Origin of the sequence: Aeromicrobium sp. (assembly GCF_037719875.1) — a bacterium.
In the GTDB taxonomy this organism is placed as follows: Bacteria; Actinomycetota; Actinomycetes; order Propionibacteriales; family Nocardioidaceae; genus Aeromicrobium.
Genome location: NZ_JBBJMJ010000005.1, coordinates 112090 through 168426, shown reverse-complemented (window position 1 = coordinate 168426; position 56337 = coordinate 112090). Strand labels below are relative to the sequence as shown.

Here is a 56337-nt window from a genome sequence, read left to right as displayed (position 1 = left end):
CTGCGTGATCGCGTCGACCGCGTCGACCGGGTCGGTCGCTCGTACGCGCGCCAGCATCGCCCGAGTTGCATCGGCTGCCGCAGCAACGCCGTCAGGTGACCGGTCCGCATAGTCGGACTCACGGCCCTCGCGGCCGAGGTGGATGCGCAGCTCGGGCTCGAGGTCGAGCATGATGTCGAGCCATTCTTCGGCGAGGGTGTCGAGGTCGGTCGGGGTGCGGGGTGTCTGCGCGGCCATCCTCCGACCCTAGCCACAGGTGGTGGGACTGGGTGCTCGGCTGCTCCCGCATCGGCCCGTCGCGCGTCTCTGTGTGGGCTGTCGCGAGTGATCGACGCACGAGGCGTCCTCAAGGCGAAGCTGATCGCTACTTGTCGATGTCGCCCACGACGAAGAACATCGAACCGAGGATCGCGACGAGGTCGGCGACGACCGTGCCGCCGACGATCTCGGGCAGCACCGCCACATTGTTGAACGACGCCGATCGCAGCTTGAGCCGCCACGGCGTCTTCTCGCCGCGCGAGACGAGGTAGTAGCCGTTGAGCCCGAGCGGGTTCTCGGTCCACACGTATGTCGAACCCTCCGGCGCCTTGAGAATCTTGGGCAGCCGTACGTTCACGGGCCCGGGCGCCAGGTCGGAGAGCCGGGCCAGGCAGGCGTCGGCGAGGTCGAGCGACACCTTGGTCTGCTCGAGGAGGACCGCGAACCGCGCGTAACAGTCGCCGTCGGTCATGACCGGCACCCGGAGCACGTCCTGCAGCTCGCCGTAGGCCAGATAGGGCTCGTCCCGGCGCAGATCCAGGTCGAGGCCCGAGGCGCGCGCGATGGGCCCCGAGACACCGTAGGCATGCACGAGCTCGGGCGACAGCACCCCGATCCCGCGGGTGCGTGCCCGGAAGATCTCGTTGCCGAAGATCAGGTCCTCGAGCTCGGTCAGGCGAGCACGGACCGTCGCGATGGCGGCCGTGGCCCGACCCGTCCAGCCCGCAGGGATGTCCTCCTTGAGGCCACCGACCCGGTTGAACATGTAGTGCATCCGGCCGCCGGACACCTCTTCCATGACCTCCTGGATCGTCTCCCGCTCGCGGAACGCATAGAAGATCGGCGTGATCGCGCCCAGCTCGAGGGGGTAGGAGCCGAGGAACATCAGATGGTTGAGCACCCGGTTGAGCTCGGCGAGGAGCGTACGGATCCAGGTCGCTCGCTCGGGGACCTCCATGCCGAGCATGTCCTCGACCGCGAGGACGACGCCGAGCTCGGAGGAGAACGCACTGAGCCAGTCGTGTCGGTTGGCAAGCACGATGATCTGGCGGTAGTCGCGCACCTCGAAGAGCTTCTCGACGCCACGGTGCATGTAGCCGATGATCGGCTCGCACGCCATGACCCGCTCGCCGTCGAGCGTCAGCCGCAGGCGCAGCACGCCGTGCGTGGCCGGGTGCTGCGGCCCGATGTTGAGCACCATGTCGGTCGTGGCGAAGCCGGTCCCGACGCTGGCGGTCACCTCGGTCATGAGCGCCTGAACGTCCGCCGGAGCCGCCGGATCAGCCGACGTGCGATGCCGCGGGGCGAGTTGCGCTCGATCCGCTCCAGACGGGCGCGCAGCTCGTCGATCTGCCGTTTCTGCGTCGCCAGCTTCTCGTTTGTCTGTCGCTTCTGCGTCGCCAGCAACTCGCTGGTCTGTCGCTTCTGCGTGGCGATCTTCTCGTCAGTCGCGCGCTGGACGCGGGCGTGCCGGCTGCCGGCGCCCCTCCACGCCGGGTGCGGGAACGGCCGCTCATATGCCTGGGGATGGCGGGTGATGTCCAGAACCATCCCGTCGAGCAGCCACTTCAGCCGAGCGGCGATCTCGTGGCCGTCGGATGCGATGAGGGGATGGACCGGCGGCGGGAACCTGGCGGCCTCGAGCAGCTGGTCGAATTCGCCGGTGCCGTTGCCCTCTCCCCAGATGTGCGCGAGCCCGTTGCGCTCCAGGAATGCGGTGTAGCGGTCGAAGCCCTCCGGCAGCGCTGCATTGAACTGCGACATGTCGGTCGACTCATAGAGGTCCTCGGCCTTGAGCTCGGCGTCGAACTCTGGCATCAGCGTGTAGGGCATCTGGTGATACTCGGCGAGCTCGAGCGTGCGTGAGTCGTGCGCCAGCAGGAGCGCCGGCGTACGCCCGAGGAGCGCCGCGACGTTGCCGTGGAAACGGGTGCCGTAGGCGAAGTCCTGCGTCGCGAGGAAGTCGTACCAGGTCCAGGTATCGAGGAAGAGCCGGATGCGGTCGGCCTGGTAGAGCGGATGCTCGAGGTGGACCGGCACGAGCGGATCGTGGACGTTCGGGAACGGCACGCCCCACAGCAGCATCCGGAGGTCGTGGGCGTCCTGGGCGACGTAGGTCAAGTTGGGGTGGCGCGCGGCCTGGGACGTGGCGAATGCGCCGATCCCGGCGACCTCGGGCGTGAGGTTGAGCGCGAGTGGGCTGTCGGTGGAGATCGAGTCGACCTTCTTGTCCACCGCGAAGTCTCGACCATGGAGGAACAACGAGGGGCAACCGATCACCGTGATGGAGTTCTCGGGGAAGCCCAGCTCCAGCAGGTAGGACCGGGTGAACTCGCCGCGCACGCCGATCGAGGCCGAACGATCGAGCACGAGACCGACGAAGCGCTTGACCGTTTCGGCGATCGGCTCGAGTGACTCGACGCCCTGCCCATGGGCCGCCTGGGCGCCGATCCCGGTCACCGTGACTGGAATCGTGAGGTCCTTGAGCAGCTCGCTGAGCCGGTCGAGGCGCGGCGCGAACTCGGGCCGGAACGCGTTGGCCATCGGCACGACGAAGTGGTCGAACTCCTCGTTGACGTGGGCTGCGTCATCTGGCGCGGGCGTCACCCGCTCTGACAGCGTGCCGTTGGAGACGAGCTCGGCACCGTCGACCGACAGGGCCTTCCAGACCGCGTGCTGGAAGAGGTAGTTGCCGCTGTTGCTGTTGAAGACGTCCTGCGTCAGCGTCGACTCCGCGACGACGGGGGTGAATGGATCCTTGCCCGATCGGATCAACAGCCGCGTCATGCCGATATCTCCGAGGAGAAGCCACGATACGGAGCTGTCGGCATGATGACTGCTTCATGACTCGCTCGCTGGCGCTCGCTCATGGGGCAAGTGTTCCATGACCCGTGGTGTCCGTGACCAGCCACCAGAAGTCGCCGAGTCCCCCACGGGCGATCAGCTCCCCGACCTCCCCGGCGGCGGCGAGCTTCTGCAGATAGCCCGCAGGATCGCTGCGGGCCAGATCGATCGGCGGACAGGACGCGTCGAGGCCGAGGGTGCTGAGCGCCTCGCGTTGCCGGAGCGTGTGTCCGCCGGTCACTGCGGCGACCGAGTCGATCGCGACGTGGGCGGTGACGTCGCGGCTCCCGTCCGGGATGACGTCGACCTCGCGGCCGGCGGCGTACGAACGCAGGGTTCCAAATGGCGGTCGGTCGGCGAGGGTGTGTCCGTAGTCGATCGCGACGGCGGTGCCACTGACCCGCGAGACGGCGCCGGACCAGGCGGCGTCGCGCGCGGCTCCGACCTCCGCTCGCTCACCGGGCTCGGCCACCGGCCACCAGTCCCGCAGCCAGGGCGAATCGTAGGGATCGCCGAGCGTCTCCTCGCCCGTCGCGGGATCGACGAGCACCTCACGGATGACTCCGTCGCCGGCCACCTCGACGATGTCGCACGGGATGTTGTCGAGCCATTCGTTGGCGATCAGCAAGCCGTCCACGTGGTCAGGCAGTGTGGAGAGCCAGCCGATCGAGGCGGGCAGGCCGGTCGGGCGGTCTGCGAGCTCGACGCCGACGAGCTCGACAGCGTCGCCGACCAGGGGGCGGAGGGCTGCCAACAGCTCGCCGCCACCAGCACCGAGATCTACGACCGTGGGCGCAGCCGAGCGCCGCACGAGCTCGGCCATCGCTCCCGCGAACTCCCCCACGTGGGCGCTGGTGCGAAAGTGCTCGGCCGGTCGGCTGCGCCGGAAGAATCCCCCGTCGGCATACAGCGCCTGCTCCCACGCGTCACGCCAGGGGAGCGGCCGCTTCGTCATGCGTCCAACCGTAGAGCCGATCCCACGTGATCCCCGACCGTGTGACTCATGGCATACCGCCAGCCCTGTCGCCGTGACCTCGTGAAGGTAGACTGGGCTCGTCAGTTTGTCTGGTACCCGCTTGCGGGACTGGAACGAAAGGCACCACATGTTGCGTCACACCATCGGCGTGGTCGGAGCCGGCAGGGTCGGTGCGGTTCTCGCATCCCGTCTGCGCTCGGCCGGCTATCCCCTCGCGGGGGTGAGCGGGCGGTCCACCGCCTCACAGCTCCGCATCCGTACCTTGCTGCCCGGCGCCGAGGTCCTCACGCCGACCGAGGTGACCGCGGCGAGCGACATCCTCGTGCTCGCGGTGCCCGACGACGACTTGATCGCGATCGCCGAGGAGCTCGCGGCGTCCGGAGCCATTCGCCGCGGCCAGTACGTCCTCCACACGAGCGGTCGTCATGGCCTCGACGCGCTCGCCTCGCTGACTCGACTCGGCGCTCGCCCGATCGCCTTCCACCCCGCCATGACCTTCACGGGCACACCGGTGGATCTCGTGCGCACACCGGTCTACGGCCTGACTGCCGGTCCCGCTGAGCGCCCGCTCGCCGAGGAGCTCGTGGCGGCCCTCGGCGGGACCCCGATGTGGGTTGCCGAGGCCGATCGCGCGCTCTATCACGCCGCGCTCGCACACGGCGCCAACCACCTCGTCACGCTGGTCGCCCAGTCGATGGACCTGCTCCGCACTGCCGGCTCGGCTGATCCGGCCGCCGTCCTGCGGCCGCTGCTGGGCGCTGCCCTCGACAATGTGCTCGCCTACGGAGACGCGGCCCTGACCGGTCCGGTGGTGCGGGGTGACGTGACCACGATCCGCGCACATGTCGACGCGCTGGCCGCTGCGGATGTCGATGACGCGACGGTCGACGCCTACCTCGAGCTCGCGCGGGCCACCGCTGGTCGCGCCGAGTCCGACGGCCGGTTGGCACCGGGACAGGCCGGCACGATCCGCCAGGTCCTCGACGAGGCCGACTGGGACACTCTCGCCGACATCGCCGCCGGGATCTGACCCATGGCCACGCCGACCATCGCGCGTACGCGCGCCGAGCTCGTCGCTGCCCGCGGCGGATCGTCCGTCTCGTTCGTCCCCACGATGGGTGCGTTGCACGACGGGCACGTCCAGCTGCTCAAGCACGCTCGACCCCTCGGCGAGACCCTGGTCGCCTCAATCTTCGTCAACCCCACCCAGTTCGCGCCGGGTGAGGACTTCGAGGCCTACCCTCGTACGTTCGACCCCGACCTCGAGCGTTGCGCAGAGGCGGGCGTCGATGTGGTCTTCGCGCCGACCGTCCCGACGATGTACCCGACCGGGCTCGACGCCACCGTCACGGTCGACCCGGGACCGCTCGGCTCGATCCTCGAGGGAGCCGTCCGGCCGACCCACTTCCGCGGCGTCCTGACGGTCGTCGCGAAGCTGTTCGGCCTCGTACGCCCTGACGTCGCGGTGTTCGGGGAGAAGGACTATCAACAGCTGACGCTGATCCGGCACACGGCGAGCGAGCTGGCCCAAGGGATCGACATCGTCGGCTGCCCGACCGTGCGTGAGGCCGATGGCCTGGCGATGAGCTCGCGCAACCGCTTTCTGTCCGCTGCGGAGCGACAGCAGGCGGCCGCCATCTCGGCCGCCCTCCGTGCGGGCGTCGCTGCGGGGCCCGCCGGGTCGTCGGCCGTACTCGCGGCGGCCGGGGCCGTGCTCGACGCCGCAGACATCACGCCGGACTACCTCGTCCTCACCGACCCCGACCTCGGCGCGGCGACACCCGGCACCGAGGCCCGCCTGCTCGTGGCGGCCAGGGTCGGCACGCCGCGCCTCCTCGACAACACCGCCCTCAGACTAGGAGCTTGACGATGATCCGCACCATGATGAAGTCCAAGATCCACCGCGCGACAGTGACCCAGGCCGATCTGCACTATGTGGGTTCCGTGACCGTGGATCAGGACCTGCTCGACGCTGCCGACCTGCTGCCTGGCGAGCTCGTCCACATCGTCGACATCGACAACGGCGCGCGCCTCGAGACCTACACGATCGCCGGCGAGCGCGGCAGTGGCGTCATCGGCATCAACGGTGCCGCTGCCCACCTCGTCCACCCGGGTGACCTGGTGATCCTGATCGCGTATGCGCAGATGGGCGATCAGGAGGCTCGCGAGTTCGACCCGAGCGTCGTGTTCGTCGACGCCGACAACCGGGTCATCAATCTGGGCAGCGACCCGGCCGAGGCGCCGCCCGGCTCGGGGCTCGTGCGCGGCGACATCATCGACAACCCGCTTGTGGCGAGCCGGTGATCTCGTGACCCTGCTCTGCCTCGACGTCAGCAACAGTCATACGACGATCGGTGCCTTCGACGACGACGAGCTGATCGCGAACTGGCTGGTGTCCTCGGACGAGCGGCGCACGGCCGATGAGTGGCAGATGCTCGTCACGGGCCTCGTGGCGCAGGCCGGCATCGCGCGGGTCGAGGCGGTCAGCCTGTGCTGCACCGTCCCGGCGGTCCTGGTCGAGCTGCGGGCGATGCAGGAGCGCTACTGGGCCGATCTCCCGGTCTCGATCGTCGGGCCGGGCGTCAAGACCGGAGTGCCGATCCACACCGACAACCCGCGAGAGGTCGGCGCCGACCGCATTGTCAACGCGCTTGCTGCCGCCGAGCTCTACGGTGGGCCGGCGATCGTGGTCGACCTCAACGGCACGGCCACGATCTTCGACGTCGTCGATGAGGCCAATCGTTACATCGGCGGCGCCATCGCTCCGGGCGTCGAGCTCTCGCTCGAGGCCCTTGCCCGCCGTGGCGCGCAGCTGCGGAGCGTCGAGATCGCCCTGCCCCGCGACGTCGTGGGCAAGAACACCGTCGAGGCGCTGCAGTCCGGACTCGTCTATGGCTTCGCCGGTCTCGTTGACGGTCTGGTCACCCGCATCATCGAATCTCTCGGCGCCGACCCTGATCACGTCACGGTCATCGCCACGGGGTCGTACCCCGACGCCGTCGTCGACAACTGCGCCACGATCACGACGCGGGACCCCCTGCTCACGCTCACCGGCCTGCGGCTGATCCACGAGAAGAATCACCTCTGAGCCGGGACGAGAGAATCTGGATAGGTCCGGCCATGAGCGGGCAAACCTAGATTCTCCGGTCCCATCGCACGCACTAGGCTTGACCCTTGTGAGCAACGCGACCAGTACCCCGGCCCCCGAGGACGACCTCCCCGAGCAGATGCGGGTGCGGCTGGAGAAGCGGCAGCAGCTCCTCGATCGCGGCGTGGAGCCCTATCCCGTCGTCGTCGAGCGCACCCACACGCTCAAGCAGATCACCTCGACCTACGATGCCGAGGCGCTGGGAGCGGACACGCTGACCGGCGACGTCGTGTCGGTCACCGGGCGGGTCATCTTCCTGCGCAACACCGGCAAGCTGTGTTTCGTACGCCTGCGCGAGGGCGATGGCACCGAGCTGCAGGCGATGCTGTCGCTCGATGGCGTGGGCCAGGAGCGGCTGGCGGAGTTCAAGGCGCTCGTCGACATCGGCGACCATCTCGCTGTTACGGGCGAGGTCATCACGAGCCGCCGCGGTGAGCTCTCGGTGCAGGCGACGTCGTGGCAGATCGCCGCCAAGACCGTCAGGCCATTGCCCAACGAGCACAATCCGTTGTCCGACGAGGCCCGCAGCCGTATGCGCTATGTCGACCTGATCGTGCGGGCCGAGGCGCGCGACAACCTACGCGTGAAGGCCAAGATCCTGCACTCCCTGCGCTCGACGCTCGACTCGCGGGAGTTCATCGAGGTCGACACTCCGGTGCTGCAGCACACCAACGGCGGCGCCGCGGCCCGGCCTTTCAAGACGCACACCAATGCCTTCGACGAGGACATGCTGCTGCGCATCGCGATCGAGCTCGACCTCAAGCGGGCGCTCGTCGGCGGGGTCGACCGGGTCTATGAGATCGGCAAGACGTTCCGCAACGAGGGCGTCGACAACACCCACAACCCCGAATTCATGATGCTCGAGGCATATGAGGCCTATGGGTCGTACGACACCATGGCCGAGCTCACGCGCGCCCTCGTTGTCGACGCGGCACGGGCGATCGGCAAGACCGTCGTGCCTGGTCGAGACGGCACGCAGATCGACCTCGAGGCCGAGTGGCGTCACGCGACGGTGCACGAGCTGGTGTCCGACGCGACCGGCACCGCCGTCGACGACGACACCTCGGTCGGGACCCTCCGGGACCTGGCCGCGAAGCACGACGTCGACCTCAAGGAGCACTGGGTCGCCGGCGACATCGTGCTCGAGCTCTACGAGAAGCTCGTCGAGCACACGCTGATCCAGCCGACGTTCGTCCGGGACTACCCCGTGGCCGTACGTCCACTGGCCAAGGCCCACCGCACCAAGCCCGGACTCGTCGAGGCGTGGGACCTGATCATCAACGGGGTCGAGCTCGCCCCGGCATACTCCGAGCTCAACGATCCGGTCATCCAGCGCGAGCGGCTCGAGGAGCAGTCGCGGCTCGCCGCGGCAGGCGACCCCGAGGCGATGGACGTCGACGAGGACTTCCTCCGCGCGCTCGAGTTCGGCATGCCGCCGGCAGGTGGCATGGGACTCGGCGTCGACCGCCTCGTCATGCTGCTGCAGGGCATCGGCATCCGCGAAGCCATCCTGTTCCCCTTGTCTCGCTCCGAGTGACGGTTTACCACGGTCCCTAGGCAAGCGTCGTCCGCCCGCGGGAGATTGTCCTCGGGCGGACGACGGTTGCATGGGGCGGACGACAGGTGCATGGGGAAGATGAACGGTTTGCCTAGGGACCGTGGTAAACCGCCGGGTTCTGCCGACAGCGAACTCCGGAACACCGCGGGAGCGTTGACGGTTGGATCACACATAGGGACTTGGTTCGTGCAGATTTCCGTACGGGACTAAACTGGGCAGATGGTCCATCAGAGGGGACACCATGTTCGAGAGATTTACTGACCGTGCTCGTCGCGTGGTCGTGCTTGCCCAAGAAGAGGCACGCATGCTCAGCCACAACTACATCGGCACGGAGCACATCCTCCTGGGTCTGATCCACGAGGGTGAGGGTGTCGCAGCCAAGGCTCTGGAGAGCCTCGACATCTCGCTGGAGGCCGTTCGCGGCCAGGTCGAGGACATCATCGGCCAGGGCCAGCAGGCGCCGAGCGGGCACATTCCCTTCACGCCGCGCGCCAAAAAGGTCCTTGAGCTGAGCTTGCGCGAGGCCCTGCAGCTCGGACACAACTACATCGGCACCGAGCACATCCTGCTCGGCCTGATCCGCGAGGGTGAGGGCGTCGCCGCCCAGGTCCTGGTCAAGCTGGGCGCCGACCTCAATCGCGTACGCCAGCAGGTCATCACGCTCGTCAGCGGCTTCCAGGGCAAGGAGGCCGAACAGGCCGGCGCCCCGAGCGAGTCCGCGCCCAGCACGTCCGCCGTGCTCGACCAGTTCGGTCGCAACCTGACCCAGGCCGCCCGCGAGGGCAAGCTCGACCCGGTCATCGGACGTGACGACGAGGCCGAGCGCGTGATGCAGACGCTGTCCCGACGCACCAAGAACAACCCGGTGCTTGTCGGCGAGCCCGGCGTCGGCAAGACCGCCGTCGTCGAGAGCCTCGCCCAGGACATCGTCCGGGGCGACGTGCCCGAGACGCTCAAGGACAAGCAGATCTACACGCTCGACCTCGGCGCACTGGTGGCCGGCTCGCGCTATCGCGGTGACTTCGAGGAGCGGCTCAAGAAGGTCCTCAAGGAGATCCGCACCCGCGGCGACATCATCTTGTTCATCGACGAGATCCATACCCTCGTGGGTGCCGGTGCCGCCGAAGGCGCGATCGACGCCGCCAGCATCCTCAAGCCGATGCTGGCCCGCGGTGAGCTGCAGACGATCGGCGCGACGACGCTGGATGAATACCGCAAGCACTTCGAGAAGGACGCCGCCCTCAACCGCCGGTTCCAGCCGATCCTGGTCGAGGAGCCCTCGGTGCTCGACACCGTCGAGATCCTCAAGGGACTGCGTGACCGCTACGAGGCGCACCACCGCGTCTCCATCACCGACGACGCCCTCGTGGCGGCCGCGACGATGGGTGACCGCTATGTCTCGGACCGGTTCCTGCCGGACAAGGCGATCGACCTGATCGACGAGGCCGGCGCCCGCCTGCGCATCCGCCGCATGGCGACCCCGCCGGAGCTCAAGGAGTTCGACGACAAGATCGTCGATGTCCGCCGTCGCAAGGAAGGCGCCATCGACGCGCAGGACTTCGAGGCCGCCGCCTCCCTGCGCGACGAGGAGAAGAAGCTCATCAACGCCAAGGGCGAACGGGAGAGGGCCTGGAAGTCCGGCGACCTCGACACCGTCGCGGTCGTCGACGAGCAGCTCATCGCCGAGGTTCTCGCCAAGGCCACCGGCATCCCCGTCGGTCAGCTCAGCGAGGCCGAGTCGAGCCGCCTGCTCAACATGGAGACCGAGCTGCACGAGCGGGTCATCGGCCAGGACGAAGCCATCAAGGCCCTGTCCCGGGCCATCCGTCGGACGCGTGCGGGGCTCAAGGACCCCAAGCGTCCGGGCGGATCGTTCATCTTCGCCGGACCTTCGGGTGTTGGCAAGACCTGGCTGTCCAAGGCGCTCGCCAACTTCCTGTTCGGCGACGAGGACTCCCTGATCCAGCTCGACATGTCGGAGTACAGCGAGAAGCACACCGTCTCGCGGCTGTTCGGCTCGCCTCCGGGCTACGTCGGCTACGAAGAGGGCGGCCAGCTCACCGAGAAGGTGCGTCGCAAGCCGTTCTCGGTCGTGCTGTTCGATGAGATCGAGAAGGCGCACCCCGACATCTTCAACTCGCTGTTGCAGATCCTCGAGGAAGGTCACCTGACCGATGGTCAGGGTCGTGTCGTCAACTTCAAGAACGCGGTCGTCATCATGACCACCAACCTCGGTGCGCGGGAGATCTCCAAGGGGGTCAACCTGGGCTTCAGCCAGGCCGGCGACACCGCGGGGTCCTACAACAAGATGAAGGAACGCGTCTCGATCGAGCTCAAGCAGCACTTCCGGCCCGAGTTCCTCAACCGAGTCGACGAGATCATCGTCTTCCCGCCGCTGACGCAGGAAGAGATCCTGCAGATGGTGGACATGATGATCGACTCGCTCGAGAAGCGTCTTGCCGAGAAGGACATGAACATCGAGCTCACCCTCGAGGCCAAGGACCTGCTGTCCAGGCGTGGTTTCGACCCCGTGCTGGGTGCGCGTCCGTTGCGCCGCACGGTGCAGCGCGAGATCGAGGACGTCATGGCCGAGAAGCTGCTCTATGGCGAGCTGCGACCGGGCCAGCTCGTGCTGGTCGGCGTGGAGGGCGAGGGCGCCGAGGCAGTCTTCACCTTCGAGGGCCGCAACAAGGCCGAGCTCGAGCTGGAGATGCCCGACGTCCCACCGGCCGTCGAGGCCAGCGCCGAGTAGCCACTCGCCGCACACACGACAAAGCCCCCACCCTCGAGGGTGGGGGCTTCGTCGTTGGCCCGATCCCGGACCAGCGAGGTCAGTGGGATGTCTGGAAGTTCAGCAGGACGACGCCACCGATGATCAGAGCGATCGCCGTGACCTTGACCAGGTTGATCGGCTCATCGAGGAACAGCACGCCCACCACGGCGATCGCGGCGGTGCCCAGACCGGCCCAGATGGCGTACGTGATCGAGACCGGGATCTCCTTGACGACGATGGTCAGCAACCAGATCGACAGGGCATAGCCGCCGACCACGATCGCGGTCCACATCGGGTTGGTGAATCCTTGGGCGCGAGGAAGAGCGGCGGTCGCGAGCACCTCGGTGGTGATCGCGACGGCCAGCAGTGCTGAAGCGACGAGCATGATTCCCTGACTTTCTGTAGCATCTGCTACATCAATCAATGTAGCAGATGCTACGTTCGTGGGGATGAGCAAGCGCGACGACCTGACCGAGGCAGCCACCGACTACGCGCTGGCGCACGGGCTGATCGGCCTGAGCCTGCGCCCACTCGCGGCTGCGCTCGGCACCAGTGATCGCATGTTGATCTATCACTTCGGGTCCAAGGACGAGCTGGTTGCTGCAGTCCTGGAGACCTCGAACCAGCGCTCGATGGCGCTCTTCGGTGCGATGCCGCCGTCGACCTCGCTACGGGCTGCGGTGATCGATCAGTGGGAGATGTGGACAGCTCAGCAGGTCCAACAGTGCCAACGGATGTATGTCGAGGCGGCTGCGCTCGGCCTGTTCGGCCGGGAGCCCTATGCCTCCTCGGTGCGCGAGTCGAACGTCGGTTGGCTGGATACCATCGCTGCGCAGCTGATCCGCTCGGGTGTCGGCGTCGATCGGGCGCCGCGGCTTGCAGCCTTGATCGATGCGACGTTCAACGGGGTGTTCCTCGACCGTCCCCTCGACGGTGACGACACCGCACGGCAGATCGTCGAAGATCTCGCCGAAGCAATCGCCTGACTCGCTACCGGTCAGTGGGGGAGGGCGAAGGCATCTTCACCCACAGGCTCGACGAGCCCGTCCGCGACGAGTCCGTCCAGGGCCCGCTCGCGCTGCATCGCATCGGTCCATACGAGGTCCAGGGCCGCTTTCGGCACGGGTGCAGTCGCGTCCCGGAGCACCGCCATCAATCGGCCGCGGCACTGGCGATCCGTGCCGTGCCAGGCCTGCCCGCGTCGCGGTGGGCCGTCGTACGCCGGATAGCCTGCCGCGCGCCATCGGCACTGGTCTGCGACCGGACACTCCTCGCAGCGTGGTGACCGTGCCGAGCAGATCAGCGCGCCGAGCTCCATGGTTGCCGCGGCCCATCGATGCGCATCGCGTGCGGGCAGCAGGGCGGCGGCCACATCGCGGTCGGCGCTCGTGACTGCCGGCGCGGGGAATTGCTCGCCGCTGACGACCCGGGCGAAGACTCGCCGGACATTCGTGTCGAGCACGACCGCCCGGCCGGCGAAGCCGAACGACGAGATGGCCGCCGCCGTGTAGGCCCCCACGCCGGGGAGGTCCAGCAGCGCATCGATGGAATCGGGTACTTCTGCGCCGTGACGATCGACGATCGCCGTTGCGGCAGCGTGCAGGCGAAGGGCGCGGCGGGGATATCCGAGCCGGCCCCATGCGCGTACGGCCTCGCCGGCTGAGTCGGCGGCGAGTGCGGCCGGGGTGGGCCACCGCTCGACCCAGGTGCGATAGATCGGCAGAACCCGTGAGACCGGGGTCTGCTGCAGCATGAACTCCGAGACCATGACCGCCCACGGCGATGCGTTGCGGCGCCACGGCAGGTCGCGGGCTGCGACGTCGAACCAGTCAAGGATCGCCCCGTGCACGTGCGTCAGGTCAGCGACCGGCAGAGGAGAGGGTGGCATCGGCATGGCGGATCGATCCTCGCACGCGAGCTGCCGCGCGCCGAGCCCCGTGGCTGGATCAGGGCGCGTCGGGCTCCCGGTGGCGGCGTGCCCGGTTAGCGTGGGCAGGTGAGCCAGAGACGGTTGCCCGCCGAGATCTATTGGCGTCGTCGACTGCTCGTCCTCGCGGCCGTCATCGCGCTCGTCTGGGCAGGATTTCGCTTCGCCGGTGGGGGTGAAGACCCGGAGCCCAAGTCGGCTCCTGCCGCGACGCCGGCGCCATCTGCGACCCCGACAGTGGCGGCGCAGGTCGATGGCCTCGTCAGCGTCAGCCTGGTCAGCGCACGTCGCACGTGTGATCCGGAAAAGATCCGGATGACCCCGACGGTCAAGCCGGATCAGCTCACCCGCGGCCCGGTCCGGATCGGTCTCGTGGTCAGCTCCACCGAGAAGACGGCGTGCACCTTGACCCCGGCCGCCGCCGATCTGGTCGCTGTCATCAGCGCCAACACGACGGCGATCTGGGACTCGACGGTCTGCAAGGACTCACTCCTTCCCGACGCCGTCTCGATCTCACCGCAGTGGGCCACTCTCGTCACGGCGACCTGGTCGGGCCGTGGTTCGGGGGGCGGCTGCTCCGCGGCGGAGGGATACGCGACGCCGGGCACCTACAAGCTCCAGGTCGGCACCTTGGGCGGCGAGCCGGGCAAGGCGACCTTCACGCTCGACCCGCGGCCCAAACCGACCAAGACCAAACCGACCAAGACCGCGCCGACGAAGAGCACGCCGACACCGAAGCCGCCCAAGGGCACGACCAAGCCCAACGACTGAACGATTCAGACGTAGCGTTCGAGGATGCTTGACTCGGCAAGTCGGGACAGCCCTTCGCGGACGCCGCGGGCCCGCAGGTCGCCGACGCCTTCGACTGTCTGGAGGTCCTCGATGCTGGCTGCGAGCAGCTTCTGGAGCGAGCCGAAGTGCTCGATGAGGCGCTCGACGACCGAGATCGGCAGGCGTGGGATGCGGGCGAGCAGTCGATAGCCCCGCGGCGCGAGCGGGCTGTCGAGGGTCTCTTCGGTGCCGATGCGCAGGGCGCGAGCGACCGCACCGAGGTCGACGAGGGCAGTCGACTCGATCGCGGCGAGCTCGGCCAGGACGGCTTCGGGGGTGCGCCCGCGGCGTCCACTCGGCATGTAGTCGCGGATGATCAGCTCGCGTTCGGCATCGACCCCGCCGATGAGCTCCTCGAGCTGGAGGGCGAGGAGGCGACCGTCGGAGCCGAGCTCGAGGACGTAGGTGTCGATCTCACCTGCGATGCGGCTGACCATCTCGAGGCGCTGTGCGACCGCTGAGACGTCACGGACCGTGACGAGGTCCTCGATCTCAAGTGCCGAGAGGGCGTCCGAGACCTCGTCGAGCCGATTGCGATAGCGCTCGAGCGTCTGGAGCGCCTGATTGGCCCGGCCGAGCACGGCTCCGGTGTCCTCCAGGACGTGGCGCAGGTCCTCGAGGTAGAGCGCGATGATGTGCATGGACGCCGAGACCGAGATCACCGGGACGCCCGTCTGCCGGGCGACGCGATCGGCGGTGCGGTGGCGGGTGCCGGTCTCCTCGGTCACGATCGACGGGTCCGGCATCAGGTGCACGCCGGCCATCAGGATCCGGGTGGCATCCCGGTCGAGGACGATCGCGCCGTCCATCTTGGCGAGCTCACGCAGGCCCGTCGCGGTGAAAGGTACGTCGAGGGCGAACCCACCGGTCGACATCGCCTCGATCTGGCGCTCGTTGCCGACCACGATCAGCGCGCCGGTGCGACCCCTGAGGATTCGCTCGAGCCCCTCTCGCAACGAGGTGCCGGGTGCGACCGAGGCGAGGGTTGAGCGCAGGCGCGCGGACGCATCGGCTGCCGCTGCGGCCCGCTCTGCTGCTGAGGCCATGTGCCTCTCACCCCCTGGGTCTGTGGCACCCAGTGTATGCGGAATCAGTAGGGTGCCGTCGAATCGAGACAGGCCATCGCAGCCCGGATGTCGCTGACCGCGGTGACGGCCATCGACGTAGTGAATCCCTCGAGGCCCTCCGAGCCGGCAGGCACGACAGCGCGGCGGAAGCCGATCCGCTCGGCTTCCCGGAGCCGGGCGGCGAGATTGCTGACCTTGCGAACCTCGCCTGCGAGGCCCACCTCGCCGATCGCGACGAGATCGGCCGGGACGGCGGCCTCCTGCTGGGCCGAGGCCGTCGCGATCGCCAGGGCCAGGTCGACCGAGGGCTCGACGAGGCGAGCACCGCCGACCGTCGCGGTGTAGACATCGAGCTCGGAGAGGTTGATCTGGCAGTGCTTGGTGAGGACCGCGAGGATCATCGCGACCCGCGCCGAGTCGAGCCCGCTGGACGTACGGCGCGGGGACGGGGTGGTCGACTTGACGGTCAAGGCCTGGACCTCGGCGAGCAACGGCCGGCGGCCCTCCATCGTCACCGTCACGCAGGTGCCGGGGACGGGCTGCTCGTGCCGGGACACGAAGAGCCCGGTCGGGTCAGGAACCTCGACGATGCCATCATCGACCAGATCGAAGCAGCCGATCTCATCGACGGGGCCGAAGCGGTTCTTGACCGCCCGCAGCAGCCGCAGGCGGGAGCTGCGGTCGCCCTCGAACTGCAGCACGACGTCGACGAGGTGCTCGAGCACCCGGGGGCCAGCGACCGAGCCGTCCTTGGTGACGTGTCCGACCAGGAGCGTGGCGATGTTGTCCCGCTTGGCCCGTTGGATGACGGCGGACGCGACCTCGCGGACCTGGCTGACGCCGCCGGGCACCCCGTCGACATCGGCCGATCCGATGGTCTGCACCGAGTCGACGATCAGGAGCCCGGGCCGGACCGTCTCGACGTGGGTCAGCAGGGCGCCCAGATCGGTCTCCGCGGCAAGGTAGAGGTGGTCGTCGACGGCGCCCGTACGCTCGGCGCGCAGGCGCACCTGAGCAACTGATTCCTCGCCGGAGACGTAGAGTGTGCGCCGGCCGGCGCGGGCCCATCTGGCAGCCACCTCGAGCAGCAGGGTCGACTTGCCGACGCCGGGCTCGCCGGCCAGCAGCAGGACGGCACCGGGCACGACTCCGCCGCCGAGGACGCGGTCGAGCTCTCCGATGCCAGAGGTCGTGGAGCGCGCCGACTCGATCTGGACCTGGCTGATCGGCACGGCGGGCGTGACGACGGGCGCAGGCTGGGTGCGACCCATGCGCACTGGGGCGGCGACGTCGACCGTGCCCCAGGCCTGGCACTCACCGCATCGACCGACCCACTTGCTGGTCGACCACCCGCAGTCGGCGCATACATATGCGGGCCGTGCGGTCTTGGTGGACGCCATGGCGCCAGCCTAGGTGAGGGTTGGGACAAAGTCGGCGATCGACCTCTTCCACCCGCGGCTTCAGATCCGGACGTCGCCATGCGGTGTGGAGAATGTCGCGGCCATGATGCCTGGCAGGCCGTGCGGCGCGGTCCAGTTGACCTCGATCTGCTCGAGTGCAGTGACCGCCGGCTCGCCCAACCAGTCGGACAGCCGGTGCGGGGATCCGGCGATGTCCAGCGATGCCAGGCTGACCTCGGACTCGGCCATCTGCGAGGGGTGCTCGGCCGGGTCGATGTCCCAGCACGTGACGTAGGGGAGCTGCGGGTCGGCCCGCATGCTGCTCGTGCCGATCTGTCGCCACTCGAGGTTGAAGCCGTCAGGTCGGCGGCGGTTTCCCGGCACGGCGTGGCGACCGATGCGACGCTCGACCTCTTCCATGTCGTCGACCGAGACGCACCAGGCCATCCAGCCACCGCCGGCGTCCGAGCGCTCACGTACGACCTTGCCGAAGGCGGCCTTGTCGGAGGCAGGATGGTCGAGCACCTCGACGACCTCGAGGTACTGGCGGTTCTTGAGGGGCAGGATCATGTTGCGGGTGCCGAACCGGGGGTGGGCACCGCCGTCGATGAACGTGGCATCCAGCAGCCGGCCGAGCTCTGCAGTCGTACCGGCGAGGCCGTCAGGGCCGACGGCGAACGAGACGTGGTCGAGGTGCATATTGCATTCTGACCCAGCCCGTGATCGAGCCGACGCATGGGGTCAGCGGTGCGGGTCGGCCGGGTGTGGTGTATTGGCCCCGCCAGCCTCGTGTTCGCTGCAATGGCGGGCCAGCTCGACATATCCGGCCTCGCCCATGAGCTCGGTCAGCTCGTCGCGGTTGGAGACGTAGACCGGCTGGTTCCCGACATGTGCCTCGGTGTTCGACGAGCAGTACCAGTCGAGGTCGGCGCCGCCGGGGCCCCAGCCCGCCCGGGTGTACTCGCCGATCTGGGTCTCGGTGTAAGTCGTCCCGTCGCCGCGGTCGACCTCGCGGTACTGCCGGCGCATCGGCAGCTGCCAGCACACATCGGGCTTGGTCGTGTGCGGCTTGACGTCCTGCTCGAGCGCGTAGCCGTGCAGCGCACACCCATAGCCGCCCGCGAAGCCGAGCGAGTTGTGGAAGATGCACGCGCCCTCGAACGCCCGGGTCTTGAGCTCGCCGTCATCGTCCTTCTCGGTCCAACCGCCGCGACGGCCTTCGTCGTGGCTCTCCCAATGGGTCGGGGTCAGCTGCTCGACGATGGCGCCGACGCGGCGGGCGTCGTCGTCATCGGCGAAGTGCGCGCCGAGCGTGCAACAGCCTGCCTCGGGACTCGAGTCATATATGCCGGGGCAGCCGGCGCCGAAGATGCAGGTCCATCGTGAAGTGAGCCAGGTCAAATCGCAACGAAAGATCTCGGTCGGGTCCGTGGGGTTGGCGAACTCCACGAACGTGCGGGGGAATCCGAGCTCGACTTCGGGCATCACCGTCATGGTAGTCGGAGGCACCCATCCCGGCCGGCCGGCCGACAGTGACAGGATGGGGGTCATGCGCATGGGCGTCCTCGACATCGGATCCAACACCGGTCATCTGCTGGTTGTCGATGCCTTCCGCGGCGGTCCACCGGTCCCGGCCTACAGCTACAAGGAGCCGCTGCGCCTCGCCGACGATCTCGACGCCGGCCAGGCGATGACCGAGGAAGGCGTGACGCGGCTGGTCAAGTACGTCCTCGAGGCCAAGGCTGTCGCTGAGGACAAGGGCTGCACGACGATCATCGCCTTTGCCACGTCTGCGGTGCGTGACGCCGTCAACGTCGACGCCGTCATCGACCGGGTCAACGAGGCCAGCGGACTCAACCTGCAGGTGCTGGCCGGGGCGGACGAGGCGTCCCTGACTTTTCTCGCCGTTCGGCGCTGGTTCGGTTGGTCGGCCGGACGGCTCGGCGTCTTCGACATCGGCGGCGGGTCGCTGGAGCTGGCCGCCGGATCCGATGAGACACCCGAAGTGGCCCAGTCCCTGCCGCTCGGCGCCGGCCGGCTCACCCGTGACTGGATCGATGCGGGCCGCTCGACGCCGGAGCTTCGGCTGCACGTGAGGTCGGCGATCGCGGATGAGGCCGGGGCGATCCTGCGCGGCGGGTCATTCGATCGCGCCGTCGCCACGAGCAAGACCTTCCGCTCGCTCGCACGGATCTGCGGGGCGGCGTCCTCACAGGACGGTCAGTACGTCCGCCGGGTCCTGCAGAAGGCCGATCTGTCCCGTCTCGTCGAGGAGCTCGTGACGATGCGACCCGAGGAGATCGGCAAGCTCCCCGGCGTCTCTCCGGATCGCGCGCACCAGATGCAGGCCGGGGCGATCGTGGCCGAGGCGACGATGGACCTGTTCGACCTCGTCGAGCTCGAGATCTGCCCCTGGGCCATGCGCGAGGGCGTCCTTCTGGAGCATCTCGACGGTCTCTAGAGCCTCCGGACTAGCCTTGGGCACGTGTCCGACCCCATTCGCGTCTCGCTGTCGACCTCCTCGGTCTATCCGGGGTCGACCGCGAGCGGCTTCGAATCGGCCGCCCGGCTCGGATATGACGGGGTCGAGGTCATGGTCGGCATCGACGACGTCAGTGCCGACATCACCGCGATCAAGGCCCTGAGCGCGTTCCACGAGATCCCGGTCGTGTCGATCCATGCGCCGTGCCTGCTCGTGACGCAGCGCGTCTGGGGGAGCGACCCGTGGGGCAAGCTGCACCGCAGCGCCGAGATGGCCCACGAGGTCGGCGCCTCCGTCATCGTGGTGCACCCCCCGTTTCGGTGGCAGCGCGACTACGCCCGCGGATTCGTCGAGGGCATCGCCGACCTGGAGGCGCAGCACGGCGTGAGCTACGCCGTCGAGAACATGTATCCGTGGCGCACCGGAAAGCGGGAGTTCCAGGCATACGCGCCAGGGTGGGACCCACTCGAGCAGGACTATGCACACGTGACGGTCGACCTCTCGCACAGCTCGACCGCGGGAGAGGATCCGGTGGAGATGGCCAAGGCGCTCGGCAGCCGGCTTGCGCATGTGCACATCGCAGACGGCTCGGGCTCGGCCAAGGACGAGCACCTGATCCCGGGCCGCGGCACTCAACCGTGCCGGGAGTTCCTCGAGCATGTCGCCGCCTCGAGCTTCGACGGCGAGATCGTGGTGGAGATCAACACCCGCAAGGCGAAGGACCAGGGTGAGCGCGAGGTCGATCTGCTCGAGGCCCTGGCCTTCACCCGCCTGCACGCCGCCATCTGACCCGCCTTGCAACGATGGGTGGCTAAGTCACCGCTCGGGCAAGGCGCCGGGCCACGACGGCGCCGACGATGATCTGCAGCTGGTGATAGAGCATCAGCGGCAGCACGATCAGCGCCACCTGGTCGCCGGCGAACAACACTGAGGCCATCGGCAGGCCGCTGGCAAGGCTCTTGTTGCTGCCGCAGAAGAGCAGCGGGATGCGATCGGTCCGGGCAAAGCCGAGGAACCGTCCCAGCAGCACGGTCCACCCCATCGTGATGGCGAGCAGGACGACGCACACTGCCACCACCGCGAGCACCGCCCAGACCGTGAGCGACGACCAGACGTCGGCCTCCGCGCCCTCGCTGAATGCGACGAAGACCACGAGGACGATGCTGCTGCGGTCGTAGAGCTTGAGCCGGTCGTCGTGGCGCTCGACGTACTTCCCGATGGCCGGCCGCAGGAGCTGGCCGAGCACGAAGGGCACGAACAGCTGGAGCACGATGCGGATCACCGCACCGGCATCGACCGTGGCGTCGGACGTCATCAGCAGGGCGACCAGAGCCGGGGTGAGGAACACGCCCACCAGGTTGGAGATCGATGCGCTGACCACCGCACCGGCGACATTGCCGCCGGCGATGCGCGTGTAGACAACGCAGGACTGGACCGTCGACGGCACGAGACAGAGCAGCAACACTCCACCGGCGAGGCCGGCCGTCAGGACGGAGGGCTCGAGCAACTGGGCGCCCAGACCCAGCAACGGAAACACGATGAACGTCGTCGACAGGATCGCCGCATGCAGCCGCCAGTGCTTGAGCCCAGCAAGGGTCTCGGCCGTGCAGAGCCGCGCACCGTAGAGGAAGAACAACAGACCGATGGCCAGCAGCGAGACGCTCTTGAGCAGGTCGAGCCCTTCGCCGGTCGCCGGGAAGAACGAGGCCACGACGGCCGCGGCCAGCAGCGCGACGATGAACGGGTCGGGGCGAAGGCGCACGCCCCGACTCTAGACTCAGCGGTATGACTCAACGGATCGCGATCCTCGGGGCCGGCGTGATGGGTGAGACCTTGCTCTCGGCGATCATCGACGGTGGCCACCCAGCATCGGACCTCATCATTTCCGAGAAGCGCGAGGACCGGGCCGCCGAGCTCCGTGAGACGTACGGCGTCGAGGTCACGAGCAACGCCCACGCGGCCAGCGATGCCGAGGTGATCCTCCTCGTCGTCAAGCCCCAGGATGTGCCGGCGCTGCTCGAGGAGATCGTCGCGTCCGTACGCCCGGGGGCAACCGTCGTCTCGCTCGCCGCCGGCATCCGGATCGACACCATGACTGCCGCCCTGCCCGAGGGCGTGGCTGTCATCCGGGCGATGCCCAACACCCCGGCGCTCGTCGGTGAGGGGATGTTCGGCATCTCGCCGGGACCTGACGTCAGTGACGCACAGCTGGCCTGCGTGGTCTCCCTGCTCGAGACCGGCGGCAAGGTCGTCGTGGTCGACGAGGCGCAGCAGGACGGGGTGACTGCGGTCTCGGGCTCCGGCCCGGCCTACGTGTTCTATCTCGCCGAAGCGATGATCGCCGGTGGCGTCGAGGCGGGTCTTGACGAGGCGACCGCCCGAACCCTCGCGACCCAGACGCTCCTGGGCTCCGCCAAGCTGTTGGCCGAGTCCGACGACACGGCCGAGGAGCTGCGCCGCAGGGTGACGTCGCCCAACGGCACGACCCATGCCGCGATCGTGACGTTCGACGAGCGTGGCGTGAAGGAAGGGATCGTCGCCGGTGTCGCTGCGGCGGCAGCCAGATCCGCTGAGCTCTCGGGCTCGGCATAGGCTCAGCGGCATGAGCGAGCGCGCGTGCGTCGTCTTCGACGAGCACCTGATCGAGTACAACTTCGGTCAGGCCCATCCGATGGCGCCGGTCCGCATCGATCTCACGATGGATCTCGCCCGGGAGCTTGGCATCGTCGAGGGTCTCGACGTCGTGGGGGCGATGCCGGCGACGGACGACGACCTCAACCTCATCCATTCGGCGTCCTACATCGAGCGTGTCCACAAGCTCAGCGATCATCCGACCTATTCCGACCCGTCGATCGGCCTCGGCACCGAGGACAACCCGGTGTTCGCCCACATGCACGAGGCGAGCGCGCTGATCGCGGGGGCCAGCGTCGAGGCGGCTCGCCGGGTCTGGACCGGTGAGGCCCCGCGGGCCATCAACATCAGCGGAGGCCTGCACCACGCGATGCCGGGCAACGCGAGCGGCTTCTGCATCTACAACGATGTCGCCCTCGCGATCCGTTGGCTCCTGGACAACGGTGCGCAGCGGGTGGCCTACGTCGACGTCGACGCGCATCACGGCGACGGCGTTCAGCAGATGTTCTGGAACGATCCCCGAGTTCTCACGATCTCGATCCACGAGGGACCACAGTCGTTGTTTCCCGGGACGGGCTTCTCCACCGAGGTCGGCGGCGAGGGGGCCGAGGGCTCGGCGGTCAACATGCCGCTCCCGCCGGGTACGTCCGACGCTGGCTGGCTCCGCGCGTTCCACGCCGTCGTCCCGCCCCTCATCCGCGAGTTCAACCCCGACGTGCTCGTCACCCAGCACGGCTGCGATTCCCACATGGACGATCCGCTCACCAACCTGATGCTCAGCATCGATGGTCAGCGGGCGTCCTATCTCGCGCTCCGCGATCTCGCCGAGGAGGTGTGCGCCGGCAAGTGGGTCGCCACCGGCGGCGGCGGATATGCCGTCATGGACGTCGTGCCCAGAGCGTGGGCGCACCTGCTCGCGATCGTGTCCGGAGCGCCGCTGGACCCCGCCGCGCTCACCCCCGAGAAGTGGCGAGCGCGAGTCGCGCAGCTTCGAGGCATGCCTGGACCGCAGCGGATGACCGACGGCCGGGCCGTCGGTTTTCGCGCGTGGGAGCAGGGCTACGACCCGGCGAGCTGGCTCGATCGCTCGATCCAGGCCACCCGCATCGCCACGTTCCCGCTCAACGGACTCGATCCGCAGCCGTGAGGTCTGAATTCACCCACCGCGCTCCGACCGGAGTGATTTTCGGCAACTACTGTCCCGGAGGCCTCACGAGGCACTAGTCTCAACCAAGGCACGCGCGCTGTTTCTCCGGTGGGGAAGCCGGAGAGCGCGCGTGCCCCTCAGGAGAAGCAGGTGGTGTCATGGCATCCGGACCGACGTTCTTGACCGTCGCCGAAGTGGCAGGTCAAATGCGGGTGTCGAAGATGACGGTCTACCGACTCGTGCACTCCGGCGAGCTCGAGGCCGTCCGTGTGGGCCGATCCTTCCGTGTGCCCGAGCACGCCGTCGTGGAGTTCCTGGGCAAGTCCTACTTCGAGGCCGGCTGAGCGCCGCTCGGCGCTCTCTGCATTCCGCATGTGTCACGTCGACGGTCGGCGACGATCCCGTCCCGAGCCGACGTGTAGGCTGTTCGCAGCCAGAACAGAGGATCCGGGCCGCGCCGAGCGATGGCCCGGTTGCTCGCAATGGCCACCAATCTCAGCACATACAGCCATGATCGTGTGGACAACAAGAATTGAGTAGTGACCCGTGGGTTCAGTCATCAAGAAGCGTCGCAAGCGGATGTCCAAGAAGAAGCACCGCAAGATGCTCAAGCGCACCCGAGTGCAGCGTCGTCGTCTGGGCAAGTAGCCGATGAGCCGGTCCGTCCTGGTCACGGGTGTCGCGGGATCGTTGGCGGCGTACGTCGCGCGCCGTCTCGCGGACCTTGGCGTGGACGGCGGCATCAGCAAGGTCGTCGGCATCGACACGATGCTGCCGCCAGGTGACCTCGGTGGCGTGAAGTTCGTCCGCGCCGACATCCGCACACCGGTCGTGGGCAAGGTCATTGCCGTTGAGGATGTCGACACCGTTGTCCACCTCGACGTGAACCCTCCGAAGCGAGGGCGCTCGGGCGGGGTCAAGGAGCTCAACGTCATCGGCACGATGCAGCTCTTGGCCGCCTGCCAACGCTCGTCGACGGTCAGCAAGTTCATCCTCGGTTCGTCCGCCGCGGTCTACGGCACCTCGCCGCGCGACCCCGCGATGTTCACCGAGTCGTTGCTGGCCCGCGACGGCGTACGCAGCGGATTTCCCAAGGACATCGTCGAGGTCGAGTCGTACGTCCGGGGGTTCGCCCGTCGTCGGCCGGAGGTCATCATCACGACGCTGCGGTCGGCGCAGATCCTCGACCCGGTGATCGAGTCGCCGCTGGCCACCTACTTCTCCAGTCCGGTCCTACCGGCGGTGATGGGCTTCGACCCGCGATTGCAGTTCACGGATCTTCACGATGCATTCCAGGTCCTTCAGCAGGCGATCCTGCACGATCGTCCCGGCACGTTCAACATTGCCGGTGACGGCGTCGTCCTGCTGAGCCAGGCCGCGCGCCGCCTCGGGCGCCCGGTCATCCCGCTGCCGCCCATCGGTTTCGCCACCGCCGCACGTCGCGTGCTCCGTGCCGCCGGCTCGGACATCCCGCCGGACCTGCACCGACTGCTGACCTACGGCCGTGTCGTGGACACCTCCGCACTGCGCGACATCTTCGGCTATGACCTGTCCACCACGTCAGAAGACACCTTCGAAGAGTTTCGCAAGTCGATCAGGCCGGGCATCATGTCGGCTGTGGGGGGACGATCATGACCGACGAGCGCAAGACCATCGGGTCGAGTGGCAAGGCCGGCCGAGGCAACGGTCAGACATCGCCCTCGGCCGCTGCGCGGTCCTTGGCGGGTGGAGTGACGGTCAAGAAGCCGGTCACCAAGACCAAGGCGGCGATCGAGCCGGACACCAAGCCGACATCAAAGAAGGCCGCGCCCGCCAAGCGGACGGCCGCCAAGAAGGCCCCCCCGGTCAAGACCCCGCGGCGCGCCGAGCGCACGGGACCTGCCGCCGCGCCACGCGAGGGCAAGCCCCGCCTGCGCGCCGTCACCGACGAAGACGCGGCCGCGGCTGCGGCAGCTGCCGCTGAAGAGGCCGCGCGTCGGACACGCACGGCCGGGGCCGCTCCGTTGTCGGCCGGCATCCCGATCGACGAGATCATGGTCGCGGTGATCCAAGCCGCCCAGCGCGTGCTCGGCAGCGACTGGGAAGCGCGCGTCGCCACGCTGCTCGCCACCGTCCGCAAGCGCATGAGCGGAGACTATGCGGTCGATGAGTTCGGTTTCGACCCCCAGATCACCGAGGTCCTCATCGCTGCGGTCGAGCCACTCGCCGAGAAGTGGTTCCGGCTCGAGGTCCGAGGCATTGAGAACATCCCCGCCGAGGGCGGGGCCCTGCTTGTCGCCAACCACTCCGGCACGGTGCCGATCGACGGCATCATCACTGGCTACGCGGTCAAGAAGTATGCCGGACGCAACCTTCGCCCTCTCGGCGCCGATCTGGTGTTCTCGCTGCCATTCGTTGGTCAGATCGCCCGCAAGATCGGCGCGACCCTCGCCTGCACCGATGATGCCGAGCGACTGCTCACGACCGGCGAGCTCGCCGGAGTGTGGCCGGAAGGCTTCAAGGGCATCGGCAAGCCGTTTGCCGAGCGCTACAAGCTCCAGCGCTTCGGCCGTGGTGGGTTCGTGTCGTCCGCGATGCGTGCGCAGGTGCCGATCGTGCCGGTCTCGATCGTCGGGGCCGAGGAGATCTATCCCTTGGTGGGCAACGTCCCCTCCGTGGCGCGACTGCTCGGGCTGCCTTACCTGCCGATCACACCGTTCTTCCCGCTGCTCGGCCCGCTGGGCATGATCCCGCTGCCCAGCAAGTGGATCATCGAGTTCGGCGAGCCGATCCGCACCGATGCCTATGACCCGGAGGCGGCAGATGACCCCATGCTGCTGTTCAACGTGACGGACCAGGTCCGCGAGACGATCCAGCAGACGCTCTACAGCCTGCTGGTCGATCGAGGCAACGCGTTCTTCTGAGACCGATTCGCGCTGCCGAATCGTGCCGCAGAAGAGCTGGCGGAACTACTTCGTGGTGCCGCCGAGCAGCCCGTTGAGCAGGCCGGGCACGAGGCCCTCCTGATTCGCATCGCCGAGCAGTCCACCCACGACCGGGTCTGTGACATCGGCCAGCGCAGGTGCGTCAGCGGTCGGTGTCGACGAGAGGACGACGATCGGCCTCGGGGCCGGGGCCGGAGCCGCCGGCTCCGATGATGACGACCTTGGGCTGTTGGGGTTGGGGTCGTCCGCAGGCTTGTCGGCATCGGTCACCGGGCCACCGGTTGCCGGGGTTGCCTCGGAGAGGCCGGTGGCAGTGCTGACGAGCTGCTGCACGTCACCGCTCACACAGGACGCACACAGCGACGATGCTTGGATGGCGAGATCGCTGATGGTGGCTGTGGCGGCGTCGAAGGATTCGTCCGCGCCAGGCGGCAGCTGTGCTGAGAGTGCCGAGAGGTCGGCAGCGGACGCGACCGCAAAGTCGTTGACCTCGCTGATCGACGTCTGCTCGCCGCTGTCGGTGTAGTGGCCGAACAGCGAGGTCGAGCCGGACTCGGCTCGTGAGGCGAAGTCATCAAGCGTCTGCGAGATGAGCTGCTCTGAGCCGTTGTCGGCGCTCAGCTTGCTGGCCTCGGCCAGGCGTTCGGATGCCTGGGCCAGCTGGAGGGAGCCGCGTGAAGCGTCATCGCGGTGCAGTGCGAGCTCCACGGACTCGACGCCGCGTTTGACCGGATAGAGCATCTCGCCAGGGACGGCCGAGGCGCTGGAGGAGACCAGTCCGATGACTCCGGCGGAGGCGACAACCGCAGACGTGAGACCGGCGACGCGGCGGCGCAACGGGCGGGTCTCGCGGGCCGGAGTCATCACCGTGCGAGAGGGAGCCTTGATCGGGACGAGCGTGGTCGCGGCCTCGCTCATGAGCTGTGTGCGGAGCGAGTCCCGGAACTGCATCGACGGCTCGACCGCTGCGGCCTCGCAGATGCCCTCGACGAATCTCACGAGCTCCGCGATGTGCTCATCGCGGGGTGTGCGGCCGCTCCAAGCCTCTTCGAAGGACTGGGCGTCGTCGTGGGAGCGACGGCCGATCATGACGCGCTCCTCACTGCTGTGGATGTTCTGGGGTGTTCAACGATTTCCGGGCATCCGAGGTTACGGTCAAATGACAGGACATGGTTTGTCCGGTGAACAATCATCGCGCGTCCTCCGGCATCGTCTTGGCAAGGCTACGGACGGCCCGTAGCTGGAGCTGTTTGATGGCCCCTTCGCTGCGCCCCAGGGCCGCTGCGGTCTGGGCGATCGACATGCCCTGGATGAAGCGCATCAGGATGCAGTCGCGTTGCTCCTTGGGAAGTGAGTTGACGGCCTCGAAGAGCATCTCGTTGGAGATGAGCGCAAGGACCTCCTGCTCGGGGCTGCAGGCCGTGACCTTGCCCTCGGGGATGGTCTCCGTGACGATCTCGAGCCGAGAGCGGCTCGACTTGAAGTGGTCCGCGACGAGATTGCGGGCGATCGTGGTGAGCCACGCCCCGAAGTCCTTGCCCTGCCAGTTGAACCGCTGGATCGCGCGCAGCCCTCGCACGAACGTCTCACTCGTCAGGTCTTCGGCCAGCTGCTGGGAACCGACGCGGTAGTAGACGAATCGGAAGACGCCCGACACGTAGTGGTCGTAGAGCTGACCGAACGCCTCGGCGTCGCCTTCCTTGGCAAGGTCGACGAGGGCTCGGAGGCGGGTGGCTTCGGGGTCGTGCTCGTCCCGCGGGCTGGGGGAGCCGTTGGCGGGGGCATAGGCCGGTGAGTCCGCGACCGACAATGCAATGAGGAGAGAGCGGTCATCGAGGGTCGAGAGGGCAAGCGACAACGCGACGCGCAGCGCACTTGTGGTGCTTCTCACCAGGCCCTCCCTGATCACCGGAATTCTAACCCGGGAGCGGCAAAGTGTCAGTGCCTTAGTTTTTTTGCGTGACGCAGCACACGCCACGTCCCACCCGCTGCAACCGCAGCGATGGCGCCCTTGCCGCCGAACAGGGCCACCTTGCGACCGGTGCGGTAGTCGCGGATCCGCCAGCCATTGGCCCTGGCGTGTGAACGCAGGGCAGAATCCGGGTTGACCGCGCACGGGTGGCCGACGAGCGACAGCATCGGGAGATCGTTGCTGGAGTCGGAGTATGCAAAGCACTCGTCGAGGACGAGCCCCTCGCGCTCGGCGATGTCCCGGATGGCCGTCGCCTTGCCCTCTCCGTGCAGCATGTCGCCGACCAGCTCACCGGTGTAGACGCCGTCGACATGCTGGGACACCGTCCCCAGAGCGCCGGTCAGACCCAGGCGCCGCGCGATCACGGTCGCGATCTCGACCGGAGCGGCGGTGACGAGCCACACCCGCTGCCCGCGATCGAGGTGCCACTGCGCGATCGCGCGCGTGCCGGGCCAGATCTTGTGCGCCATGTTCTCGTCGAAGATCTCCTCACCGATCTCCTCGAGCTCGGTGACCTTGTGACCGGCGATGAAGGCAAGTGCCGACGAGCGCGCCTTGGCGATGTGCTCGGGATCCTCGACGCCGGCGACGCGGAAGTAGAACTGTTGCCAGGTCGCCTTGAGGATGTCCTTGGTCGTGAAGAATTCGCGGCGGTGCAGTCCGCGGGCGAGGTGAAAGATCGAGGCGCCCTGCATGATCGTGTTGTCGACATCGAAGAACGCAGCCCCGGTGAGGTCGGGCTGGGTCGACAGCGCGCTCTCCATCTCCGAGGCCGAGGCGGAGGCCTGGCCTGAGAGGACCGATCGTGACTGCAGATTTCTCGGCTGATCGGGTCGCGCGTCCCGTGGCATGCAACCGAGACTAACGCCCTCCGGGTCGCACGACCTGTGGTTGACTCGGGGCGTGACAGTCAATGTCAGCGACTACCTCCGTGACGCTGCGTCGAGCGACCCGGAAGGGGTCGCGCTGGTCGAGCATCGCCATGAACGCCGCGAGGTCACCTGGCGCGAGCTCGACGACGCGGCGGATGCAGTCGCCCGGGGCCTGTCAGCGCGCGGACTCGTCGCCGGACACCGGGTCGCCGTGGTGATGGCCAACCGGGTGGACCTGCCGATCGCGTATTTCGGGGTCCTGCGCGGCGGCATGGTCGCCGTCCCGATCAACCCGCGGTCGACGACCCGGGAGATCGGCCGCATGCTCAGCGACTCACGGGCCCGCCTCGTGCTGTGCGATGAGTCCGGGGCCACACAGGTGCGTGAAGCCGTGACCGACGATCACCAGATCAGTGTGATCGTCGACGGCACAACACCCCAGGAGGGCGAGACCGCGTTCGAGGCGTTCCTCGCCGGTGCCGGTGGCACAGACCCGGCGGCTCCGGCCGACGCGGAGGCGCTGGCCGTCATTCTCTACACCTCGGGCACGAGCGGCAAGCCACGCGGTGCCATGCTGACTCACCGGGCACTGATCGCCAACATCGAGCAGATTGCCCGGCTGGACCCGCCGGCAATGACCTCCGATGACGTCTGTCTCGGTCTGCTGCCGATGTTCCACATCTATGGCCTCAACTGTGTGCTGGGTCAGGCCGTACGCCAGGGCGCGCGGGTCCTCCTCGTCGACGGATTCGACCCCGGCGGGTTGCTCGACCAGATCGTCGCCGAGGGCGTCACCAACATTCCCTTGGCCCCGCCGGTCGTGGCTGCCTGGGCCGGGCGGGACGACCTGCGCGAAAAGCTCGCGGGTGTCACGCTGATCCTGTCTGGTGCCTCAGCCCTTGATCCGGACCTGGCAGAGACCTTTCTCGCGTCCTCGGGCAAGCACATCGAGCAGGGCTACGGTCTCACCGAGACCGCCCCGGTCATTGCGACGACCCTCGGCTCGGCGCGAGCAGCCGACACGTCTCCCAAGCCGGGATCGGTCGGACGTACGCTCCCGGGAATCGACGTGCGGATCGTCGAGGCCAACGGTGAGGACTCCCGAGCCGGGGACCCGGCCGAGATCTGGGTCAAGGGCGACAACCTCTTCTCCGGCTACTGGCCCGAGGGGGTCGACGGCCCGCGCGAGGACGGTTGGTATCCCACGGGTGACATCGGATTCCTGGATCGCGATGGCGACCTGACACTTGTCGACCGTCTGCGTGAGCTCGTCATTGTCTCGGGCTTCAACGTCTACCCGTTCGAGGTCGAGGACATCATCGCCGAGGTGCCAGGCGTCGTCCAGGTCGCGGTCGTGGGGCTGCCCGACGAGGAGAGCGGTGAGGCGGTCGTGGCCTTCGTTGTTCCGGAGGACCCCAAGGCCGATGAGACCACAGTTCGCGAAGCAGTCGAGGCGCACTGTCGGACGCGTCTGGCCCGATTCAAGCAGCCGCGCCGGATCGTGATCGTGCAGGGCCTCCCGCACTCGGCAACCGGCAAGGTCGCCAAGGGTCGCCTCCGGGCGCTGGCTCGCAGCGAGACGCTCGGACTGGACGCTCCGTGACGATCGCGCACGCCGACGACGCGCGGGTGGTGGTCTACTCGCGGCCGGGCTGCCACCTCTGCGAGACCGCCGAGGACTCGGTCGCCGAGATCTGCGCCGAGACCGGAGACACCTGGGCCCGGGTCGACATCACGACGGATGAGGACCTCACCTCGCGATTCACCGAGCAGGTGCCGGTGACGTTCGTCGACGGGTCCCAGCACGACTTCTGGCGGGTCGATCCCGTCCGTCTGAAGAGGGCACTGGCGCGCTCGCGAGGGTGAGATGCGCGTGGGAGGCGCCCTGCTCGCGGTAGTGAAGTAGGTCACGTGTCTCGCGGGGTTTCGACCGGCTGGCGCCTGCGGCGCGCACGGCTCAACCCCGTTCGGCGCTCTCTTGCTGCGCTCGTTCGCCCTCACGATTTTGTTAACGCGTTCACAAACTCTTAAACTGGGGACGCACCGTGCGCCAGTCCCGACAGGGATAATCCCCGGCCGTGCAGTGCAGGAGCACCGTGACCATACTTCGCAGCCCCCTCGCGGACGGCAGCGCCCGTGGCATTCCCGATGCCACGGTTGCCCGCCTGCCGATCTACCTGCGCGCTCTCAACGGGCTGACTGAGCAGGGCGTCGCGACATGCTCCTCCAATGATCTCGCCGAGCAGGCGGGGGTCAATCCGGCCAAGCTCCGCAAGGATCTGTCCTACTTGGGTTCCTACGGCACCCGGGGCGTCGGCTACGACGTCGAATATCTCCGCTACCAGATCGCTCGCGAGATCGGACAGACCCAGGACTGGGATGTCGTCATCGTCGGCGTCGGCAACCTCGGCTCGGCTCTCTCGGCCTACCAGGGATTCAGCACGCGTGGCATCCGGGTCGCCGCGCTCGTCGACGCCGACCCCGACCGGGTCGGCACGATCGTCTCGGGCATCACGGTCTCCTCGCTCGACGACCTGATCACGATCGTCGAGGACCGGGCCATCTCGATCGGGGTCATTGCGACTCCGGGCACCGCCGCCCAGGAAGTCGCGGACCGGCTCGTCGCCGCAGGCATCACGAGCATCCTCAACTTCGCCCCCGCCCTCGTGCAGGTGCCCGACGGCGTCGACGTACGCAAGGTCGACCTGTCGATCGAGCTGCAGATCCTCGCCTATCACGAGCAGCGCAAGGCCGGCTCGGACAAAGCGGGAGGGGCGGCATGAGCGAGCGAATCCCGACGCCTTCGTATCGTGGGCTTTTGTCGGAGGTGGCGGCCGTGAGCGAGCGAATCTTGAGGGCAGGGATCATGCCGACGCCTTCGTATCGTGGGCTTTTGTCGGAGGTGGCGGCATGAGCGTCTTGGTGGTGGGCATGTCCCACCGGTCCGCGCCGATCCATGTCCTCGAGCAGGCGTCTCTGGACACCGATGCAGCCGTCAAACTCTCCCACCTGGTGCTCGAGACCCCGTTCGTCACCGAGTCGGTCGTCATCTCGACGTGCAACCGCGTTGAGATCTATGTCGAGGCCGAGCGTTTCCACGGCGCCGTCGAAGAGGTCTCGCGCCTGCTCGCCGAGCACTCGGGGCTGGACCGCGACGACTTCGTCCGTCACGTCTACGTCCACTTCGACGAGGCCGCCGTGGCCCATCTGTTCGGTGTCGCCGCCGGCATGGACTCGATGATCCTCGGTGAGAGCCAGATCCTGGGGCAGGTGCGCGATGCGCTGCACAGTGCGCAGGCTGAGTCGACTGTGGGGTCGGCGCTCAACGCGCTGTTCCAACAGGCCCTGCGCATCGGCAAGCGCGGTCACGCCGAGACCGGCATCGACCGGCTTGCGCCATCGATCGTCACGGCGGGCCTCGACGCGGCCGGCCCGGTCGTCGATGCCGAGGACACCCGCTTCCTCGTCGCTGGTGCCGGCACCATGGCGAGCCTCGCGGTCCGCACCCTGATCGGCCGCGGCGTCCCGCCGCACCGGATCATGGTCGCCAATCGCACGTTCCAGCGTGCCTATGCCTTGGTCGCCACGTTCGGCGTCAGCGCGGTCCGCTGGGAGGCCATGGATGTCGAGCTGTCTGCGACGGACGTCCTGGTCAGCTGCACCGGTGCGACCGGCGTGGTGTTCGACCGCGAGCGGATCGCCGCTGCCAGCGGTGGGCGGCGCATGGCGTTGATCGACCTGGCCCTGCCCCGTGACATCGATCCGGGAGTCCGGGATCTCGGCGGCGTCGACCTGATCGACCTCGTGGTGCTCGCCCGGCTGGGCGAGAACACCGAGCTTGCCGCCGATGTCGCTCAGGTGCGGGCGATCGTCGAGGACGAGGTCCGTACGTTCCTGGCGGCCAAGGCCGCCTCCCACATCACACCCACCGTCGTGGCGCTGCGCACGATGGCGACAGATGTCGTGGCCGCTGAGCAGGCGCGGCTTGCCGCCCGGCTGCCCAATCTCACCGCGGATGAGATGGCCGACGTCCGCAAGGCCCTGCACCGCGTCGCGGAGAAGCTGATCCATGCTCCGACCGTCCGTGTCCAGCAGCTCATCGACGGGCCGGCCGGGTTGACCTATGCCGATGCGCTTGCCGACCTCTTCGCCCTCGACCAGTCCGCTGTCGATGCTGTGACCCGGGTCAAGGGGGAGTCGTCATGACGTTCCCCGTTCGCACCACAGTTCGTCTCGGCACCCGTGGATCTGCTCTCGCGCTGACCCAGTCCGGCCTGATCGCCGATCGCCTCCGTGAGACCGGCGTCGAGGTGGAGCTCGTCACGATCTCCACCGAGGGCGACCGGAGCTCGCAGCCGCTTGTCGAGCTCGGCGGCCAGGGTGTGTTTGTGGCCTCGTTGCGCGAAGCGCTCGTGCGTGGGGACGTCGACCTCGCCGTGCACTCGCTGAAGGACCTGCCGACGACCCCTGACCCGCGCCTCGTGCTGGCCGCAGTCCCCGCGCGCGAAGACGCCCGCGATGCCCTGGTGGCGCGTGACGGACTGACCCTCGGCGAGCTGCCGCAGGGTGCCCGCGTCGGAACCGGTTCACCGCGGCGTGCGGCGCAGCTCAACGCACTCGGCCTGGGCGTCGAGGTCGTGCCGATCCGCGGCAACGTGGACACCCGCATCGCCAAGGTTGCCTCCGGTGACTACGACGGGGTGCTCCTCGCCCGTGCCGGGCTGCTCCGTCTCGGCCGCGCTGGCGAGGCCACCGAAGTGATCGATCCACTGCAGATGCTCCCCGCCCCCGGGCAGGGAGCGCTTGCCTGCGAATGTCGCGCCGATGATGACGCGACGATCCACCTGCTCAGCGGGCTGGACGACAGCGACACCCGTGCTGCCGTCACCGCCGAGCGCAGCCTCCTCGCCACCCTCGAGGCAGGCTGCAGCGCACCTGTTGGCGCTCTTGCCGAAGTCGCCTGGGGCGACGACGGCGATGAGCTCTGGCTCCGTGCCGTGGTCGGGAGCGTTTCCGGCTCGCACACCATCCGACTGTCCGCGACCGGCTTGCCATCTGAAGCCGCCGCGGTCGGGGAGCGTCTCGCTGCCGAGATGCTCGCCGAAGGCGCAGACACCCTTGTGGCTGTCGTCTCCTAACCCCCAGGCAGACCGAGAAAAGGACCACCGTGACCATCACCACTGCGATGCGAGAAGCACCGTCCGCGGCTCGACCGAACCCCCGCAAGGCCGTCCGCGGCCATGTGAGCTTCGTCGGTGCCGGGCCAGGCGATGCCAGCCTGTTGACGGTGCGCGCGGCCGAGCTGCTCGCCCAAGCCGACATCGTCATCACGGAGCTGCCTGACCAGGCGGCTCTGGTCACCAACGGCGCCGAGATCATCGACGGCGGAGTCGGCGAGGACGGCGTGCCACTGACCCACGCCGCTCGTGGCCGACTCGTCGTCAAGCACGCCAAGACCGGCTCGCACGTCGTCCGCCTGATTGCGGGCGACCCGTTCACCTACGCAACCGGACCCGAGGAAGCCGTCGCCTGCAGCAAGGCCGGCATCGGCTTCGAGATCGTGCCAGGCATCTCGTCGGTCTCGGCCGTGCCCGCCTATGCGGGTGTGCCACTGACCAACCGGACCCACCGTGAGTATTCCGTGGTCAGCGTCGGCGACGCGTCGATCAACTGGTCCGAGCACGCGACACATGACACGCTCGTCCTGCTGTCCGCGGTTGCCCGGATCGGCGAGGTGGCCAGCGGCCTCGTCGCGGCCGGCCGACCCGCCGAGACTCCCGTCGCCATGACCCGGGTCGGCACGACGACCGAGCAGACCACGGTCGTCTCGACACTGGCAGACATCGCGGTGGACGCCAAGGCCGCCGGCATGACCGCCCCGGCCATCACGGTCGTGGGGCAGGTCGTCACGATGCGCGAGGCGCTGTCGTGGTTCGAGACCAAGCCGCTGTATGGCTGGCGCATCCTGGTGCCGCGCACCAAGGAGCAGTCCGCCGGGCTCGCAGCCCGTCTCCGCGGCTTCGGCGCGCTGTCCGAAGAGGTCCCGACGATCTCGGTCGAGCCGCCGCGCAACCCGCAGCAGATGGACAAGGCCGTCCGCGGCCTCGTTGAGGGCCGCTACGAGTGGATCGCGTTCACCAGTGTCAACGCGGTCAAGGCCGTTCGCGAGAAGTTCGAGGAGTATGGGCTCGACGCCCGCGCCTTCTCGGGCCTCAAGATCGCGGCCGTCGGCGACAAGACCGCCGAGGCCATCGCAACGTGGGGCATCCGTGCCGATCTCGTCCCGAGCGGCGAGCAGTCGGCCCGCGGTCTCCTCGAGGACTGGCCGCCTTACGACGACCTGCTCGACCCGATCAACCGGGTCTTCCTTCCTCGCGCCGACATCGCGACCGAGACCCTGGTGGCCGGTCTCGTCGACCTGGGTTGGGAGGTCGACGACGTCACGGCCTACCGCACCGTCCGGGCCGCCCCGCCGCCGGCGCCGACACGCGAGGCGATCAAGACCGGCAAGTTCGATGCGGTCATGTTCACCTCCTCGTCCACGGTCCGCAACCTCGTGGGGATCGCCGGCAAGCCGCACACGTCGACGATCATCGCGTGCATCGGCCCGGCGACCGCCAAGACCGCCGAGGAGCACGGCCTGCGGGTCGACGTCCTCGCCGAGTCCCCGTCGGTCGAGGTGCTGGCCGAGGCGCTCGCCGAGTTCGGCGCCGTCCGCCGGCTGGCGTTTCTCGACGCCGGCGAGCCGGTGACCAAGCCCTCGCAGAAGCGTCCGTCGACGCGCCGCAAGGCTTAGGTCGAGGAACACATGAGCTTTCCCGCCGACCGTCCTCGTCGCCTGCGCCAGTCGCCGGCGATGAGGCGGTTGGTCGCGGAGACCCACGTCCAGCCCTCACAGCTGGTCCTGCCGATGTTCATCGCCGAGGGACTCAGCGAGCCGCGGCCGATCACGAGCATGCCCGGCGTGGTGCAGCACACCCGTGACACGGCCCGCAAGGCGTACGCGGAGGCGGCGGCTCTGGGTCTCGGTGGGGTGATGCTGTTCGGCGTGCCGGAGCGCAAGGATGCCCAGGGTCGGGTGCGCTCGACCCCGACGGCATCCTCAATGTTGCCCTCGCCGACGCCCGGGCCGAGGTCGGCGACGACCTGCTCGTGATGTCCGACCTGTGCCTCGATGAGTTCACCGACCACGGCCACTGCGGTGTGCTCGATGCGCAAGGCCGGGTCGACAATGACGCGACGCTCGAGATCTATGCGCAGATGGGCGTCGTGCAGGCGGCGTCTGGGGCACACATCGTCGGGCCCAGCGGGATGATGGATGGTCAGGTAGCGGCTGTACGTTCGGCTCTCGACCTCGCCGGGTGGCCAACGGTCGCCATCATGGCGTACTCAGCGAAGTATTCTTCTGCCTTCTACGGCCCCTTCCGCGAGGCCGTCGGTTCGTCACTCCAGGGCGACCGCAAGACGTACCAGCAGGATCCGGCCAATGCCCGTGAGGCGATCCGTGAGGTGCTCCTCGACATCGAGGAGGGGGCAGACATCGTGATGGTCAAGCCTGCGCTGTCCTACCTCGACCTGATTGCCAAGGTTCGCGCGACGGTCGACGTGCCGGTTGCGGCCTACAACATCTCCGGCGAGCTCGCGATGGTCGAGGCCGCCGCCGCCAATGGTTGGCTCGATCGCGAGCGCACGATCGATGAGATCATGCTGTCGATCCGTCGGGCCGGCGCGGACATCGTGCTGACCTACTGGGCAGCCGAGCTCGCGACCCGTCTGACCCGCTGACCAGGACGTAGGCAAGGGCACGCAACGAGAAAGGGCCGCTCCCATCAGGAGCGGCCCATTCTCGTGCGTCTGTCAGCTGAGCAGCGAGGTGATGCAGTTGGTCAGTCGGAGCACGTCGAGCACTGAGACGCCGTCGGCGATGCACTTGGCCTTTGCCTCGGCCCACGTGAGAGTGGACGAGCCGCCGCCGGTGCTGCCTCCCGTGCCGCCGCCGGTGACGTCGTCGACAATGCCGCCGACCAGATCGGTGCCGCCGCCGGTGGTGCCTCCACCAGTGCCGCCGCCGGTGCCACCATCAGTGCCGCCGCCGGTGCCACCACCTGTGCCGCCGCCCGTGGTGCCTCCACCTGTGCTGCCGCCGCCCTTGCTTGGCTTGGGCTGGCTGGCCTTCTTCTCGGCCTGCCTGGCGTTCTCGCGCTGACCCGGGGTCAGCGTCTGATCGTAGGACGAGGAGGTCAGGACCGAGGCCGTGGAGTAGCCGTTGGGTGACTGGGTGAAGTCACCCTGGGCGTACTTGCTGGAGATCGAGAGCACCAGATCGACGTAGGAGTCGGAGTGGTTGTAGCGCTTGACCGCTGAGGCCGCACCCGAGCGTGAGGACAGGTCGCCCGAACCGGCGCACAGATAGATGCCGGCCGATGTGGCGGCGTCGTCGATGTCCTGCGGGTTCTTCTTGTCGTCGTTGTCGGAGTCGACGCCGACGCTCTTCCAGGTGCCCGGGATGAACTGCATGGGTCCGACTGCACGGTCGAGTACCGGGTCCTTGTCGAGCGCTCCGCTGTCGGTGTCGGAGATCTTGGCGCGGCCGTCATTGCCGTCGAGGGGGACGCCGTAGATGCCCGGCTTCGCGACCCCGTCGGCGTTGAGGGCATTGCCGCCGGTGCGGCCGTGATTGGACTCGACGCGGCCGATCGCAGCGACGAGGTTCCACGGGAGGTTGCAGGACTTGTCGGCCTTGCCCAGCAGGGTCTCGGCCCGACGGTAGGCGTACAAAGCGGCGGCCGGGATGCCGTTGGTGGACAGGGTCGACACGGTGCCGTTGAGGCCGGCCTTCTCGTCGATGCCCGCCGGAGTCGGCTGGACGCTGGCCGGATCGTCGAACGCCGTCGCGGGGACGGAGGGGATGTCGGAGACGGTGCTGCCACCGGAGGCCGTCGCCAGCTGAGTGCTCGAGAGCGCGGCTCCCCAGGCTCCGACCAACAAAGCCATCGGAACAAGGACGCTGGCCTTCTGCCAGCGTGTGAGCTTGCGAACTCCCATAACGTGCCCTCCCATGCAGCCGCGACAACCGCAGCATACGGTAAACCGATGTTACAGCAGCCCGGCGCGGCCGCATAGTCCAATGGACGTATCGACAACGAAGCCGACACCCCTCAGGTTACGCCCAGACGACGCCGCCGACCCATCGAGAATTCGATTGAGGACAATGGAAGCGTGACGTCTCACCCCGCCTCAGAGCAGCTGTTCGACCGTGCCCGTGCCGTCTCGCCGGGAGGGGTCAACTCGCCCGTGCGTGCTTTCCGCGCTGTGGGTGGCACCCCGATCTTCATGCGGTCGGCCGCGGGCGCGTGGCTCACCGACGTCGATGACAACCGCTATGTCGATCTGGTCGGGTCATGGGGACCCATGCTCCTGGGCCATGCCCACCCCACGGTGCTCGCCGCGGTGGCCGAGGCCGTGGTGCTCGGCACCTCGTTCGGCACCCCCAGCGAGCCCGAGGTCCTGCTCGCCGAGGAGATCGTCGGGCGTACGTCGGTCGAGTCGGTGCGGATGGTCTCGTCCGGTACCGAGGCGACGATGTCGGCGATCCGACTGGCCCGAGGTTTCACCGGGCGCAACAAGATCGTGAAGTTCGCGGGCTGCTATCACGGTCATGTCGATGCCTTGCTTGCCGAGGCCGGCTCCGGCGTCGTGACGCTCGGCCTGCCCGAGACCCCCGGTGTCCCAGCACACGTCACGGCGGACACGATCGTGCTGCCCTACAACGATCGTGCCGCGGTCGACGCCGCCTTCGAGGCATATGGCAGTGAGATCGCGTGCCTGATCACCGAGGCCGCGCCGGGCAACATGGGCGTTGTCCCGCCAGAACCCGGCTTCAACCGATTCCTCGCGGAGACCTGCGCACGCAACGGCGCGTTGTTCATCAGTGACGAGGTCATGACCGGATTCCGGGTCACCCGCTCCGGGCACTGGGGCCTGGACGGCGACCCCGAGGGGTGGCAGCCCGATCTGGTGACGTTCGGCAAGGTCATGGGTGGCGGCTTCCCGGCGGCGGCGTTCGGGGGCCGGACCGACGTCATGCAGCAGCTCGCTCCGGTCGGGCCCGTCTATCAGGCCGGAACGCTCTCGGGCAACCCGATCGCCACGACCGCGGGACTCGCGACGCTGCGACTCGCGGACGCCGAGGCATACGGCCGGCTCGACGAGGCCTCGACCCGGCTCCAGAGTCTGGTCACTGATGCGCTCAGCGCTGCCGGTGTGGCCCATACGCTGCAGAACGTCGGCAACATGTTCAGCGTGTTCTGGGGAACAGGCGGCGCCCCCGTGACCGACTTCGCTGGGGCGCAGTCGCAAGAGGCATGGCGTTACAAGCCCTTCTTCCACGCGATGCTCGACGCCGGCGTCTATCTGCCACCGAGCGCATATGAGTGCTGGTTCGTCTCGGCGGCGCACGACGCGGAGGCACTCTCTAGAATTGCCGAGGCACTGCCCGCCGCGGCTCGTGCTGCCGCCCAGGCCCACCCCGAAAGCTGAGGAACCCGATGAGCGAACGTACGATCGTGCACCTGATGCGGCACGGTGAGGTCGAGAACCCTGACGGGGTGCTCTACGGCCGGCTCCCGGAGTACTTCCTGTCCGAGCTGGGTCACAAGATGGCCGAGACCGTGGCCGAATGGCTCTCCAAGAACGAGATCGTGCACCTCGTCGCCTCGCCGCTGGAGCGTGCTCAGCAGACCGCCGAGCCGCTGTCGAAGATTCTCGAGGTGCCGATCCACACCGATGACCGGGTCATCGAGGCGGCCAACCTGTTCGAGGGCAAGACCTTCGGTGTCGGTGACGGGGGGCTCAAGCGTCCGCAGAACTGGTGGATGCTGCGCAATCCGTTCCGTCCGTCCTGGGGTGAGCCCTACAAGGAGATCGCGGCCCGCATGCGGCTCGCGGTCGACGACGCGCGTGAAGCCGCTCGTGGCCACGAGGCCGTGATCGTGGCGCATCAGCTTCCGGTCTGGATCGCGCGTCGGGCATACGAGCAGAAGAGCTATGTGCACGACCCGCGCAAGCGGCAGTGTGCCCTGGCGAGCCTGACCAGCCTGACCTTCGACGGCGACCAGTTCGTCGGGTTCACCTACAGCGAGCCGGCCGGCGACCTCATCCCGGCGGCACTCCGTAACAAGTTCGCCGGCGGAGCATGACCTCTCGGCCTGGCGCGCGTGCGCGCGTCGCTGCGGCGGTCGGCATCCTGGCTCTGGTTGCGGCCTGCGGTGGTGAGGGCAAGGACCGCAACACCGATGGCTTTGTCAGCGGCGACGGCACGATCACCAAGGTCGACGTGGCTGACCGCAAGAAGGCGCCGGTGCTGGAGGGCGACGGCATCGACGGCAAACCACTGTCGACCGCCGACTTTGCCGACAAGACCATCGTGGTCAACGTGTGGGGCCCTTGGTGCGCGCCGTGCCGGGCCGAGGCATCGGACCTGAAGCTCGTGTCCGAGGAGTATGCCGACAAGGGCGTGCAGTTCGTCGGCATCCTGAACCGGTCGGATCGGGACACAGCTCTGGCGTTCAATCGTACGAAGGACATCACCTATCCGAGCTTCGACGACCAGGGCGGAAGCCTCGAGCTGAAGTTCGTCGACAGCCTTCCGACGCAGGCGATCCCAACCACGTGGATCATCGACGACGAGGGGAGGGTCGCCGTGCGCATCATGGACGAGGTGTCGGCGTCGACCCTGGCCAACTTGATCGACGATGTGCAGAAGAGCACGTCGTGACGGACTGGTTCCAGGACACGATCTACTCCGGCAATCTCCTCCTGGCGGCGCCCGTCGCGATCCTCGCTGGGCTGGTCTCGTTCTTCTCCCCGTGTGTCGTGCCCCTGCTGCCGGGCTACCTCTCGTATGTCTCGGGGGTCGCGGCCCAGGATCTCGAGACGGCTCGCCGCGGACGGCTGCTCGCCGGCGCGTTGCTCTTCGTCCTTGGTTTCACGGTGGTCTTCGTGCTCGGGGGTGCACTGTTCGGCTCGGTCGGCCTCGAGCTGGAGAAGTATCAGCGCGAGCTGTCGATCGTCACGGGAATCCTGGTGATTGCCATGGGCCTCGTCTTCATCGGCCTTGTTCCGTTCCTGCAGCGCGAGACCCGGGTGCACGCGGTGCCGGCCGTCGGGCTGGCGATAGCGCCGGTGCTCGGGGTGTTCTTCGGACTCGGTTGGACGCCGTGCATCGGCCCCACTCTCGCCGCGGTGCTCGGGCTGTCGTTTGCGGCAGACGACGCGTCAGCCGCCCGAGGAGCCTTCCTCGCGTTCACGTACTGCCTGGGGCTCGGCATCCCGTTCGTGCTGGCGGCGCTGGGCTTCGGTCGCTTCATGCGCGCACTCTCGTGGTTCAGGCGCCACCAGCGAGCGGTCTCCATCGTGGGCGGTTCCCTGCTGATCGCGGTCGGGATCATGCTCGTGACCGGCCTCTGGGACCACCTCGTCGGTGAGATGCAGAGCTGGGTCAGCGGATTCCAGGCGCCGATATGAGCGAGCACCAGCTGAAGGCTTCGGCATGAGTGTAAATGCCGTCAGCGAGCTGGGCCGCCGAGAGCTCACACGGTGGTTCTGGCGCCAGCTCACCTCGATGCGTACAGCACTGTTCCTGCTGTTGCTGCTTGCGATCGCTGCGGTGCCCGGCTCGCTGGTCCCCCAACGGGGTGTCGATGCCCGAGCGGTCGAGGCCTACTTCCTGGATCACCCCGACAGCGCGCCGACGTTGGACCGGTTGGGCTTCTTCAGCGTCTACACCTCGCCGTGGTTCAGCGCGATCTACCTGCTCTTGATGGTGTCGCTGATCGGCTGCATCGTGCCGCGGTCGTTCGTCTATCTCCGGGCCCTTCGCGCCAGGCCGCCCAAGGCGCCGCGCAACTTCTCCCGCCTCCCGGCATCGGCCTCCTTCGAGACCGCAGCCTCGCTCGATGAGGTCCTGGCTGCCGGCCGACAGGCCCTCGGCCGGGCGCGCATCGACGTCGCGGACGGCGGGCCCGACATGGCCGAGCTCAGCGCCGAGAAGGGCTTCCTCAGGGAAGCCGGCAACCTGGTGTTCCACATCAGCGTCGTCGTGGTGCTGGTCGGCGTCGCGGTTGGCACGTTGTTCGGCTATCGCGGCGCGGCGATCGTCACGGAGGGTGACGGCTTCTCCAACGTCCTCACGCAGTACGACGAGTTCGGCTCCGGCTCGCTGTTCGACCCCGAGAGCCTTCCGCCGTTCTCGCTCGACCTCGACCAGTTCACTGCGAAGTTCCAGACCGCCGGGCCCCAGCGGGGCGCGCCGCGGCTGTTCGAGGCCAAGGGCAGCTTTGCCCCGTCGCCGGGCGCGACCGAGCGGATGTTCGACATCACGGTCAACCACCCGCTGCAGATCGGGAGCACCTCGGTCTATCTTGTCGGCCAGGGATATGCGCCGATCATCAAGGTCACCGATGCCAAGGGCAACGTCGTGTTCAACGACGCCGTCCCCTTCCTGCCAACCGATTCGACATACACCTCCAACGGTGTCGTGAAGGTGACCGGCGCAGAGCCCGAACAGCTCGGCTTCCAGGGCTTCTTCCTCCCGACCGCGGTGACCTCTGGCGGCGCCGATGCATCGTTCTCTGCCTTCCCGGCGCCGCTCAACCCCTTCCTCGGGCTCTTCGTGTGGCACGGCGACCTCGGCCTGGACGACGGCACGCCGCAGTCGGTCTACATCCTCGACAAGTCGAAGATGGAGCAGTACATGAACGGGGACAAGGGCTTCCGGATCAGCCTCAGCAAGGGGCAGGTGACCGACCTCCCGGACGGAGGGACGATCCAGTTCGTCGACCTCAAGCAGTTCGCGCGATTCCAGATCAGCTCGTCGCCGCTGGTCAAGGTGCCGCTGATCGGCATCGTCGCCGGGCTGCTGGGGCTGGTCATGTCATTGTCGATCAAACCGCGCAGGACCTGGATTCGGGCCCGTCGTGACGGCTCACGTACCGTGGTGGATGTCGCCGTGCTCGACCGCGTCCCCCGTGACGACCTGCCGGCCGACCTGGACGTATTCCTCGAGCGGTTCCGCGGAGCCCTTGACGAGACAGAGGAGAAGGTATGAGCGAGCGGAAGCGAGCGGATCGATGACGCTTGCCCAGTTCGAACAGATCTCCAACTACGCCGTCGCGTCGGCCACCGGCATCCTCGCGCTGGCCTTCGTCGCCTACGTCGCCCAGTGGGGGTTCGCCCGCAATGTCGCCCCCGACCGTGAGCTGGTCGACGCGGGCACCTCGACCGACGGTCATTCCGCCCCTGACCGGGCGGGCCCGGTCGACCGCAGCGACCTGGCCGGCGGGATCGGCTTCTCCCTCACCGGGCTGGCGTGGATCATCCTGCTGCTGGGAGTCGTGGCTCGTGGCCTCTCGGCCGAGCGGGTGCCGTGGGGCAACATGTACGAGTTCGGTTGCGCGTCGACGCTCGTCGCCCTGACGGCATACATCGTTCTCGTGCGAGTCTGGGAGATCGACTGGGTCGGCCCCATCATCACCGGCTCCGGCACCGTGGTCCTGGGCCTGTCAGCGTTGGTGTTCGTGCCCCCGGGGCCGCTCGTCCCGGCACTGCACTCCTACTGGCTGGTCATCCACGTCCTCGGCGCGATGATCGCTGGTGCCGCATTCCTCGTCGGTGCCGCTGCCTCGGTCCTCTATCTGGTCAAGGCCCGCGCTGAGCGCAACACCGCGCCCGATGATCGCACCGGCTTCCTGTGGCGCATTCCGTCGTCGGCAAAGATCGACCAGGTTGCCTATCGCGTGCATGCGTTCGCCTTCCCGATCTGGACGTTCGCGGCGCTGATCGCCGGGCCGATCTGGGCGCAATACGCGTGGGGACGCTATTGGGGCTGGGACCCCAAGGAGGTCTGGGCGTTCATCACCTGGGTCGTCTACGCGGGCTACCTCCACGCTCGGGCGACTGCCGGGTGGAGGGGCAAGTCCGCGGCGATCCTCGCGCTCGTCGGCTTCGCGACGTTCGTGTTCAACTTTGTCGGCATCAACCTGTTCGTCGCCGGAATGCACTCGTACGCCAAATAGGTCCCCGTCCCCCCCAGATTTGAAGCCTTCTGGTCGCTTCGCGCGCGTCATTGTGACCAAACCGCATCACATCGTTCCTCCACAGGGCGACACCCGTCGCGGGCTCGTCCACACGTCCTTCATCGGGGCCGTCCTGCGCGGCTGGGCCAGCCGACGATGGCGCGGTGACACACAAGATCCCGCCGGCCATGGCCTCAGGTCCGTTCACCTCGGCCACCGCTCTCGAGGTGGGATTGAGCCGGCGCACGCTGCGGGGTCGCCGTTTCCGACAGCTGTTTCACGGCGTCCACATCCTGGCATCGCTTGAGCTGACTCTCCAGGTCTGGTTGCGTGGCGCGCTCCTCATCCTCCCCCGCGATGCTGTCGTGAGTCACACCAGCGCGATGGAGCTCTGGGGGTTTCGCCGACCGCATCGGTTCACCCGACTGGAGCTCTCGACCAACACGTCGAGTGTCACCAAGCACAAGGGGATCCTCCTGCACCGGAGGCTGGGTCGGTTGACTCGGTATGAGCGCGCCGGGCTTCCGGTGACCGGCCCAGACCGCACATTCGTCGATTGCGCGACCCGGCTCTCGTACGTCGAGCTGGTCCAGTTCGGCGAGGTGTTGCTCCACACGAAGGCGTCGACGCTGGAGAGCCTGGAGCGCTATGTGAACGATCGCCACCTCGACGGCGTGCGACGGGCACGCCGGGCGCTGGTCTGGATTCGTGAGGGTGTCGAGTCGCCCCGCGAGACCCTGATCCGGTTGATGCTCACGTTCGCCCGCCTACCTGAGCCCGCCTGCAACGTGATCATCGAGCGTGTGGGCGGGGAGTTCCTGGCCCGCGGTGACTTGTGCTTCGTCCGCTGGAAGGTTCTTGTCGAGTACGACGGTGCGCACCATGGGGCTCAGCAGCGACGAGATCGCGAGCGACGTGAGCGGCTTGAGGCAGCTGGCTGGCGGGTCATCGTGATCATGAATGAGGACCTGCGTGATCCGCGGAGCGTGCCGTGGCGGGTGTATGCGGCGCTGAAGCAGCGCGGCTACGAGGGGCCAGCGCCCCTCATCAACGATTCGTGGATGCAGTGGTTCGGCAAGGCCCACCAGATGTGAAGCCTTCTGGTCGAAACCACAGCTCGAAACCGACCACAAGGCTTCACATCTGGGGGGTGAGCTCGGGGGGTGGGGCTAGAGACCGCGGAGGTAGTCCGGATCGTCGTCGGGTCCGCGTGGGCCCGGCGGCTTGGGCTTGGGCTTCGGCTGGCCCTTGCCGCCCGGCCTGGAGCGCGTACGACCGACGAACAGCCACAGCAGCGGACCGATGCCCACCAGGAACAGCACGACGAACCACAGCGGCTTGGGGATGTAGCGGACCCGCTCGCGTGGCGTGGCGATCAGGTCGAACAAGGCATAGACGAATATCGCGATCCCGATGACAGCGATGACGAACTTGGCCATGGTTCAACGTTACCGGGGGCGGGCGAACCGGCCGCTTGAGTGGCTCCGGTGAACGATTAGGCTGCCGCCATGAAGGCTTTCTGGACCTACACGCTCGCCCGGTTCGCCGTCTTCGGGGTGAGCTTCGGGGTGGTGTGGCTGATTTCTTCGATCTGGCTCGAGACGACGAGGGTCACGACGTTGTGGGTTCTGCTCATCTCATTGGTCGTGTCGTCGGTGATCTCGATCTTCGTCCTCGCCGGGCTGCGTGACCAACTCGCTCAGAGCGTCCAGGAGCGTGCCACGCGAATGACCCAACGGGTCGAGGAGTCCCGCCGTGCCGAAGACATCGACTGAGAGCCGCGCGTGGATCTCCGAGGCCATCCGTCGGGTCGAGGCTGACGCCAATCGCAGCGCCGACACCCACCTGCACGTGCTGCCGATCCCGGTTCCGGGCATCGACCTCTATCTCAAGGATGAGTCGGTCCATCCGACCGGGAGCCTCAAGCACCGTCTCGCCCGCTCCCTGTTCCTGTATGCCCTGTGCAACGGCTGGCTCAAGCCGGAGTCAACCGTCATCGAGGCTTCCAGCGGGTCGACCGCGGTCAGCGAGGCGTACTTCGCGCGGCTCGTCGGACTGCCGTTCGTCGCGGTGATGCCGGCCTCGACCAGCACCGAGAAGATCGCGTTGATCGAGTTCTACGGGGGACGCTGCCACCTGGTCGACGACCCGGGCACGGTCTACGACGTCGCCAAGCAGCTGGCCGAGGATTGCGGCGGCCACTACATGGACCAGTTCACCTACGCCGAGCGGGCGACCGACTGGCGCGGCAACAACAACATCGCCGAGTCGATCTTCGAGCAGCTCGCCGCCGAGCCGCACCCGTGCCCGAGCCTCATCGTCGTCGGCGCCGGAACCGGAGGCACGTCCGCGACGATCGGCCGGTTCGTCCGCTATCGCCGGCTGGAGACCCGCGTCGTGGTCGCCGACCCCGAGAACTCGGCGTTCTATGCCGGGTGGGAGTCCGACAGCTCCGATGTCACGACTGACCGGCCGTCCCGCATCGAGGGCATCGGCCGCATGCGCATCGAGGGATCGTTCGTCGGTGGGGTCATCGACGACATGGTGCGTGTCCCCGATGCCGCCTCGATCGCCGCCATGCGCTGGGTGTCGGGGATCCTTGGCCGGCCGGTCGGTGGCTCGACCGGCACCAACGTCTGGGCCTCGCTCCAGCTGATCGGCGAGATGCGTGCGGCCGGGGAGACTGGCAGCGTCGTGACGTTGCTCTGCGATGGTGGCGAGCGCTATCAGCGCACCTATTTCGACGACGCGTGGCTGAAGACCAAGGGACTCGACCTCACGCCATATGCCACCGCGCTCGAGGAGTTCGACCGCACGGGTGTGCTGCCGGCGGTGTGACGGTTTGGTGAGCTGGCCACGGAGGCCAGTCCGCCGGTGACCCAGCGACCTTTCGGCTGCTCGGAAAGGTCGCTAAGTCACCGCTCGCCGTCAGGTGACCGCCACGATCTCGGCCGAGACCAGGGCGCCGTCATCGATCACGAGCTGCCCCATCGTCCCGTGCGGCTGGCGTCGCTTGTCAGTGGGCGAACCGGGGTTGAACAGGCGCTGACCGTCCTGCTCGGTGTCCCACGGGATGTGGGAGTGGCCGAACACGACGAGGTCGGCGTCGGGGAAGCGCCGCCTCATCCGGGCGGTCCGCCCGACCTTGTCGCCGCTGATGTGGATCATCGCGACCCTGACGCCGCCGAGGTCCAGCTCGAGGGTCTCGGGGGCTCCCCATGCGGCAACTTCAGGGCCGTCGTTGTTGCCGAGCACGACATGCACCGGGGCGAACGCGGCCAGCTCGTCCAGGACTCCCGGTGTGCAGACGTCGCCGGCATGCAGGATCAGGTCGACGCCGGCAAGCTGCTCAGCGACGGCCGGCGGGATGACTTTCCAGAATCGGGGCGCATGGGTGTCTGCGAGCACCGCGACCCGGAGCACGTCAGGCCCCGATGAACAGGCCGAGTGCGAGCCCCGCGGCATAGGCGAGCTCGGCGAGGCCCGTGTCACGCAGCACCGGGACCAGCGCCATGGCCCTGGAGCCCGAGGCCACCGCCTGTCTGGCCCGCACCGCGAACGGGACCGCGATGAGTCCGAGCAAGGCCCACGCAGTGAACACCGAGGCCCAGATCAGCGCGCCCAGCGCGACGAGCAGCAGGACCGTGAAGAAGCGTCGGGTGTTGAGGTCGCCCATCACGACCGCGAGGGTTCGTTTGCCGGTGACCGAGTCGGTCGGTATATCGCGCAGATTGTTGACGACGAGGATCGCGCAGGCCAGCGCCCCGACGCCGATCGCTGCGGCGAGGGCGAGCCAGGTGAAGTCCTCGATCTGGACATAGGCCGTGCCGAGCACCGCGACAAGACCGAAGAAGACGAAGACGCTGATCTCGCCGAGGGCCCGGTATCCGTACGGTGATGGTCCGCCGGTGTAGGTCCACGCCGCAGCGATGGCGGCGACGCCGACGAGCAGGAGCCACCAGGTCGTGGTCGCGGCCAGGGCGAACCCCAGGGCGGCGCCGATCGCGAGAAACAGGAGCGCTGCGCGCTTGACCGACCGAGCCGGGACGAGGCCGGAGCCGACGAGGCGCAGCGGACCGACTCGGTCGTCATCGGTGCCCTTGATGCCGTCGGAGTAGTCATTGGCGTAGTTGACGCCGATCTGCAGGGCCAGTGACACACCCAACGCCAGCAGCGCCTTCCACCACACGAACGAGTCCGCGAATGCGGCGGCGCCGGTGCCGGCGAGGACCGGAGCGATCGCGGCCGGGAGCGTACGAGGGCGGGCGCCGGCGACCCAGAGCTGGGTGGGGGAGAGCGAGGGGGCGTTCACGATCGACCAGTGTGCCATCCGGACCGATGTCAACTTCCTGTTGACGCGCGCGAAGCGTCAAGCTACCGTTGACATCATGCCCATCGACGACCAGGAACTCGCAGGTCTCATCGCCCGCGCGGTCGCACGCCTGGACCCCACGATCGAGCGCAGGCTCGAGACCGAGCCGCAGGCTCACCTCGACCTTGCCGTGCTGACGTACCGAGCGCACGAGGAGTCCGGCCGACTGCTCCGCTCTGCGGTCTCGTCGGCTCGGGCTGCCGGTTGGAGCTGGGAGGCGATCGGGTCAGCGCTCGGGATGTCCCGGCAGGCGGCGCAGCAACGATTCGGGCACCGACCCTCACCGACCCCGGGCACGGCGGAGCACCGCCAGCTCATCGGCCTCACGGCATTCAACGAGATCGACCAGCTCAACGAGTGGGGTCGGCACGGCTGGCACTCGGTCGGATTTGGTCCGCTGTTCCACGACGTGGAGAAGTCGTCGACCCAGTGGGAGCACCGCCGGGCCGTCATCGGCAGCCGCAAGGCGCGAGACCTCGAGGCCAAGGGCTGGGAGCGCATCGGCACGATGTGGTTCCCGTGGACCTATCTCAAGCGACCGCTCGACGCTCCGGCCGAGCCCGGCGAACCGGTGTGACAGCGGGGCTGCGGCCGGTCGCGGGTGACCCGCGGGAGGTCTTTGCGCTCGTCGAGCCGTGGGTGCGGCACGGGGGCGAGCCGCTGGTCATCCGGACGTCCGGCAGCACCGGCGAGCCCAAGGATGTCGTCCTGTCCCATCGCGCCGTGCTGGCGTCGGCGCAGGCGAGTCTTGACCGGCTCGGTGGTCCCGGTGGCTGGTTGCAGGACATCCCGGTGACAGGTGTGGGTGGCCTGCAGGTCCTCGTACGCTCCGCAGTCTCTGGTCTCGAACCGGTCTATGCCGACGAGCATGCGTCATTGGGCGCGGCGATCGCGGCGATCCCCGGGCCGCGCCGCTATGCCTCGCTGGTCCCGACCCAGGTGCACCGTCTTGCCGAGTCCGGCGACCTCGACGACCTCGCGCTGCTCGACGCAGTCCTGATCGGCGGGGCGGCCGTGCCGGCCGGGTTGCTGGAGGTCCTCGGCGAGGCCGGTGCGCGGGTCGTGAGGACGTACGGGATGAGCGAGACCTCGGGCGGCTGCGTCTATGACGGGTACCCACTGGATGGCGTACGAGTGAGGCTCGACGACGCGGGCCAGGTGCACCTCTCCGGGCCGATTTTGTTCGACGGCTATGCCGATCCGGTGGTCACCGCCCGGGTGCTGCAGGACGGGTGGTTCGCCACGGCCGACCTGGGCGAGATCGATCCCGCTGGCCGGCTGCGGATCACCGGCCGCGCCGACGACGTCGTGATCAGTGGCGGCGTCAATGTGCCGCTGCCAGCGGTGACGACGGTGCTCAGGACCTGCGAGGGCGTACGTGATGCGATCGCCCTCGGCGTGCCCGATGACGAGTGGGGCGCGCGGGTCGTGGCATTCCTCGTGCCCGATGACGCGGTGTGCCTGGACGGTCTGCGGCTCGATGAGGTGCGCGATGCCATCGAGGAGGCCGGGCTCCCTCGCAGCTGGGCCCCCCGCGACGTCGTGCTCCTCGACTCGCTCCCGCTGCTGCCCGGAGGCAAGGTCGACCGGCAGATCCTCCTCCGAGCCGCTGGCCGCTAACGCACCGCTGCAGTGATGGCGGGGGCGATCGGTACCTCGCCGCTGACGACTTCCCACTGCCGGCCGATCGTGGCCGGCTCATCGAGCACGGCGGCGATGACGGCGGCTACATCGGCGCGGGGGATCTGCCCCCGCTCGACCTGCTCCGCGAGCTCGACCTGGCCGGTCGGCTCATCGTCGGTCAGCGCGCCGGGCCGGACAATCGTCCAGTCGAGCTCGCTGTCGCGCAGGGCGATGTCCGCATCGCGCTTGGCCTCGACATACGCGACCCACACCTCACCCGCGTCGTCATCGATCGGCTGGTCGACGCCGATCGCGGAGATCTGCACGAATCGCGACACGCCCGCAGTCCCGGCGCCCTCGATCGACTTGATCGAGCCGCCGAGGTCGACGCTCCGCTTGCGCGCGATGTCACCGTCCGGCCCGCCGCCAGCCGCGAACACGACGGCATCGGCGCCGACGAAGGCATCGGCGAACGCGCCGGCGTCGGATTGCTCGATGTCGAGGATCCCGATCTCGGCGCCCAGGCGCTCGAGCTCGGCGGCGTGATCGGGGTTGCGAACGAGGGCGACCGGCACGTGTCCGGCATCGACGAGAAGGGGGATCAGGAGGCGGGCGATCTGGCCGTGGCCTCCGACAATGGCGATTCGGCTCATGCCGGCACCTCCGTGGAGAAGCGACGGTACTGAGGTACCGGCCTGACTGATGTCTGTCGTTTCGTTCGCTGGCGCTCACTCATGCCATCACGGTACGTCGGCGGGGCTAGGGTTCACGTCGTGCACTTCCGTACGTACGCCATCGCGATGCCCACCCGGTTCCGTGGCATCGACCGGCGCGAGGGGATGCTGGTCGAGGGCGCTGCTGGATGGGCCGAGTTCAGTCCGTTCCTCGACTACGACGCCCGCGAGAGTGCCCCGTGGCTGGCCGCGGCGCTCGAGTCCGCCGAACGCGAGTGGCCGGTGCCCATACGCTCGCAGGTCGCGGTCAACTGCACCGTCCCGGCCGTAGGCCCCGAGCACGCCACCCGCATCGTGAGGAGCAGCGGATGCGCGACGGCGAAGGTCAAGGTCGCCGAGAAGGGTCAGAGCCTCGCGGACGACATCGCCCGCATCGAGGCTGTGCGGGACTCGATCGGACCCCACGGGAATGTCCGCGTCGATGCCAACGGCGGCTGGGCCGTCGATGAGGCGATCGGTGCGATCGCTGCGCTGGACCATGCCGCCCATGGCCTGGAGTACGTCGAGCAACCCTGCGCCTCGGTGGAGGACCTCGCCGCTGTGCGCCGCAAGGTCGACGTCCCGATCGCCGCCGACGAGTCGATCCGCCGCGCCGACGATCCACTCAGGATCATCGAGCTCGAGGCAGCCGACATCGCCGTGCTCAAGGTGGCGCCGCTCGGAGGAGTGCGCGCGAGCCTGCGCATCGCCGAGCAGATCGGGCTGCCGGTCGTGGTCTCCAGCGCGGTCGAGACGTCGATCGGCCTTGCTGCGGGCCTCGCGCTCGCCGCGGCACTGCCCGAGCTGCCGTACGCCTGTGGGCTGGCCACGACCTCGCTCCTGGATGGCGACGTCGTGGCCGAACCGCTCGTGCCGGTCGACGGATTCCTCCCGGTCGGGCGCCAGGTGCTCGACCCGGCCGCATACGCCGCAGTGGCCGCAGACGGTGCGACCGACGCCCGCTGGCAGGCCAGGCTGTCCGCCGTCAGGGCGGTGCTGGCATGAGCGACGAGACCACTGCCGTTGGCGTCGCGCGGCAGCTCGTGACGGAGCTGCTGGGCCTCAGCGTGCGCGACGCGGTCCTGGCCCCGGGGTCCCGATCCGGCCCACTGGCGTTGGCACTGGCCGCCGCAGACCAGCAGGCGCTCATCCGGCTGCATGTGCGTGTCGACGAGCGCGAGGCGGGATTCCTGGCGCTCGGCCTCGCCAAGTCCTCGCGTCGGCCCGTCCCGGTCGTCACGACCTCTGGCACCGCCGTTGCCAACCTCCACCCCGCCATGCTGGAGGCCCTCCACGCCGGTGTGGCACTCATCGCCGTCACCGCTGACCGCCCGGGCATGCTCCGAGGCACCGGCGCGAACCAGACCACGGACCAGCGCGAAATCTTCCCGGGCGTCCCATTCGGCGACCAGATCGGCGCGATCCCCGGTGGCCCGGCGCACCTCAACCTGGAGCTCGACGAACCGCTGATCGAGCCGGTCGACTGGGACTTCCCCGGTCCGCAGTCGGGGACGCAGTCGGGCACGCATTCGGGGTCGCGCGGGGAGGTCGACTCCGCGGACCTCCAGATCGGTCCCCGCACGGTGGTCATTGCCGGCGACGATGCGATGCAGCCCGCCCGCATCCTGGCCCGCGACGCCGGCTGGCCACTCCTCGCCGAGCCGAGCTCAGGATCCCGCAACGGCGAGGCGCTCGTGGCCTACCGGCTCCTTCTCGCCCACTCGCCCCTGGCCGCGCAGATCGAACGGGTCGTGAGCTTCGGTCACGCGACCCTCAGCCGTCCCGTCACACAGCTCCTCGCCCGCACCGACATCGAGATCATCCACGTCGGCACACAGTCGACCTTCCCCGTATCGGCCGGCCCCAACGTTCGCTTCGTCGAGTCGGCTGAGACCGACGGCGTCGACGATCCGGCCTGGCTCGCGGCGTGGCGAGCCGACGACGCCATGGCCACCGAGGCGATCGACGCCCAGCTCGACGGCACCACGCCGTACGACGTGGCCCGCGCGATCAACGCAGCCGTCCCACCGGAGGGGCTCCTGTTCGTCGGCTCGTCGAGCCCGATCCGTGATCTCGACCTGGTGGCCCGGCCCTACCCGGTCGGTGAGCGGCGCCTGGTCATCGCCAACCGTGGGCTCGCCGGCATCGACGGCACACTGTCCAGCGCGATCGGCGCGGCCCTCGCGCGTACGTCCAGCCGCTCGATCGCCTACGTCGGTGACCTGACGTTCCTGCACGGCAGCAACGGCCTGCTGATCGGACCGGGCGAGCCACGCCCCGATCTCACGATCGTGGTTGCGTCCGATGATGGCGGCAGCATCTTCGCGACGCTCGAGCAGGGCGCACCGGACTATGCGGCGGCATTCGAGCGCGTATACGCCACGCCGACCGGTGCCGACATCAGCGCGCTCTGCGCGGGCTATGGAGTTCCGTACCGCCTCGTCATGCCACGCGATCTGGCCGCCGCACTCGACGAGCCCGTCATCGGCATCCGGGTACTCGAGGTGCCGGTCGATCGCGCCGGACGGCACGACCTCCAGACCCGGATCGGTGCCGCCGTCGAGGCTGCACTCAGACGCTGACACCAGTTGTGGCATCGTCATACCCGCAGTAGGTTGTGAGGCACGTCACGGGGGCTGAATGAGGGAGCACATGACCACCGAGAGCTTCGACTACATCGTCATCGGATCTGGAAGCGCAGGCGGTGTCGTCGCCGCGCGCCTCAGCGAGGATCCCGGCACCAGCGTCCTGCTCCTCGAAGCGGGACCCGAGGACGACGACGAGATGATCCAGATGCCGCTCGGATTCTCGACGCTCTTCAAGACCAAGTGGGACTGGAACTACGAGACGACCCCGCAGAAGCACCTCGGTGGACGGCGCGCCTACTGGCCGCGCATGAAGGCGCTGGGCGGTTGCTCCTCGATGAACGCGATGATCTACATCCGGGGCAATCGCGCCGACTACGACGAGTGGCGCGACGGCTTCGGCGCCGATGGGTGGGGCTATGACGACGTCCTGCCCTACTTCAAGAAGGCCGAGGGCAACACCCGGCTGGGCGATCCGTTCCACGGGACCGACGGGCCGCTGCACGTCGAGGATCGTCGCTACACCCACGAGCTGACCCACGCGTTCGTCGAGTCCGCGGTGTCCGGTGGCCTCAAGCGCAGTGATGACTTCAACGGCGCCGAGCAGGAGGGCGCCGGCCTCTATCAGCTGACGTGCAAGAAGGGTCGCCGCTGGTCGGTAGCCGACGCCTACATCCGGCCCGCGATGGGCCGCCCCAACCTGACGGTGCGGACCAATGCGTTCGTGACCAGGATCGACCTCGACGGCAGCCGCGCGACCGGCGTGACCTACCGCGCAGGTGGCAACACGCACACGGTGCGCGCCGACGCCGAGATCATCTTGTCCGGTGGGGCGATCAACAGCCCACAGACGCTGATGCTGTCGGGCATCGGGCCCGGTGCCCACCTGCGCGAGCACGGCATCGACGTACGTGTCGAGTCGCCCGGTGTCGGACAGAATCTGCAGGACCACCCCGTCTCGGACATCCTCACCTACACCAAGGACACCAGCGACATGGCCGAGATGCTCGGCATGGGCAACCTGATCAAGTGGAAGGCGACCGGCAAGGGTCCGCTGAGCTCCAACATCGCCGAGTCGGGGGCATTCTTCCCGTCGCGTGACGGTCTGCCGGCACCCGACATCCAGCTGCACGTCGCGCCGACCGGGTTCTACGACAACGGCATGCACGAGCCCGTACGCCGGGCACTCACGACTGCAGTGACGCTGGTCAACGTCCAGAGCAAGGGCCACGTGCGACTACGGTCCGCCGACCCGACGTGGCATCCCGAGATCGAGCCCGGCTACTTCGACGACCGGGCCGACCTCGACGCGATGATCGCGGGCTTCCGTCGTGCGTTGGAGATCCAGGGTCAGGGCGCGATCGCCAAGTTCATCGACGAGCCGTGGATCCCGGGCTCGGCCAATCCCTCGGACGACGACCTCATCGAGGCGATCGGCCAGCTGGGTCAGACGCTCTACCACCCCGTGGGCACCTGCTCGATGGGCTCGGTCGAAGGCAGCGTTGTCGACGCCGAGCTCAGGGTCAACGGCGTCGATGGCCTTCGCGTCGCGGATGCCTCCGTCATGCCTCGCGTCCCCCGAGGCAACACCAACGCCCCCACCATCATGATCGGCGAGAAGTGCGCCGACCTCATCAAGGAGTCACGATGACAGCAACCCTGGAGCCGACGGTCGAGAGCGGCACCGCGGCGACCTTCGAGTCGCTCAACCCCTCCAACGGCGACCTCGTCGGGGTCCACCCGATCGCCGACAAGGTGCAGGTCGATGCGGCCGTGGCCCGCGCTCGCGAAGCCGCCGGTTGGTGGGGCGCCCTGAGCTTCGACGACCGGGCGGAATATCTACTGACCTGGCGAAGCGTCATCACCCGCCGCATCGCGCAGCTCGCGGAGATCTCGCACCGCGAGACCGGCAAGCCGCACGGCGATGCGCAGCTCGAGATCGTGATGGCGATCGACCACATCACCTGGGCCGCCAAGAACGCCAAGAAGGTCCTCGGCAGCCACAAGGTCCCGTCGGGCCTGCTCATGGCCAATCAGGCCTCGACGGTCGAATACAAGCCGCTCGGCGTCGTCGGGGTGATCGGCCCGTGGAACTACCCGGTCTTCACCCCCATGGGCTCGATCGCATACGCCCTCGCGGCCGGCAACACCGTGGTCTTCAAGCCCAGCGAATACACCCCAGGAGTCGGTCAATGGTTGGCTGACACGCTGACCGAGGTCCTGCACGGCTACCCCGTCCTGCAGGTCGTGACGGGACTCGGCAAGACCGGCAACGCGCTGTGCGTCGCCGATGTCGACAAGCTGGCATTCACCGGTTCCGGGGCCACCGGCAAGAAGGTCATGGCCGCCTGTGCGAAGAACCTCACGCCGGTCATCATCGAGGCTGGAGGCAAGGACTCGTTGATCGTCGACGAGGACGCGGACCTCGCCAAGGCGGCGGAGGCCGCCCTTTGGGGCGGGATGTCGAACGCCGGGCAGACCTGCATCGGCACCGAGCGCGTCTACGTCCACGAAAAGGTCTTCGACGCGTTCATGTCCGAGATCACCGAGCAGGCCAAGGGCCTGCGCGCCGGGTCCGACAGCGAGGCCAAGATCGGCCCGATCACGATGCCGTCGCAGCTCAAGATCATCAAGAGTCACATCGACGATGCGATCGCACGGGGTGCCAAGGTCGTCATCGGCGGATCCGATGCGGTCGGCGAGCGGTTCGTTCAGCCCACGATCCTCACGCACGTGCCCGAGGACTCCACCGAGATCACGGAGGAGACCTTCGGGCCGACTCTTGCGATCAACCCGGTCAGGAGCATGGATGAGGCGGTCGAGCTCACGAATGCGACCAGGTACGGCCTCGCCGGCGCGGTGTTCTCCAAGAAGAACGGCATGGACATCGCCCGGCGCATCCGGTCCGGCATGACCTCGATCAACTCGGTCGTGGCCTTCGCCGCGGTGCCTGCCCTTCCGTTCGGTGGCGTCGGGGAGTCCGGGTTCGGCCGGATCCACGGCCCGGACGGGCTCAAGGAGTTCACCTACGCCAAGGCGATCACGCGGCAGAAGTTCAAGCCATTGATGATGCTGACGTCATTCGCGCGCGATGCCAAGACCGACGGCAACGCACTGCAGATGATCACGATGATGCACGGCGGGAAGAAGACGCTGAAGT

General features: G+C 68.1%; 56 protein-coding genes and 1 pseudogene (2 of these 57 cut by a window edge). 38 read left to right on the top strand and 19 right to left on the bottom strand.

Annotated elements, in window-relative coordinates:
* The 4 genes from WKF39_RS07530 to WKF39_RS07515 form a co-directional block, all read right to left on the bottom strand.
* Window positions 1-237: the 5' portion of a DUF885 domain-containing protein gene (locus WKF39_RS07530; protein WP_340386948.1), read on the bottom strand. The gene continues 1425 nt to the left of window position 1, outside the view; only the first 237 of its 1662 coding nucleotides appear in the window; the start codon lies at window positions 235-237; its stop codon lies beyond the left edge, outside the window.
* Window positions 238-364: 127 nt separating this feature from the next.
* On the bottom strand, window positions 365-1507 hold the full coding sequence (locus tag WKF39_RS07525; protein WP_340386946.1) for an NADH-quinone oxidoreductase subunit D: 1143 nt from the start codon (window positions 1505-1507) through the stop codon (window positions 365-367).
* A complete protein-coding gene (locus tag WKF39_RS07520; protein WP_340386944.1) occupies window positions 1504-3045 on the bottom strand; it encodes a polysaccharide pyruvyl transferase family protein in 1542 nt (513 codons plus the stop codon). The genes WKF39_RS07525 and WKF39_RS07520 overlap by 4 nt, the downstream gene beginning before the upstream one ends.
* A gap of 79 nt (window positions 3046-3124) precedes the next feature.
* Window positions 3125-4057 (bottom strand): SAM-dependent methyltransferase, encoded by a 933-nt coding sequence (locus WKF39_RS07515; protein ID WP_340386943.1) that lies wholly within the window; start codon window positions 4055-4057, stop codon window positions 3125-3127.
* A gap of 148 nt (window positions 4058-4205) precedes the next feature.
* Here WKF39_RS07515 and WKF39_RS07510 point away from each other — a divergent pair, with 148 nt between their 5' ends.
* From WKF39_RS07510 to WKF39_RS07485, 6 genes are all read left to right on the top strand, one after another.
* On the top strand, window positions 4206-5108 hold the full coding sequence (locus tag WKF39_RS07510) for a Rossmann-like and DUF2520 domain-containing protein (RefSeq protein ID WP_340386940.1): 903 nt from the start codon (window positions 4206-4208) through the stop codon (window positions 5106-5108).
* Between the two features lie 3 nt (window positions 5109-5111).
* A complete protein-coding gene (gene panC / locus WKF39_RS07505) occupies window positions 5112-5945 on the top strand; it encodes a pantoate--beta-alanine ligase (protein WP_340386939.1) in 834 nt (277 codons plus the stop codon).
* Between the two features lie 2 nt (window positions 5946-5947).
* The gene (panD, locus tag WKF39_RS07500) at window positions 5948-6382 is read left to right on the top strand and encodes an aspartate 1-decarboxylase (RefSeq protein ID WP_340386937.1); all 435 of its coding nucleotides are present in this window, start codon (window positions 5948-5950) and stop codon (window positions 6380-6382) included.
* 4 nt (window positions 6383-6386) lie between these two features.
* On the top strand, window positions 6387-7166 hold the full coding sequence (locus tag WKF39_RS07495) for a type III pantothenate kinase (RefSeq protein WP_340386936.1): 780 nt from the start codon (window positions 6387-6389) through the stop codon (window positions 7164-7166).
* A gap of 139 nt (window positions 7167-7305) precedes the next feature.
* A complete protein-coding gene (gene lysS / locus WKF39_RS07490) occupies window positions 7306-8763 on the top strand; it encodes a lysine--tRNA ligase (RefSeq protein WP_340386976.1) in 1458 nt (485 codons plus the stop codon).
* A 262-nt stretch (window positions 8764-9025) separates the two neighbouring features.
* On the top strand, window positions 9026-11536 hold the full coding sequence (locus WKF39_RS07485) for an ATP-dependent Clp protease ATP-binding subunit (RefSeq protein WP_340386934.1): 2511 nt from the start codon (window positions 9026-9028) through the stop codon (window positions 11534-11536).
* Between the two features lie 79 nt (window positions 11537-11615).
* Here WKF39_RS07485 and WKF39_RS07480 read toward each other — a convergent pair whose 3' ends face one another.
* Window positions 11616-11942 carry a multidrug efflux SMR transporter gene (locus WKF39_RS07480; RefSeq protein WP_340386932.1) on the bottom strand — a complete coding sequence of 109 codons (327 nt, stop codon included), beginning with the start codon at window positions 11940-11942 and terminating at the stop codon, window positions 11616-11618.
* A 64-nt stretch (window positions 11943-12006) separates the two neighbouring features.
* On the opposite strand from WKF39_RS07480, the gene WKF39_RS07475 reads away from it, so the two are divergent.
* Complete coding sequence (locus tag WKF39_RS07475) at window positions 12007-12543, top strand: TetR/AcrR family transcriptional regulator (protein ID WP_340386930.1); 537 nt, start codon at window positions 12007-12009, stop codon at window positions 12541-12543.
* Between the two features lie 11 nt (window positions 12544-12554).
* Here the strand turns inward: WKF39_RS07475 and WKF39_RS07470 are convergent, their stop codons facing one another.
* Complete coding sequence (locus tag WKF39_RS07470) at window positions 12555-13445, bottom strand: A/G-specific adenine glycosylase (protein ID WP_340386974.1); 891 nt, start codon at window positions 13443-13445, stop codon at window positions 12555-12557.
* Window positions 13446-13553: 108 nt separating this feature from the next.
* On the opposite strand from WKF39_RS07470, the gene WKF39_RS07465 reads away from it, so the two are divergent.
* On the top strand, window positions 13554-14255 hold the full coding sequence (locus WKF39_RS07465) for a hypothetical protein (RefSeq protein WP_340386928.1): 702 nt from the start codon (window positions 13554-13556) through the stop codon (window positions 14253-14255).
* Window positions 14256-14260: 5 nt separating this feature from the next.
* Here the strand turns inward: WKF39_RS07465 and disA are convergent, their stop codons facing one another.
* The 4 genes from disA to WKF39_RS07445 are packed head-to-tail and all read right to left on the bottom strand — an operon-like array spanning window position 14261 to window position 18267.
* Entirely contained in the window at window positions 14261-15361 is a 1101-nt protein-coding gene (gene disA / locus WKF39_RS07460; protein WP_340386926.1) for a DNA integrity scanning diadenylate cyclase DisA, read from the bottom strand.
* 44 nt (window positions 15362-15405) lie between these two features.
* Entirely contained in the window at window positions 15406-16782 is a 1377-nt protein-coding gene (gene radA / locus WKF39_RS07455) for a DNA repair protein RadA (protein WP_340386924.1), read from the bottom strand.
* Between the two features lie 60 nt (window positions 16783-16842).
* Complete coding sequence (locus WKF39_RS07450; RefSeq protein WP_340386922.1) at window positions 16843-17481, bottom strand: VOC family protein; 639 nt, start codon at window positions 17479-17481, stop codon at window positions 16843-16845.
* Window positions 17482-17523: 42 nt separating this feature from the next.
* Window positions 17524-18267, bottom strand: a complete 744-nt coding sequence (locus tag WKF39_RS07445) for a hypothetical protein (protein ID WP_340386920.1) — start codon at window positions 18265-18267, stop codon at window positions 17524-17526.
* Window positions 18268-18331: 64 nt separating this feature from the next.
* On the opposite strand from WKF39_RS07445, the gene WKF39_RS07440 reads away from it, so the two are divergent.
* Together WKF39_RS07440 and WKF39_RS07435 are read left to right on the top strand one after the other, a co-directional pair.
* Window positions 18332-19243, top strand: coding sequence for a Ppx/GppA phosphatase family protein (locus WKF39_RS07440; protein WP_340386918.1), 912 nt, complete (start codon window positions 18332-18334; stop codon window positions 19241-19243).
* Between the two features lie 24 nt (window positions 19244-19267).
* Window positions 19268-20053, top strand: a complete 786-nt coding sequence (locus WKF39_RS07435; RefSeq protein ID WP_340386916.1) for a sugar phosphate isomerase/epimerase family protein — start codon at window positions 19268-19270, stop codon at window positions 20051-20053.
* Window positions 20054-20075: 22 nt separating this feature from the next.
* On the opposite strand, the gene WKF39_RS07430 is transcribed toward WKF39_RS07435, so the two are convergent.
* Complete coding sequence (locus WKF39_RS07430; RefSeq protein ID WP_340386914.1) at window positions 20076-21026, bottom strand: bile acid:sodium symporter family protein; 951 nt, start codon at window positions 21024-21026, stop codon at window positions 20076-20078.
* Window positions 21027-21049: 23 nt separating this feature from the next.
* Between WKF39_RS07430 and proC the strand changes: the two genes are divergently transcribed.
* The 6 genes from proC to WKF39_RS07400 all read left to right on the top strand — a co-directional run bounded on the left by proC (window position 21050) and on the right by WKF39_RS07400 (window position 25945).
* Window positions 21050-21856 (top strand): pyrroline-5-carboxylate reductase, encoded by an 807-nt coding sequence (gene proC / locus WKF39_RS07425; RefSeq protein WP_340386912.1) that lies wholly within the window; start codon window positions 21050-21052, stop codon window positions 21854-21856.
* A gap of 10 nt (window positions 21857-21866) precedes the next feature.
* Window positions 21867-23042 carry an acetoin utilization protein AcuC gene (locus WKF39_RS07420; RefSeq protein ID WP_340386911.1) on the top strand — a complete coding sequence of 392 codons (1176 nt, stop codon included), beginning with the start codon at window positions 21867-21869 and terminating at the stop codon, window positions 23040-23042.
* Window positions 23043-23200: 158 nt separating this feature from the next.
* Window positions 23201-23386: a helix-turn-helix domain-containing protein gene (locus WKF39_RS07415; RefSeq protein ID WP_340386909.1), complete on the top strand. Its 186-nt coding sequence runs from the start codon at window positions 23201-23203 to the stop codon at window positions 23384-23386.
* Between the two features lie 202 nt (window positions 23387-23588).
* Window positions 23589-23690, top strand: coding sequence for an AURKAIP1/COX24 domain-containing protein (locus tag WKF39_RS07410; RefSeq protein WP_019143756.1), 102 nt, complete (start codon window positions 23589-23591; stop codon window positions 23688-23690).
* Window positions 23691-23693: 3 nt separating this feature from the next.
* Window positions 23694-24677: an NAD-dependent epimerase/dehydratase family protein gene (locus WKF39_RS07405; protein WP_340386904.1), complete on the top strand. Its 984-nt coding sequence runs from the start codon at window positions 23694-23696 to the stop codon at window positions 24675-24677.
* On the top strand, window positions 24674-25945 hold the full coding sequence (locus tag WKF39_RS07400; protein WP_340386902.1) for a 1-acyl-sn-glycerol-3-phosphate acyltransferase: 1272 nt from the start codon (window positions 24674-24676) through the stop codon (window positions 25943-25945). Before WKF39_RS07405 ends, WKF39_RS07400 begins: the two co-directional genes overlap by 4 nt.
* 45 nt (window positions 25946-25990) lie before the next feature.
* Here WKF39_RS07400 and WKF39_RS07395 read toward each other — a convergent pair whose 3' ends face one another.
* From WKF39_RS07395 to WKF39_RS07385, 3 genes are all read right to left on the bottom strand, one after another.
* On the bottom strand, window positions 25991-27055 hold the full coding sequence (locus WKF39_RS07395; protein WP_340386900.1) for a DUF5667 domain-containing protein: 1065 nt from the start codon (window positions 27053-27055) through the stop codon (window positions 25991-25993).
* A gap of 100 nt (window positions 27056-27155) precedes the next feature.
* Window positions 27156-27857: a sigma-70 family RNA polymerase sigma factor gene (locus WKF39_RS07390; RefSeq protein WP_340386898.1), complete on the bottom strand. Its 702-nt coding sequence runs from the start codon at window positions 27855-27857 to the stop codon at window positions 27156-27158.
* Window positions 27858-27904: 47 nt separating this feature from the next.
* Window positions 27905-28789: an HAD-IB family hydrolase gene (locus WKF39_RS07385; protein ID WP_340386896.1), complete on the bottom strand. Its 885-nt coding sequence runs from the start codon at window positions 28787-28789 to the stop codon at window positions 27905-27907.
* 52 nt (window positions 28790-28841) lie between these two features.
* On the opposite strand from WKF39_RS07385, the gene WKF39_RS07380 reads away from it, so the two are divergent.
* The 7 genes and pseudogenes from WKF39_RS07380 (at window position 28842) to hemB (ending at window position 36595) form a co-directional block, all read left to right on the top strand.
* A complete protein-coding gene (locus WKF39_RS07380; protein WP_340386894.1) occupies window positions 28842-30413 on the top strand; it encodes an AMP-binding protein in 1572 nt (523 codons plus the stop codon).
* Window positions 30410-30676, top strand: a complete 267-nt coding sequence (locus tag WKF39_RS07375; RefSeq protein WP_340386892.1) for a glutaredoxin family protein — start codon at window positions 30410-30412, stop codon at window positions 30674-30676. The genes WKF39_RS07380 and WKF39_RS07375 overlap by 4 nt, the downstream gene beginning before the upstream one ends.
* A 230-nt stretch (window positions 30677-30906) precedes the next feature.
* The gene (locus WKF39_RS07370) at window positions 30907-31593 is read left to right on the top strand and encodes a redox-sensing transcriptional repressor Rex (RefSeq protein WP_340386890.1); all 687 of its coding nucleotides are present in this window, start codon (window positions 30907-30909) and stop codon (window positions 31591-31593) included.
* Window positions 31594-31720: 127 nt separating this feature from the next.
* Window positions 31721-33016 (top strand): glutamyl-tRNA reductase, encoded by a 1296-nt coding sequence (locus WKF39_RS07365; protein ID WP_340386888.1) that lies wholly within the window; start codon window positions 31721-31723, stop codon window positions 33014-33016.
* Window positions 33013-33948 (top strand): hydroxymethylbilane synthase, encoded by a 936-nt coding sequence (gene hemC, locus WKF39_RS07360; protein ID WP_340386886.1) that lies wholly within the window; start codon window positions 33013-33015, stop codon window positions 33946-33948. Before WKF39_RS07365 ends, hemC begins: the two co-directional genes overlap by 4 nt.
* A 47-nt stretch (window positions 33949-33995) precedes the next feature.
* A complete protein-coding gene (locus WKF39_RS07355; protein WP_340386972.1) occupies window positions 33996-35606 on the top strand; it encodes a uroporphyrinogen-III synthase in 1611 nt (536 codons plus the stop codon).
* A gap of 12 nt (window positions 35607-35618) precedes the next feature.
* A pseudogene (gene hemB / locus WKF39_RS07350) lies at window positions 35619-36595 on the top strand (porphobilinogen synthase).
* A 72-nt stretch (window positions 36596-36667) separates the two neighbouring features.
* On the opposite strand, the gene WKF39_RS07345 reads toward hemB, so the two are convergent.
* On the bottom strand, window positions 36668-37855 hold the full coding sequence (locus tag WKF39_RS07345; RefSeq protein WP_340386884.1) for a lytic transglycosylase domain-containing protein: 1188 nt from the start codon (window positions 37853-37855) through the stop codon (window positions 36668-36670).
* A gap of 174 nt (window positions 37856-38029) precedes the next feature.
* Between WKF39_RS07345 and hemL the strand changes: the two genes are divergently transcribed.
* The 7 genes from hemL to WKF39_RS07310 all read left to right on the top strand — a co-directional run bounded on the left by hemL (window position 38030) and on the right by WKF39_RS07310 (window position 44978).
* Window positions 38030-39349 (top strand): glutamate-1-semialdehyde 2,1-aminomutase, encoded by a 1320-nt coding sequence (hemL, locus tag WKF39_RS07340; RefSeq protein WP_340386882.1) that lies wholly within the window; start codon window positions 38030-38032, stop codon window positions 39347-39349.
* Between the two features lie 8 nt (window positions 39350-39357).
* On the top strand, window positions 39358-40008 hold the full coding sequence (locus WKF39_RS07335; RefSeq protein ID WP_340386880.1) for a histidine phosphatase family protein: 651 nt from the start codon (window positions 39358-39360) through the stop codon (window positions 40006-40008).
* Complete coding sequence (locus tag WKF39_RS07330; RefSeq protein ID WP_340386877.1) at window positions 40005-40586, top strand: TlpA disulfide reductase family protein; 582 nt, start codon at window positions 40005-40007, stop codon at window positions 40584-40586. Before WKF39_RS07335 ends, WKF39_RS07330 begins: the two co-directional genes overlap by 4 nt.
* Complete coding sequence (locus WKF39_RS07325) at window positions 40583-41335, top strand: cytochrome c biogenesis protein CcdA (RefSeq protein WP_340386875.1); 753 nt, start codon at window positions 40583-40585, stop codon at window positions 41333-41335. The genes WKF39_RS07330 and WKF39_RS07325 overlap by 4 nt, the downstream gene beginning before the upstream one ends.
* Window positions 41336-41360: 25 nt before the next feature.
* Window positions 41361-42917 carry a cytochrome c biogenesis protein ResB gene (locus WKF39_RS07320; protein WP_340386873.1) on the top strand — a complete coding sequence of 519 codons (1557 nt, stop codon included), beginning with the start codon at window positions 41361-41363 and terminating at the stop codon, window positions 42915-42917.
* 22 nt (window positions 42918-42939) lie between these two features.
* The gene (gene ccsB / locus WKF39_RS07315; protein WP_340386871.1) at window positions 42940-43884 is read left to right on the top strand and encodes a c-type cytochrome biogenesis protein CcsB; all 945 of its coding nucleotides are present in this window, start codon (window positions 42940-42942) and stop codon (window positions 43882-43884) included.
* Window positions 43885-44048: 164 nt separating this feature from the next.
* The gene (locus tag WKF39_RS07310; RefSeq protein WP_340386869.1) at window positions 44049-44978 is read left to right on the top strand and encodes a DUF559 domain-containing protein; all 930 of its coding nucleotides are present in this window, start codon (window positions 44049-44051) and stop codon (window positions 44976-44978) included.
* 75 nt (window positions 44979-45053) lie between these two features.
* Here WKF39_RS07310 and WKF39_RS07305 read toward each other — a convergent pair whose 3' ends face one another.
* Window positions 45054-45323 carry a PLDc N-terminal domain-containing protein gene (locus WKF39_RS07305; RefSeq protein WP_340386867.1) on the bottom strand — a complete coding sequence of 90 codons (270 nt, stop codon included), beginning with the start codon at window positions 45321-45323 and terminating at the stop codon, window positions 45054-45056.
* Between the two features lie 69 nt (window positions 45324-45392).
* Here WKF39_RS07305 and WKF39_RS07300 point away from each other — a divergent pair, with 69 nt between their 5' ends.
* Complete coding sequence (locus WKF39_RS07300; protein ID WP_340386865.1) at window positions 45393-45659, top strand: DUF4229 domain-containing protein; 267 nt, start codon at window positions 45393-45395, stop codon at window positions 45657-45659.
* Window positions 45640-46722: a PLP-dependent cysteine synthase family protein gene (locus tag WKF39_RS07295; RefSeq protein ID WP_340386863.1), complete on the top strand. Its 1083-nt coding sequence runs from the start codon at window positions 45640-45642 to the stop codon at window positions 46720-46722. The genes WKF39_RS07300 and WKF39_RS07295 overlap by 20 nt, the downstream gene beginning before the upstream one ends.
* Window positions 46723-46812: 90 nt before the next feature.
* Here the strand turns inward: WKF39_RS07295 and WKF39_RS07290 are convergent, their stop codons facing one another.
* Both WKF39_RS07290 and WKF39_RS07285 read right to left on the bottom strand, forming a co-directional pair.
* Window positions 46813-47307, bottom strand: a complete 495-nt coding sequence (locus WKF39_RS07290; protein ID WP_340386861.1) for a metallophosphoesterase family protein — start codon at window positions 47305-47307, stop codon at window positions 46813-46815.
* Window position 47308: 1 nt separating this feature from the next.
* Entirely contained in the window at window positions 47309-48214 is a 906-nt protein-coding gene (locus WKF39_RS07285) for a 1,4-dihydroxy-2-naphthoate polyprenyltransferase (protein ID WP_340386859.1), read from the bottom strand.
* Between the two features lie 58 nt (window positions 48215-48272).
* On the opposite strand from WKF39_RS07285, the gene WKF39_RS07280 reads away from it, so the two are divergent.
* Window positions 48273-48833 carry a hypothetical protein gene (locus tag WKF39_RS07280; protein WP_340386857.1) on the top strand — a complete coding sequence of 187 codons (561 nt, stop codon included), beginning with the start codon at window positions 48273-48275 and terminating at the stop codon, window positions 48831-48833.
* The gene (locus tag WKF39_RS07275; RefSeq protein ID WP_340386855.1) at window positions 48830-49876 is read left to right on the top strand and encodes an AMP-binding protein; all 1047 of its coding nucleotides are present in this window, start codon (window positions 48830-48832) and stop codon (window positions 49874-49876) included. Before WKF39_RS07280 ends, WKF39_RS07275 begins: the two co-directional genes overlap by 4 nt.
* Here the strand turns inward: WKF39_RS07275 and WKF39_RS07270 are convergent.
* Complete coding sequence (locus WKF39_RS07270) at window positions 49873-50532, bottom strand: SDR family oxidoreductase (protein WP_340386853.1); 660 nt, start codon at window positions 50530-50532, stop codon at window positions 49873-49875. The genes WKF39_RS07275 and WKF39_RS07270 overlap by 4 nt on opposite strands.
* A 147-nt stretch (window positions 50533-50679) precedes the next feature.
* Between WKF39_RS07270 and WKF39_RS07265 the strand changes: the two genes are divergently transcribed.
* The 4 genes from WKF39_RS07265 to WKF39_RS07250 form a co-directional block, all read left to right on the top strand.
* Complete coding sequence (locus WKF39_RS07265) at window positions 50680-51597, top strand: o-succinylbenzoate synthase (RefSeq protein ID WP_340386970.1); 918 nt, start codon at window positions 50680-50682, stop codon at window positions 51595-51597.
* Window positions 51594-53174, top strand: a complete 1581-nt coding sequence (locus tag WKF39_RS07260) for a thiamine pyrophosphate-binding protein (RefSeq protein WP_340386851.1) — start codon at window positions 51594-51596, stop codon at window positions 53172-53174. The genes WKF39_RS07265 and WKF39_RS07260 overlap by 4 nt, the downstream gene beginning before the upstream one ends.
* Window positions 53175-53244: 70 nt before the next feature.
* Window positions 53245-54828: a GMC family oxidoreductase N-terminal domain-containing protein gene (locus WKF39_RS07255; protein WP_340386849.1), complete on the top strand. Its 1584-nt coding sequence runs from the start codon at window positions 53245-53247 to the stop codon at window positions 54826-54828.
* Window positions 54825-56337, top strand: partial view of an aldehyde dehydrogenase family protein gene (locus WKF39_RS07250; RefSeq protein ID WP_340386847.1) — the 5' portion only. It continues 2 nt past the right edge of the window; the window shows 1513 of its 1515 coding nt (coding positions 1-1513); its start codon is at window positions 54825-54827; its stop codon straddles the right edge of the window (only 1 of its three bases is visible, at window position 56337). Before WKF39_RS07255 ends, WKF39_RS07250 begins: the two co-directional genes overlap by 4 nt.

What these genes read in the sequence shown, in the direction of transcription:
- WKF39_RS07255 (WP_340386849.1), top strand. Translation starts at nt 53,245, where the DNA reads ATGACCACCGAGAGCTTCGACTACATCGTCATCGGATCTGGAAGCGCA.
- WKF39_RS07420 (WP_340386911.1), top strand. Translation starts at nt 21,867, where the DNA reads ATGAGCGAGCGCGCGTGCGTCGTCTTCGACGAGCACCTGATCGAGTAC.
- WKF39_RS07395 (WP_340386900.1), bottom strand. Translation starts at nt 27,055, where the DNA reads ATGATCGGCCGTCGCTCCCACGACGACGCCCAGTCCTTCGAAGAGGCT.
- WKF39_RS07405 (WP_340386904.1), top strand. Translation starts at nt 23,694, where the DNA reads ATGAGCCGGTCCGTCCTGGTCACGGGTGTCGCGGGATCGTTGGCGGCG.
- WKF39_RS07345 (WP_340386884.1), bottom strand. Translation starts at nt 37,855, where the DNA reads ATGGGAGTTCGCAAGCTCACACGCTGGCAGAAGGCCAGCGTCCTTGTT.
- lysS (WP_340386976.1), top strand. Translation starts at nt 7,306, where the DNA reads ATGCGGGTGCGGCTGGAGAAGCGGCAGCAGCTCCTCGATCGCGGCGTG.
- WKF39_RS07260 (WP_340386851.1), top strand. Translation starts at nt 51,594, where the DNA reads ATGAGCGACGAGACCACTGCCGTTGGCGTCGCGCGGCAGCTCGTGACG.
- panD (WP_340386937.1), top strand. Translation starts at nt 5,948, where the DNA reads ATGATCCGCACCATGATGAAGTCCAAGATCCACCGCGCGACAGTGACC.
- WKF39_RS07400 (WP_340386902.1), top strand. Translation starts at nt 24,674, where the DNA reads ATGACCGACGAGCGCAAGACCATCGGGTCGAGTGGCAAGGCCGGCCGA.
- WKF39_RS07440 (WP_340386918.1), top strand. Translation starts at nt 18,332, where the DNA reads ATGCGCATGGGCGTCCTCGACATCGGATCCAACACCGGTCATCTGCTG.
- WKF39_RS07285 (WP_340386859.1), bottom strand. Translation starts at nt 48,214, where the DNA reads ATGGCACACTGGTCGATCGTGAACGCCCCCTCGCTCTCCCCCACCCAG.
- WKF39_RS07470 (WP_340386974.1), bottom strand. Translation starts at nt 13,445, where the DNA reads ATGCCACCCTCTCCTCTGCCGGTCGCTGACCTGACGCACGTGCACGGG.
- WKF39_RS07265 (WP_340386970.1), top strand. Translation starts at nt 50,680, where the DNA reads ATGCCCACCCGGTTCCGTGGCATCGACCGGCGCGAGGGGATGCTGGTC.
- WKF39_RS07450 (WP_340386922.1), bottom strand. Translation starts at nt 17,481, where the DNA reads ATGCACCTCGACCACGTCTCGTTCGCCGTCGGCCCTGACGGCCTCGCC.
- disA (WP_340386926.1), bottom strand. Translation starts at nt 15,361, where the DNA reads ATGGCCTCAGCAGCAGAGCGGGCCGCAGCGGCAGCCGATGCGTCCGCG.
- WKF39_RS07515 (WP_340386943.1), bottom strand. Translation starts at nt 4,057, where the DNA reads ATGACGAAGCGGCCGCTCCCCTGGCGTGACGCGTGGGAGCAGGCGCTG.
- WKF39_RS07525 (WP_340386946.1), bottom strand. Translation starts at nt 1,507, where the DNA reads ATGACCGAGGTGACCGCCAGCGTCGGGACCGGCTTCGCCACGACCGAC.
- WKF39_RS07520 (WP_340386944.1), bottom strand. Translation starts at nt 3,045, where the DNA reads ATGACGCGGCTGTTGATCCGATCGGGCAAGGATCCATTCACCCCCGTC.
- WKF39_RS07270 (WP_340386853.1), bottom strand. Translation starts at nt 50,532, where the DNA reads ATGAGCCGAATCGCCATTGTCGGAGGCCACGGCCAGATCGCCCGCCTC.
- WKF39_RS07305 (WP_340386867.1), bottom strand. Translation starts at nt 45,323, where the DNA reads ATGGCCAAGTTCGTCATCGCTGTCATCGGGATCGCGATATTCGTCTAT.
- WKF39_RS07320 (WP_340386873.1), top strand. Translation starts at nt 41,361, where the DNA reads ATGAGTGTAAATGCCGTCAGCGAGCTGGGCCGCCGAGAGCTCACACGG.
- ccsB (WP_340386871.1), top strand. Translation starts at nt 42,940, where the DNA reads ATGACGCTTGCCCAGTTCGAACAGATCTCCAACTACGCCGTCGCGTCG.
- WKF39_RS07355 (WP_340386972.1), top strand. Translation starts at nt 33,996, where the DNA reads ATGCGAGAAGCACCGTCCGCGGCTCGACCGAACCCCCGCAAGGCCGTC.
- WKF39_RS07445 (WP_340386920.1), bottom strand. Translation starts at nt 18,267, where the DNA reads ATGCCCGAAGTCGAGCTCGGATTCCCCCGCACGTTCGTGGAGTTCGCC.
- WKF39_RS07475 (WP_340386930.1), top strand. Translation starts at nt 12,007, where the DNA reads ATGAGCAAGCGCGACGACCTGACCGAGGCAGCCACCGACTACGCGCTG.
- radA (WP_340386924.1), bottom strand. Translation starts at nt 16,782, where the DNA reads ATGGCGTCCACCAAGACCGCACGGCCCGCATATGTATGCGCCGACTGC.
- WKF39_RS07330 (WP_340386877.1), top strand. Translation starts at nt 40,005, where the DNA reads ATGACCTCTCGGCCTGGCGCGCGTGCGCGCGTCGCTGCGGCGGTCGGC.
- WKF39_RS07300 (WP_340386865.1), top strand. Translation starts at nt 45,393, where the DNA reads ATGAAGGCTTTCTGGACCTACACGCTCGCCCGGTTCGCCGTCTTCGGG.
- WKF39_RS07485 (WP_340386934.1), top strand. Translation starts at nt 9,026, where the DNA reads ATGTTCGAGAGATTTACTGACCGTGCTCGTCGCGTGGTCGTGCTTGCC.
- WKF39_RS07385 (WP_340386896.1), bottom strand. Translation starts at nt 28,789, where the DNA reads ATGCCACGGGACGCGCGACCCGATCAGCCGAGAAATCTGCAGTCACGA.
- WKF39_RS07280 (WP_340386857.1), top strand. Translation starts at nt 48,273, where the DNA reads ATGCCCATCGACGACCAGGAACTCGCAGGTCTCATCGCCCGCGCGGTC.
- WKF39_RS07415 (WP_340386909.1), top strand. Translation starts at nt 23,201, where the DNA reads ATGGCATCCGGACCGACGTTCTTGACCGTCGCCGAAGTGGCAGGTCAA.
- panC (WP_340386939.1), top strand. Translation starts at nt 5,112, where the DNA reads ATGGCCACGCCGACCATCGCGCGTACGCGCGCCGAGCTCGTCGCTGCC.
- WKF39_RS07335 (WP_340386880.1), top strand. Translation starts at nt 39,358, where the DNA reads ATGAGCGAACGTACGATCGTGCACCTGATGCGGCACGGTGAGGTCGAG.
- WKF39_RS07510 (WP_340386940.1), top strand. Translation starts at nt 4,206, where the DNA reads ATGTTGCGTCACACCATCGGCGTGGTCGGAGCCGGCAGGGTCGGTGCG.
- proC (WP_340386912.1), top strand. Translation starts at nt 21,050, where the DNA reads ATGACTCAACGGATCGCGATCCTCGGGGCCGGCGTGATGGGTGAGACC.
- hemC (WP_340386886.1), top strand. Translation starts at nt 33,013, where the DNA reads ATGACGTTCCCCGTTCGCACCACAGTTCGTCTCGGCACCCGTGGATCT.
- WKF39_RS07365 (WP_340386888.1), top strand. Translation starts at nt 31,721, where the DNA reads ATGAGCGTCTTGGTGGTGGGCATGTCCCACCGGTCCGCGCCGATCCAT.
- WKF39_RS07480 (WP_340386932.1), bottom strand. Translation starts at nt 11,942, where the DNA reads ATGCTCGTCGCTTCAGCACTGCTGGCCGTCGCGATCACCACCGAGGTG.